Genomic DNA, 56653 nt, shown 5'->3' with positions numbered 1-56653 from the left:
TTGACATAAAGCAGGGCTACCGCCCAGCAAAAATATTTGCTAATGCGACAGCCCCAAGTCTCAAAATGAAGTATTATTCAAAGTGAAAAAATACTGTTAAACTATCCTCAGATAAAAAAACAGAAGAAGAAAACCGATGACTGAATAAACAAATCATTGGGAAAGCAATTACTAAAAAACCAATGATTAACAAATCAATGAAAAAAAGCGCATTAACAAATTGATTGTTAGAAAAAATAGTTCTTGGATTTTTTATTGACAAAGACGGAGGATAGGACAATGGCAGATTTGAGAACCCCATTTCGTTATGATTTTGTAGGTAGCTTTTTAAGACCGGAAGTATTAAAGCAGGCAAGAAAGAACTTTGACGAAGGTAAGATCACCAAGGAAGAGCTGACAGCTGTGGAAGATGATTGCATCCGTGATCTGGTAGCAAAGATCAAGAAACTCGGGTATCATGTGATCACGGACGGCGAATTCCGCAGATCTACCTGGCATCTTGATTTCATGTGGGGATTTGAGGGCATTGAGCACAAAAAGACCGTACAGGGAAATACGACTTTCGATGCAGAGGCAGCGATGATTGATGATACCTATATGGTAGGCAAGATTTCTGTAAAGGATCATCCGTTTGTAGAACATTTCAAATTTGTGAAGGCATTGGAGGATGAAAATACCGTAGCAAAACAGACGATTCCTTCTCCGGGTCAGTTCTATGCATACTTTACTGGTGCAGAGCTTCTCGGAACCACACTTGATATTTATAGAACAGAGGAAGCATTTGCAAAGGATGTGATCAAGGCATATGTGGAATTTGTAAATGAAATCTACGAGGCGGGTTGTCGCAACCTTCAGTTTGACGACTGCGTATGGGGCGGTATGGTAAATCCAAAGCTGGCAGTTGCATTGACGGGCAGAAAGGGTCAGAAATTAGAGGATTATAAGGCACTGCTTCTTCAGTTAAATAACGAAGTCGTAGCACAGGCTCCATCAGATCTGGTGATCAACACTCATGTGTGTCGTGGTAACTATCATTCCACGTTTTTCAGTTCCGGTGCTTATGACGGTGTAGCAGATCTGCTTTTTGGCGAGGAAAATGTAAACGCCTATTATCTGGAATACGATGACGAGAGATCAGGTGGCTTTGCTCCGTTGGCAAAGGTTTCCGGCGACAAGAAAGTGGTTCTTGGTCTTGTGACCACGAAGTCTCCTGTTCTGGAAGACAAGGAGGCTGTGATTGCAAGAATCCGTGAAGCGGAGAAATATGTTCCGCTGGATCGTTTATACTTGAGCCCGCAGTGTGGTTTTGCTTCCTGTGAGATCGGTAACAAGCTGACTGAAGAAGAGCAGTGGGCGAAATTAAAATTAGTAAAAGAGATTGCAGAGGAAGTTTGGAAATAAGAGTTTGGGTGTCGTCCAAAATTTTTTGCAATCTGTAAAATGCAATGTAATGAAAACAAGGACCTGCCACAAATTGACAAGTCCTTGTTTTCGTATGATTGAAATTTTGTTCTATGTTATTTAGGTCAACATTTGCGAGCTTTCAGATGCAGTAATTCATATGAAAATAAATATGAATGCTAAGTACAGGAATTTCGGCTTGAGATCATTAAATGCGAAAAAGTGGTAAGAGGACATATGGACACTCGATAGTCTTTGCTTGTGAAAATATACGGTATACTATATAATAAAAACAAAGAGAAAAGAGATTAAGAAAGAAATGCGATAGATATTTTTGAGTAAAAATCCATGAGTTTATTAGGAGCTTTATCAGGAAACTAGAAGACAGGGGACAGAAGTAGGTTAGGAGATTAGAAGATACGAGACAGGAGATAAAGACAGGCATGAACGAAAAATGCGATCAACACAACTATGATCAGTTGGATAAAGAATTGAATCATCTGGTGCAGGTGATTGCCAGACTCCGGGCGAAGGATGGATGCCCCTGGGATCGGGAACAGACACATGCTTCTCTCAAGTCAGCCTGCGTGGAAGAGGCAGCGGAAGTCATTGGTGGAATCAACATTCTGGAATCAACTGGAAATGCGGAGAATTTGAAGGAAGAACTGGGGGATCTGCTGTTGCAGGTGGTTATGCATGCACAGATTGCAGAGGAAGAAGGCTTATTTGCACTGGAAGATGTGATTCACGGAATTACAGAAAAAATGATCCGCAGACACCCTCATGTGTTTGGAACGACAGATGTTTCTGGTTCCGAACAGGTACAGGCGAGTTGGGCAGAGATCAAGAAACAGGAAAAAGAGGGAAAAGAGTGGATGGAAAGTTATCTGCCGGGAGCCTTTGATGAGGCGGAAGAACTGATTGAGGTCGCAAAAAAGCGAAAAGGATTTGATAAAATTAGCAAGTAGTAAACCAGAATCCATTAGCTAAGAGAGAAGATGTAAAATGAGACTCTTTTGGGACATCTAAGCGGGAATACTTGGTCATTCAATAACTGTCACAGTGATACGTTCCGTGAGTGTCGACTTGAATGATATAAGTAAGTGCTTGGGATAGCATGATAATAAATTTCAGAAAGGAATTTCTTAAATGGAATACTTAGGACAAATTGATGAGGCATCGTACCTTTCTGTTTTGAATGCACCTGTATATCGCAAGATTATGCGTTGCTTTTACCGGGAATATGAGAAGATGAATTTTCAGTTGTATAAAGAAGACATTTTTGATCTCCTGAAGAAGGATAACGAATTTGAAAATTATACGATGGAACAGTTAGTTTTGGATTTAAATGCTCTCGTTAAGTGGAAAAATCTTACACCGATTCAGGATCCAGGCAGAGTTTATACGATTGCAGATTATAAAAACAAGCAATATCAATATACAATGTCCGAATATGCAGTAGAAATTGAACGTTTGACGGTCAGGCTTGAAAATATTTTTGTAGAATCTGGAAATCTTTCCACAAATTTCTTTTTACGTTTAGAAAAAAGTCTGAATGAAGCTCCGGAAATGAAGACGGCTACTTTGAAAGAAGTAAATGAATGGTGGCGTCTTTTGCAGGAAGACTTCAAAAGATTAAATCAGAATTATCAGGATTATCTCAGAGATTTTTATTCAGGAAAAACAGAACAATTGATGAAATCCGTAGAGTTTGTTGTTCATAAAGATAAATTTATCAAGTATCTAACGGAGTTTGTGCAGGAAATACAGCGCCATTCCCACAGAATAGAACGGATTTTGAAGACGAATCTGTCTGATATAGAAGAGCAGATTCTGGAAAAAGTAATACAGAGCGAACTGGATATTCCTCATGCACTTCTTGAGATTCATGGAAATGCAGAACCCAGCATACGGGAAAATGTATATGGAAAATGGACCTCTCTCAAACATTGGTTTATTGGTTCGGACCAGCATGAGTGTGAGTGCAAAAAAGTTTTGAAAGTTACAAACGATGTCATCCGGAGTATCATTCAGAATGCAGCGCTGATTGTACAGATTCAGAACTGGGGAATCAGCAGAAAGGATGATTATAAAAAATTCTTACAGCTTTTTCTTAACTGTGAAGATATGAATGAAGCGGGAAAACTTTCAGCACATGTCTTTGGAATCCAGAAAATTCAACATTTTAAGACAATTCAGCCGAGAGAATCGGATTCCATTAACAGCAGTATCTATGAGGAAGAACCGTGTGAGTTTTTGTTGAAACCTCATACTCGTAATTACCGTGAAAAGAAAGAAAAAAGCGGATTTAGAGATAAGACGATGGAAAAGCGATTGCAGAGGGAAATGTATCTGTCACAGGCAAGAAGACAAAAAGAGATTGTGATGCGATATATTAAGAACAATAAAATTATTTTCTCTGAGATTGATGAACCGGTGACGGAGGAGATCCGAATTGTCTTTTTACAGTGGATTGCTCAGGCCAATATGAATTCACAGAAAGTGGGAAGAACGGAGTATGGACAGGAATATCGGCTGATACGAAAAAAAGAAAACTGTGTGTTAAAGTGTCAGGACGGAAATTTGATTATGCCATGTTATATATTGGAGTTTAAACAGTCATGAATGAGATAAGAACATTGTTTGAAAGATTTTGGATCTGTAAGGATACAGAGAAAGAACTGTATTATAAAGTGAAAAGAGAGATGCCAGAATTTCAGCGGTTTGTCAGAGAACAGCTTGGATGGAAATTGATTTATACGGATAATCTTCTGAAGCTGGAAAAAAGACCTGCACATGCGGAAGCCTTTATGGGAATCACAGAGTTTACGGAAATCAGGGATTACTGTATTTTGTGCGTAGTTCTGATGTATCTGGAGGACAAGGAAGAACAGGAACAGTTTTTGCTCTCAGAATTGATCACTTATGTGGAGACTCAGTTGAAAGTCTTTATGGAAGTTGACTGGACTTCTTTTGCGCAGAGAAAATCTCTTGTCCGTGTGTTACAGTATATGGAGAAATTACAGATGCTGCGCGTGTATGAGGGAAAGAGCGAGGCATTTGGTGCAGAAGTCGGGCAGGAAGTGTTGTATGAGAATACAGGGTATTCCAAATATTTTGCGACAAGTTTCCCGACGGATATTTCCGAATATCAGTCATGGGAGGATTTTGAAAAGGCAGATTTTGAAGAAGTTCAGGAAGATCGGGGGTCTGCGCGTATTAATCGTGTTTACAGACAGCTTTCGGTATGTCCGGTTATGTACTGGGAGAAAAATGATGATGCAGATGCGTTGTATTTGAAAAATCAGCGTCAGTGGATCTCAAAATACCTGAGAGAAAATCTGAGTGGAAACTTGGAGATTTATAAAAACATGGCATGCCTGACATTGGAGAATGATGATTGTTATGGAACTGTACATCCGAGGGATGCAATGCTGCCGGAGGCAGTTCTTCTCGTTTGTCAGAAGATCCAGGATGACCTGGCTATAGGAAAGCTGGAAAAGACAGAAAATGAACGGATTTTTATGAGTCGAAAAAAATTTGCAGATCTGGTACATGAATGTCGCGATAAATGGCTGGCCGGATGGAGCAAAGAATTTCGTGAAATGGACGAGAAAAAATTACTGGAAACCATAGTGAAATATATGGAAGACTGGCTTATGATTCGGTGCGAGAACGAACAGATTGTGATATATCCGGTAACAGGGAGGCTGTCAGGTGTTTATCCAGATGATTTCAAGGGGGATGTGAAAAAATGAGTGACCGTTGGAAAATGAATCGAATTGGATTTGTCAATTTCTGGTTGTATGATGAAGAAGATTTTGAGTTTGTGGATGGAAAGCTTCTGCTGAGAGGTCAAAATGGTTCCGGAAAATCTATTACTACGCAGAGTTTTATCCCATTTGTATTGGATGGAGATCGTACACCCAGCAGACTGGATCCATTTGGCTCCAGCGATCGAAGAATGGAATATTACTTTTTAGGTGAGGAAGAAAAAGACGAATCGACGGGATATTTATTTCTCGAATTCAAAAAGGAAGGCACAGAGGAATGTCGAAGTATTGGAATCGGTCAACGGGCGAAACGTGGAAAACCGATGGATTTCTGGGGCTTTGTAATTCTGGATGGAAAGAGAATCGGATATGATCTGTGGTTGTACAAAACAGTTGGAACAAGCAAAATTCCTCTGGACAAACGTGAAATGAAGACTCTTCTTGGAGAGGAGAACTTTTTCACAGACAGCCAGAGTGAATATAAAAAGCATGTGAATCAGTATATTTTTGGTTTCCGCAAAGAAGAGCAATATGAGCAGTTTATCAGGCTGCTTGTAAAAGTGCGGGCACCGAAACTTTCTAAAGAATTTAAACCTACAAAAGTATATGAAATTTTGAATGATTCGCTTCAGACTCTGACGGATGAAGATTTGAGGGCTATGGTAGATGCCATGGAGAAAATGGATGAGATACAGGACAGTCTGGAAATGCTGAACCGTGCATTTGCGGACATCAAAATCATCCGAAATGAATATACGCGCTATAATCAGTATATGCTGGCAAAAAAAGCTCAGGCATATTTACAGAAAAAGCAGGAAGTAGAAGAAGCGCAGAAGGAATTGGATCAACAGGAACGGGAACTGCATCAGACAGAAGATTCCTGTCAGAAGAAAACGCAATATCTGAAAGAACTGGAAGAACGGAAAATTTTGGCAGAAACAGAACGAAACGGGCTTTTAGATATGGATCTGGAAGGAATTGACCGTAAACTGGAAGATGCAAAAAAACAGAGAAACACAGCATTTGAAGATGAGACGCGTTGGAATGGAAAAATTCAGGATTATAATACAAAAATATGGCAGGGAGAACAACAGCTGAAACGAATTCAGGATCAGTTGGAGGAGAGAAGAGAGCATCTTGCAGAATTCAAAGAGGAGTTAGAAGAAGAACAGAGAATTTTACAGTGGGAACAGCACGGACAATGGACGCAGGTATTGGAACAGGAAAATCAGGAGTATGCAGAGGAACTTGCAAAAGGACTTGAGATACGAAAAAAACTCATGGAAGAATGCCAGCGGGTGATAAGGCAGTATGAAGATATAGCCGGACGATATGACAGAGTGCTGGAAGAACTGGAGTCTCTGAAAAAAGAAAAAGAAAATAAGAGTCAGGGACTGTTGGATGCACAGAATCAGGTCTTGGAGTGCATCGATCAGTGGATTACAGATGTTTTTGAACTGGAAAAACAATCTGTTCAGTGGCATCCGAGTTCTGCCCTTTTGCAGGAAGCAGAAGAAAAAATGAAAGAATACCAGTCGGTAGAAGACGCAGGGAAAATTCAGGAACTTTTTCGGAAATCGTATGAGGAACAGAGGCAACAGTTACTTGACCGGAAAAACAACAGAGAGAATGAACGGAACATTCAGTCGGGAATCCTGAAAAAAGCGAAAGAAGAACTTTCAGAGGCTTTCAGGCAGGAGGAATTGGAACCGGAACGTTCTGAGGAGACAAAGACATCGAGAATTGCTCTGGAAAAATCGGGCATTACGGCAGTGCCTTTTTACAAGACCGTAGAATTTTCGGAAAATCTGGATTCTCATTCCTGCGCAAGATTAGAAGCTCAATTACAACATTCGGGAATTCTGGATGCGTTGGTCGTATCAGAGTGTGATTTAGAGCGAATTCGGACACAGTGTCCGGAGTTTCTTGACACGGTGCTTTATGCGGAAAAAAGTGGAATGTCCAGATTTGATTCCTTAGTCGTCAGTGAAGAATTGGAACCACAGTTGCAACAGTCCGTCAGACGGATTCTCAGCAATATTTATGAAGAGGAAAAATCAGAAACTGGAAATTATCTTGGGACAGATGGATGGTTTCAGCAGGGGATGTTGCTTGGTCGGGCAGATAAGGCGGGTGATGCAGAATTTGTGGGATTTTTGGCGAGAAAACGGCGGAAGGAACAAAAAATCCGTGAGTTGGAAGAGATGATCCGAATTCAGACAGAAAAATTAACTGAGCTGGAACAAGAGATAGAAGAATGGAAGAAAAAATTGGAAATTCTTCAAAGGGAATATCAGAACTTGCCTGGATTTACGAAGATTAATATGGCACTGGATCAGGAAAAAGACGGTCGGTTATTGCTAGCCCGGATAACGGATGAATATAATCAGAAGGAAGTACTGGAAAAGAAGATTGCTGAAGAAAAGAACAGTCAGTATCAGATCGTGTTGCATACATGTAAGTCGTTTCCGTATGGAAGAACGGGAGAGGCATACAAAGAGGCAATGGATGCACTGGAAGCATACAGAAGCCTCTGTCAGGAAATTTGTCAGTGCTTACTGAAACTTGAAAATGAGAAGAGAGCAGGTATTTCTCAGGAAGAAGCAATCGAAGAGAATCAGGCTCGTATGGATGATGCTTTTTTTGAACGAGATAAATACAGCACAAAAGTTAAGCAATTTGATGTCCAGATTCACCAGTATGAAGAATATTTAAACCGTCCGGACATTGTAGAAAAAGCAAACAGACTGAAAAAACTTCGAGAAGAAATTACGTTTATTACGGAAGAATGTGGTACTGTAAGAGAAGAACTGGCGGTTCTGAGAGCAAACAGAGAAAGAATGGTGAAGAATGAACCGATACAGAAGGAAAATCTGAGACAAAAAATTTCTCTTGAAACGATGCTGAAAAATTATTTCGAGGAAGAACTTTCTCTGAATTTGCTTATGGAACGTGAAAATCGTTCTTTGGCAGACTGTGCGAAAACAGCGGTTCAAATGATGCGTGAGAACGACAGAAACCGCGAAGCAGCAGATCTGTTCCAGTCCTTATATCAGGTATATCAGCGCCATAATGGAAGTCTGACGAATTATGGAACTTCGATTGAAAACTGTTTTGAATCGGGTTCTGTTATGGAAACTCAAAACAGTAGTATTTTGCGAAATCGTGTGCGGATTGTATCTACCTGGAAAGGGAAGAAAGTTTATCTGGAAGAGTTTTATAAAATATTAAAGATCGCCATTGATGAGACAGAATTGCTGATTCAGAAAAAGGACAGGGAACTGTTTGAAGATATTCTTTCTCAGACAATCAGTCAACAACTTACGGATAAAATTGCGGAGAGCAGAAAATGGGTTGCAGATATGTCAAAGTTGATGAGGGAAATGGATACCTCTATGGGACTCAGCTTCTCACTGGACTGGAAACCTTGTAGGGCAGAAAATGGAGAAGAGCTGGATACCAATGAGCTGGAAGAAATTTTACTTCGTGATTGGGAACTTTTGACGATTGAGGATATTGAGAAGGTAGCAACTCATTTCCGCAGTAAGATCCGAGCAGAAAAGATGAAGCTGGAAGAAAGCGATGGCATGATCAACTACATGGAACTGGTGAGAGATGCGCTGGATTATCGAAAATGGTTTGAGTTTCATATGTATTTCAGGCGCGGTGAAGAACAGAAGAAACCTCTCACCAATGCGGCATTTAACCGTTTCAGCGGTGGAGAAAAAGCGATGGCGATGTATGTCCCGTTGTTTGCAGCCGTAAATGCGCAGTATAAAAAAGCAGAAAAGCAGGATCATCCACGCATGATTGCTTTGGATGAAGCATTTGCCGGAGTAGATGACAAAAATATCAGCAGTATGTTTAAGCTGGTTCATAAACTGGACTTCGACTATATTATTAACTCACAGGCGTTGTGGGGGTGCTTTGAAACCGTAAAAGGTCTCAGGATTGCAGAGCTTCTCAGACCGCAAAATTCCAAAACGATTTCGGTGATTCGCTATACATGGAACGGAAAAGAGAGGATTCTTGATGAACAATAGCCAGGAATGTGTGGAGTATTTTCGATGTCGCGATGCGTATCATCGGTGTTTCCAGGAATTGTGGAAGAAATGGCGTTCTTACGGAAGAGTAGCCGGAAGAATCACGTTAAAAGATACTTCGGAAGAAGAACGAAAGGCAATCAGCAGTATCATTGGAAGGAGATTTCTTGAGGATACCATTCATTTTTCCTTTGCTGAATTTGAGGCAGGATTACAAAAAACGCGATACGCACCTGTTGAGATGAAAGAAGTTCTGGAAGCATATTTTGGAAAACCATTGCAGACAAATCAGATGGAAGCAGAACAAAATCAGAAGCAAAAAGAGATGTTTCTGAATAAAATCCAGGAATGTTTTTCTGAAAAAGCTGGAAAAGATTCCATCGCTGTGAAATGGCTGGAAGCAGTAAGGAGCTCTAAGAAATATGGGTATCAAATAATTATAAGAGAATATGGCAGAGATCCCCAATCAGCAGAAGTGTTGATAAGCCAGGTGGGAAATGCTCTTTTGAAACTGGAGAAAATGAAAGCAGAAGCGACGGAGAGTCCTCTGGCAGTTTTCTCTGCTGATGTATCGGATAATCCTCATTACTTTGATCGCGGAAGTGTGGGAGGAATCCTTTTGACACATGGGATCAGTTATTGCAAAGGTGTAAACTTTCCTTCAAATGCCCATAATTGGAGAGAACTTTTGCAAAGTGCAGGAATCATTCCGGATAATATATCTTCTATGGTACACGCATATGGATTGCAACTGGAAACAAAAGAAGGATGGCATCCTGCATATGTAGCTTTTTGCAGAAGAAAAGAACCATATGTGATTACAATGGAAAACATGTGTGGAGTGATCGGTGTGCGAGCTTCAGGGAAAAAGGTGTATATTGTAGAGAATGAGATGGTTTTTACGTATCTGATTCACCATTTACGGAATCGGGACCCTATATTGTTGTGCACAGCAGGGCAACCACGTTCTGTTGTACAGATCCTGATTCCGATGATCTTGAAAAGTGATATGCAAATTTATTACAGTGGAGACATTGATCCAGATGGAATCCAGATTGCAGAGCGACTTTGGAAAAAATTTGGAGATGGAATTCATATATGGAGAATGTCTCCAGGAGATTATGAAAAAAGTTGTTCAGGAGAAAGAATTAGTGATCTTGGAATTAGCAAGCTAGAATATATCTGTCATCCACAACTGAAAGAGACAGCTGAAGTTGTGAAAGAGAGACGATTGTCAGGATATCAGGAGAATATTTTGCAGGAATTGCTGGAGGATATCAGTAAGCAGGATACTTGAATGGTTTATGAAAAAAGATCCTGCAATTGGAATTAAACTATTGCAAGATCTTTTTTCCATCTCTTTTTCTTAAAAATTCATCCCCACATTCACGAGCGTTTCTTTCTTCTGTACCATCAGTCCAACGATCAGTCCGATCAGCGCCGGGACGATCCAGCCGAGATTCAGATCAAAGAATGGCAGAAATCTCTCTGCAAATTCCACAGCAAGGTCGAGGTGAAGCGCCATTTGGAGCTGTTTTGGAAGTGACCCCAAAAAATCAAACAACGAAGCTGACCAGGTGAATACAGTGACCCAGAGATAAACATTTTGATTATGTTCAAAATATTTTCCAAACAGTGCAAGCAGGATCAGCGTGATTGCCGGTGGGTAAATCAGCATCAGCACGGGCACGGAGTAGCGGATGATCGTCGAGAGCCCCATGTTTGAGATAAAAAATGAAAACGCGGTAAACAGAATCGCCCAGGCAGTGTAGGACAGGCGGTTTGGAAACATTTTTTCAAAAGTCTCAGCGCAACTTGTCACGAGTCCGATTGAGGTCTTTAAGCAGGCAAATGTGATTGTGATGGCGAGGATCAGCATGCCAGCTTTGCCAAGATAATGGCTTGAGATCTGGGAAAGCGCGATTCCTCCATTCTCAGAAACGGCAAACAGTCCGAGTGACTGTGCGCCGATCAGGATTGTCAGCATGTAGATCAATGCCATCAACAGTCCGGCGAGGATGCCGGAGTGCAGGACTTCTCTTGCGACAGCGTCATCTTCGTTCACACCCATCTGGCGAATCACATTGATGACGACGATACCGAAGGCGAGACCGGCGATCGCATCCATTGTTCCGTATCCTTCAGACAATGCGTGAAACAGAGCACCGCTTTCATAAGAGGCATCCGGAATCGCGGAAGCGATCGAAATACTCGGATGAAGCAGGGCAGAGAAAATCAGGATTGCGAGGAAAAATAAAAACAGCGGGTTGATGATTTTTCCGATCCAGAGTGTGATATTTCCCGGTTTTAAGGAGAAAAACAGTACCAGTCCGAAAAAGATGGCGGAAAACAGAAAGAGAGCGAAACGCTCCGAAATCTGAGTCCCAAGCATCGGAGCAATTCCGGTTGTGAAGGATGTCGTCGCACATCTTGGAATCGCAAAGCACGGACCGATCGTCAAGTAGAGCAGACAGGTAAAAACGTAGCTGTACCGTCTGCCGACTTTTGACGCGAGCGATTGAAGTCCGTCGGAGTGTGTGTTGCCGATCGATGCAACGCCGAGAATCGGAATTCCCACCGCAGTGATGATAAAGCCGATCATAGAGGGGAAAAGATTGCGACCGGAAAGCTGTCCGAGATGAACCGGGAAAATCAAATTTCCGGCACCGAAAAACATGCCAAACAGAGTGACAGCCACCAAAGTGCGTTGACTGAAGGAAAGATGGGAGAGTTGTCTTTGTTCTATCATAAAAATCACCTCATTATATTCGTTGTACGATTCGTTACATATTAAATCTTTATATAATACTCATTGTAAGCTCCAACTTGCAGTTTGGGAAATCCATCTTTATAATAGAAGTATGACAAAGTGTAATATCCATTGTCATAGCGATAAATGCACAGAAGAACACGCAATAACCCAAACAGAGCAGAAGGAGGCGACAAAACAAATAGATGGATGCAAAAAAACTGGAGATTTTGATGACGGCGGTGGATTTAGGGAGCTTTTCCAAGGCCTCGGAAGTTGTGGGATACACGCAGTCGGGACTGACTCATCTTGTGAACAGCTTGGAGCGGGAGATCGGATTTCTGCTGATTGTCAGGAGTCATAACGGGATTTCTCTGACGGAGCAGGGGCGGGAGCTTGTGCCGGCGATCCGACAGTTTTTGCAGGCGAATGCGAATCTGGAAAATCGGATTCAGGCGATCGCGAAACAGCAGATGGAGACGATCCGCATTGCGGCCTATGCGAGTATGGCGATGTGCTGGATGCCGGAAATTCTTTATCGGTTTCGACGAATCTGCCCGAATGTCGATGTGGATCTGCGCATGGTGGATCACGCGCTCGAGCCGTTTGAACTGCTTGAGGAAGGAAAGACCGATGTGATTTTTGCAAGTCGGCAGGACGTGGGAAAATGCGAATGGACACCGCTCTATCAGGAACTTCTCTATGCGATCCTGCCGAAAAATTATCCGCTTGAGGGGCGGAGAGAATTTCCGCTGAAAGAATTTGAGGGAAAAGATTTTCTGATGCCCTACGGTCGATTTGACATCGATGTGCACAGGACATTTGGGGAAGCCGGGGTCAAGGCAAAAGAGCAGACCGTCTATGTCGATGATGAGACGGTGATCCGTATGGTGGGAAAAGGACTTGGAATCTCGATGATGTCAGAGCTGATGATCCGTGGAAATACGGATGATGTCTGCTGTGTCCCGGTCACGCCGAGAAGCCTTCGCGAACTGGGAATGGGGACGGAGAAAGGCGTAGCACTCTCAGAAAATATGCAGAAGCTGAAAGATTGCGTCTTGGAATATATTCGGGAGGCAGAGCAAAGAAAGGGAGTTGGGACAAACTGTTTTACAGAGTTGTAGAAATCCGGTGGGGAGAAAAAATCAAACAGTGAAATGAGATGCAGACAGGGCGGATCGCAAAAAAGGGGCTATGCTGATGGGACGCTGAAAAAAACTTGACTTTTCTGACTGAAATGAGTAGAATGAATCATAGACTATGAATTGTTTCGAACGATGTGAGGATTGAAGCGTAAAGAATGGTAGGAAAATCAGGATACCAGGATACTCATATTAGTTTCGGACAGTCATATCTGCAATCATAATTTATTTTAAGAAAATATTTAAGAAAAGCGAAGATCGTGTTTTTAAGATACTGTTTCCGGTCAGAGAGAAGAGGTCGTCGGCTGTGAGCCCCTTTCCGTTCAGACAGATATCCGAATTTCCCACGGGAGCTTCATTGCTGAATACCGAGAGAAAGAGTGGTTGGGTAGGCATTGACGTTTGGTGTACGTTACGCACCGGAAAGTGTCTGTGACAGAGTAGGGTTTATCTGTTTGCAGGAAGCTGGGTGGTACCGCGGTAGAATTATTGTCTAATCGTCCCTTTGCACATTTGTGCAGAGGGATTTTTTTGTTTCCACAAAGTTAAATTTCCACAAAGTCAAAGCTGGATGTGCGGATTGCAGAACATGTTTCACAGTAATAGAAAAGGAGAGAAATCATGCAGGATTTAAAAGAGCTGAATGAAGTGATCGCTTCGATCAAAGAAAAAATCCGTGAGGGCGCAGATGATCTGACGACTTCGAGAAGTGTCTATGAGTTCAAGAAGACCTTTTTGGACAACAAGCAGGGTAAGATCGGTCTTCTGATGAAGGAGATGCGCAACGTTCCGAACGATCAGAAGGCAGAGTTCGGTAAGACGATCAACAGCGCAAAGGAGTGGGCAAACGAATTCTTTGACGAGCTGGATCAGAAGCTGAAGGAGAAGGAGCAGGAGATGAGATATAAGTCTGAGAAGATTGATATCTCGATGCCTCCGGTAAAGATCCGCTACGGCAACCTGCATCCGGTAACGACCGTTCGCAATCAGCTGACCGACATCTTCGCATCGATGGGATTTGAGGTGTATGAGGGAACGGAGATCGAGACCGATTACTACAACTTCACTGCACTGAACACCCCGCAGGATCACCCGGCGCGTGACATGCAGGATACGTTCTATCTGTCTCCGGAGTTCCTGCTTCGTACCCAGACTTCCGCAGGTCAGGTTCATGTCATGGAAGCAAAGAAACCGCCGATCAAGGTCGTTTCCCCGGGTAAAGTATTCCGTTCCGATGACGATGCAACCCATTCTCCGATGTTCAGCCAGATGGAGGGTCTTGTCGTTGATGAGGGCATCACGCTCTGCGATTTGAAGGGCATGCTTGATATGTTCGTTCAGAGAATTTTCGGTGAGTCCACCAAGACCAGACTTCGCCCGTCCTACTTCCCGTTCACGGAGCCGTCTGTTGAGGTTGATGTGAGCTGTTTCCAGTGCGGAGGCAAGGGATGCAGACTGTGCAAGGGAACCGGCTGGATTGAGGTTCTCGGCGCAGGCGTTGTAAACAAGAAAGTGCTCGAGAACTGCGGAATTGATTCCGAGAAGTACAGCGGATTTGCGTTCGGTCTGGGTCTGGAGCGTATCGCAATGCTGAAATATGGCATTAACAATATCAAAATGCTGTTTGAGTCTGATCTGCGTGTGCTGGATCAGATCGATGACTGATCAGGACAGGAGGATTAGAAATGCTTGTACCGTTAAGCTGGTTAAATGACTATGTAGATATCAATGTTTCCGCAGATGAGCTGGAGAAAAAATTGTTCGACTGTGGATTTGAGGTAGAAGAAAAATGGCAGGTGGGAAAGGACATCAGCGGAATCGTTGTCGGCTATGTGGAGTCCTGTGAGCCGATTCCGGAGACTCATCTCCATGTATGTCAGGTAAATGTAGGCGGACCGGAGCTTCTTCAGATCTGCTGTGGAGCTGACAATGTAAAGGCAGGCGGAAAGTATCCGGTTGCGATGGTCGGCGCGAAAGTTTATGCAACTGCAAAGGATCATGTCACGATCGAGGGCGTTGTGACGATCAAGAAGGGCAAACTCAGAGGATATGAGTCTTACGGTATGCTCTGCTCCGGCGTGGAGATTGGCTTAAATGAGGATCTGTATCCGGGCGCCGGTTACTGCGGACTTCTCGTTCTGCCGGAGGATGCCGAGATTGGTGCAGATGTAAAAGAGATCACCGGACTGAACGACTGGATCTTTGACGTTTCGATCACTGCAAACCGTCCGGACTGCCAGAGCATCTTCGGTCTGGCAAGAGAGGTTTCTGCGGCTCTCGGTCAGCCACTCAAGATGCCGGCACTCGATTACACCGAGACTGAGGTGGAGAAGGAAGGCTTCGAGGTTACCGTTGAGGCACAGGATCTGTGCCCGCGTTACCTTGCACACTATGTATACGATGTAAAGCTGGGTCAGTCTCCGGCATGGATGAGAAGAAGACTTGCTCTTGTCGGCAACAATTCGATCTCAAACATCGTTGATATTACAAACTACATCATGAGAGAGCTTGGTCAGCCTCTTCACGCATTTGACTGCGATTACCTTGAGGGCAATGCAATCTGCGTGAGACGTGCAATCGAGGGTGAGAAGATCGTGACTCTCGATGAGAAGGAGTTCACATTAAATCCGAACAACCTTGTAATCTGTGACGGCAAGAAGCCGGTTGCTCTTGCAGGAATCATGGGTGGTCTGAATTCCGAGATCCGTGACACGACAACTGAGGTTATGTTCGAATCTGCAAAATTTGCCCGCGACAACATCCGTAGAAGCTCCCGTGCACTTGGTCAGTCTTCTGATGCAAGCCAGAGATACTCCAAAGGTGTCGATGAGTACGCAACTGAGATGGCAATGAAGCGCGCCCTGCATCTTGTGGAAGAGCTTGGAGCAGGAAAGGTTTCCAAGACTCACAGGAATGTGAACACCGGAAATTCCTTAGAGCCGGTTACCTTCAAGACCAGCATCAAGAAGGTAAATGGCGTTCTCGGAATCACGGTTCCGGACGAGGATATTCTTCGCATTCTGACCGGTCTGAACTTCCAGCCGGAGATCAATGGCGATGAGCTGACGATGCATTTCCCGGCATACCGTGAGGATATGGAGGATTACCCGGATGTCGCTGAGGAAGTTATCCGTATGTATGGCTATGAGCACATCAATTCTACCTTCCTTCCGACTGCAAAGGTAACGATCGGTGGAAGCAATCTGCGCCAGAAGACGATTCTGAAGGTGAAGAGAGCGCTGTGCAGTGTTGATGCTTTTGAGGGAATCCATTATTCCTTCTTCTCCCCGGCAGACCTTGATGAAATGGGATTTGCAGAGGATGCACCGGAGCGTCACGCAATCCGCATCATGAATCCGATCAACGAGGATCTCTCCCTGATGAGAACGACGCTTGCACCGCAGATGATTCATGCGATGGGACGCAACCAGAAGAGAGGAATTTTCGAGGGTCGTATTTTCGAGATCGGAAATGCATTTATCCCGAAGGCACTTCCGCTGACGGAGTACCCGGAGGAGCGTGAGACGCTGTGCATCGGTGCATTTGGTAAGGACGAGTCCTTCTTCACCTTAAAGGGAATGGCAGAGACCGTTGCAGATGTTCTGCACATCTCCTTCACCTATGAGAGAACCGAGAAACCGTTCCTGCACCCGTATCAGACGGCGAGCATTCTCTGCGAGGGCGAAAAGATCGGTTACTTTGGAAAGGTAAAATATGAGATCATGAAGGAAGAGGCAATGCGTGAGGATGCCTACGTTCTGGAGATCAACATGAAGGCGCTTGAGAAGTGGTATGGCAAGGCACCGGTATTTGAACCGCTTCCGAAGTTTGCTGAGGAGAAGCGCGACCTGGCTCTTGTCATGGATAAGGACATCACCTGTGGACAGGTTGAGGAGTGCATCTACCAGGCAAGCCCGTTTGTAAAGGATGTCACCCTCTTTGACGTATATGAGGGCAAGCAGATCCTTTCCAACAAGAAGTCTATGGCATTTACCGTTCTGTTCACTCCGAAGGATGAGGCATTCGGCGCTGATACCGTGGACGGATATGTAAAGAAGATCTTAAAGCAGTTGAATAAGACTTACGGAATTGAGCTGAGAAGCTGATCGATCGTTGAGTCGATGATCGGGAAACTTGTAAACCATAAATCGAATTACAAGTTGACATAGATGGCAGTTCGTGATAAAGTTTATTATTATTGTAAAAAAGAAATCATAAGAAGACTATGAAGAAATAGAGAAAAGCGAGGAATTTGTTCATGACTGCCGAGAAAAATTCTGTAAATAACGAGGAGATCTATGCAAAGGTTTTTGCTCAGGAGGAACCGAATCTGACGAGAGATGAGGCGATTGCACTGATTAATTTGCCGGATGAGAGACTTGGCGATTTGATGCGCGTCGCAGGAAATCTGCGGACGAAGTACAAGGGAAATCGCGTGAGCATCCATATTTTGACAAATGCGAGAAGCGGAAACTGTTCTCAGAACTGTGCGTACTGTGCACAGTCGAGCCGTTCTCAGGCGGATATTGACAAGTACAAGTGGGTTGCAGATGAGAAGCTCTACCGCGACAATACGTTTGTTCAGGAGAATCATCTCTCCCGCCACTGTATTGGACTGAGTGGAATGGGATTTAGCGATGCTGAGATCGAGGAACTTGCAGAGAAAATCCGCGTGATGAAGGCGGAGGGAACTCATCTTTGCTGTTCAATCGGGTTCCTGACCGAAAAGCAGGCCCTGATGCTCAAAGATGCCGGTCTTGACCGAATCAACCACAACTTAAACAGCAGTCGCTCCTACTATCACAATATCTGTACGACACACACTTACGAACAGCGCGTGCAGAATATTCGCATGCTTCAGAGACTTGGATTTGAGATTTGCAGTGGTGGAATCATTGGAATGGGAGAGAGCAAGGAGGATGTTGTCGACATGCTTCTCGACCTTCGCGAGATTCGCCCGCAGGCACTTCCGATCAATTTCCTGATCCCGATTCCGGGCACCCCGCTTGAGGGGATCGATACCTCGATTCTGACACCGGAATACGGTCTGAAAGTGCTCTGCCTTGCGCGCCTTCTCGTTCCGCAGACCGATATCCGCTGTGCGGCAGGACGTGAGATCTATTTCAAGGGAAGAGAGAAGGAGCTTTTGAGCGTTGTCGATTCGATCTTTGCATCGGGATACTTAACTGCCGGTGGTCAGGGAATTTCCGATACTGTGAAGGCAGTCACGGATGCCGGATTTACCTGTGAGATTGAGTCCTCCGGTGTGTAGAAGATTTTGAGGATTTACCGGCATTCTGAGAGGAATTTACCCGTTTTTGAACCGACTTAACATGACGATGTTTTTGCGCTGTGCTGGCTTGTGTGCATGGATAGAGGAGCTTCGCAATCTGAGAAACCTCTTCTGCACTCAACGCATAGCGCTTTTTTGATGCGATCGGAGCGACGATTTTTGGCAGAGTGCGGTAAGTTGCCGTGACACTCTCCGTCGTCCGTCTGGGAACGGATTTCAAATCACAGTGATCAGAAAAGACGATGACCGAGTGGATGGGTACCTCTTTTTTTGTTGTCTTTTTGCTTGTTTGCGCAAAAATTTCACGGGCTTCTCTGGACAGAAGCTCTTTTAAACAGGAAATATGGGAGTGGTTTTGCAAAATTGGGTTAAAAAAAGTGTTCTGCGTCATCGAATGTCCCTTTGCCGGCAATGTCTGCGTCCAGTATTCGTCGGCTTCCTTTCCTGCGATTATGCCTCCGTAATTTTTACTCTCAAACACATAGATTCCGCTGTGATGAATCATCAGTGCGTCAATCTCGGTCGTCTCCCCGGAACGCCATGGGAGATAGCAGTTAAAGAGAAAATGAGCGCCGTCTCTCTCGTAGGAGGCGAGATTCTGATAAATCTGATATTCGCCGTAAGCACCCTTGTCCTTTTGGATTTTCCGATAGGAATTGTGCGTGATTTTGTGGTAGGTGGTCTTGTAAAACTGTCCGGCAGGGCTGTTTGTAAAGCGATGCCATAAGAGTGCAAGAACACCCGCAAGGACAAGGATCAAAATGAAAACAGACAGGTTGTTGTTGAGTAATTGCATGATTGGTTGTATCCTCCGGTTTTCTGTTATCTGAGTGTTATTATACGCAGAGATTTTCTCTTCGACAAGATTGATTTTATTCGTTTTCGGCTTTTTGTATAGTCGGAAAAAGGTCGGTTTTAAGGGGCGTATCGCCGGAAAGGCGGGAGCATGCGAGACGGGAGACAGAATTTTTTATGGAATCCGCATATAGACAAAGTGGAATTCTCCTCGTATAATAGGACTTGCAGTGTCATATATAAATACTATATATTGATACATGAACGTGGAAAATAACTATATATAGTTGGGAGACGAGCGGGGATGAAAGTACAGAAACGGGATGGAAGAATCGCGGTTTATGATGCCAACAAGATCCGGGCGGCAATTCGCAGAGCAAATGAGACGGTAGAGGAATCTGAGCAGGCAGATGCAGGGCTTGTGGAGCAGACGATTCGCTGTGTGGAAGAGCAGGCAGAGGATGTGATTCCGGTTGATACAATTCGGGATCTGGTCGAGAGACAGATGATGGGGCACAACAAATATATGCTGGCGAAGAAATATATGCTTTACCGTTATCAGCGTGCACTGCTTCAGAAGACCAACACAACGGATGAATCGATTTTGAAATTGATTCGCAATGAGAATAAGGAGCTGGCGGAGGAGAACTCCAACAAGAACACCGTGCTCGCGTCAACGCAGAGAGACTATATTGCGGGAGAGGTGTCGAGAGATGTGACGAAACGATTGCTTCTTTCGGAGAAGATCACTCTCGCGCATGAGAACGGGGTTCTGCATTTCCATGATGCCGATTATTTTATTCAGCCAATTTTTAACTGCTGTCTGATCGATATTGCGGACATGCTCGACAATGGAACGGTGATGAACGGAAAGATGATTGAGACGCCGAAGAGCTTTCAGGTCGCATGCATCGTCATGACGCAGATTATTGCAGCAGTCGGAAGCAACCAGTACGGCGGGCAGTCTGTGGCAGTCAAGCATCTCGGAAAGTATCTGCGCCGGAGTCGCGAGAAATTTGAGCGGGAATTGGTCGAGGAGTTTCACGATGAGATGAGTGCCGAGGAGCGCGAGCGGATTGTGGGAATCCGTCTGCGGGACGAGCTTCGCTCCGGTGTTCAGACAATTCAGTATCAGATCAATACGTTGATGACGACGAACGGTCAGGCGCCTTTTGTGACCCTGTTTTTGCAGATTGATCCGGATGATGAGTATGTGGAAGAGAATGTGATGATCATTCGTGAGATTCTCAGACAGCGCATTCAGGGCACAAAGAATGACGCAGGAGTCTATGTGACCCCAGCGTTTCCGAAACTGATCTATGTGCTTGACGAGTGCAACTGCTTAAAGGGTGGTCCGTATGACGATGTGACTCGCATGGCAGTGGAGTGCTCGGCAAAGAGAATGTACCCGGATTATATTTCTGCAAAGAAAATGCGCGAGAATTATGAGGGAAATGTTTTCAGCTGTATGGGATGCCGGTCTTTCCTGTCTCCGTGGAAAGATGAAAACGGAAATTATAAGTGGGAAGGTCGATTCAATCAGGGAGTTGTCAGCATCAACCTTCCGCAGATCGGAATTCTTGCGCGAGGCGATGAGGAAAAATTCTGGAAACTTCTCGATGAGAGACTCGAGCTCTGCCGTGAGGCGCTGATGTGCCGTCACAATGCGCTTCTTGGAACTCTCTCCGATGTGAGCCCGATTCACTGGCAGTATGGGGCGATTGCGCGCCTGAAAAAGGGAGAAAAGATTGATCGCTTCTTAAAGGATGGTTATTCGACCCTCTCACTTGGCTATATTGGCATTTATGAGATGACGTATCTGATGAAGGGTGTCAGCCACACAGATCCGGTCGGACGGGAATTTGCGTGGAAGGTCATGAAGTACATGCATGACAAGACTAAGGCGTGGAAACTCGAGACGGGTCTGGGATTTGGACTCTACGGAACACCGGCGGAATCTCTCTGTTACCGCTTTGCGCGGATTGACCAGCAGAAATATGGTGTGATTGAAAATGTGACTGACAAGGGATATTACACGAATTCCTACCATGTCGATGTGCGTGAGAAGATCAATGCATTTGATAAGTTCCGCTTTGAGAGCGAGTTTCAGAACCTCTCGACAGGTGGTGCGATCTCTTATGTTGAAGTTCCGAACATGATGAACAACCTCAAGGCGATGGAGACGCTTGTGACCTACATCTATGACAATATCCAGTATGCGGAGTTTAACACAAAGTCAGATTACTGTCAGGTCTGTGGATACGAGGGCGAGATCAAACTCAATGACAATCTGGAGTGGGAGTGCCCTCAGTGTGGAAATAAGGATCACAGCAAGATGAATGTGACCCGACGCACCTGTGGATATCTCGGAGAGAATTTCTGGAACACCGGAAAGACGAAGGAGATCAAGAGCAGAGTTTTGCACCTGTAACTTTTATTTATGAAAAGAATGACAGGTGAATGTTCTGCCATTTGAAGATAGGGAATTTTTGTACTAACCGAAAGGATTATCGTTTTATGAATTACGCAACAATCAAGTCAGTGGACATTGCAAATGGACCAGGAGTGAGAGTGTCTCTGTTTGTGAGTGGATGCCCGCACCACTGCAAGGCATGTTTCAATGAGGAGGCATGGGACTATCAGTACGGCGAGCCATTTACAGAGGAGACGCAGGAACATCTGCTGAGTCTTCTGGCACCGGATTATATTGAGGGAATGACTCTGCTTGGTGGAGAGCCGATGTACCCGAAGAATCAAGAAGCTCTGCTCCCGTTTGTGAAAAAAATTCGCGACACCTATCCGAACAAGACGATCTGGTGCTTCACCGGATATGATTTTGAAAAGGAAATTCTTGCAAAGATGGTGCCGGAATCAGAGACGACGAGAGAACTTCTCCCACTCTTTGATGTGATGGTAGATGGACGCTTTGTGGAAGAAAAACGAAATCTGAGCCTAAAATTCCGTGGTTCTGAAAACCAGAGGATTCTTAATGTAAAAGAGTCGCTGAGAGAGGGCAAAGCAGTTTGGGTCGAGGAATTTCGCTAAGAAATAGCAATAGCCTGGTTAAAAGATAATTGTTCAATCGAAAACCAGAACATGATTTCGGAAAACTGGAAAGCACGAACAGAAACTTAAATAATCAGAAAAATAGAGAATTATGTGAGGCGCTTTTTATATATTCTAAGTTACACCATGCGAATCATCAGCTGGTAACTTCTTGCAGTGTGCGCCGCGAGTCTCTGAACCTGATATTTGTGAATGAATTCATCGTCCTCGTCCATTCGGATCGCACATCCATTCCACGGTTCGATACAGAGAAACGGAGCATGTTTGCCGTTTGGAGTCCAGAATCCGATTCCGCTAAAATCCGGGTAGGCAACCTCGACACCGTGACCACTGTTGCGATTGATGAGACGCACCACATGGGAAGCCGTTTTCTCAAAGTAGACGGCATCCTGATCGAAGAGGTCATAGCAGAGCGGTATTATGGACTCGTTTTCGAGAGTGATCGTTCCGTGTCTTGCAGGATCAAATTCCAGTTTTTCCAGATCGTAGAGCACGGAGAAGATGGATTCCTTCTTCTCAAATTCCAACTGATAATCTTCAAAGACAGCGCCATCCTCCATCGGGCAGAGAAAGCCCGGGTGTGCACCGATGCAGTAGCAGATCTCATGGTTCATTGGATTTTCTACCTGATAAGTCATCGAGAGGGTTCCATTTTCAAGACGATAGGTCAGAGTCAACACAAACTCATACGGGTAGTGAACCCTCGTTTCCTTATTTGCGCGGAGTGTAAAGCGCACCTCACAGTCAGAGACCTGTTCTGCCCCGAATTCAGAGGTACGGCAGAATCCATGCTTGGCAAGCTCGTACCATTCGCCGTCAAATTTTGTGCGGTTGTTTCGGCTGTTTCCAATTGCAGGAAAGAGCAGGGGAGAGCAGAATCCCCAGACTGCCGGATCTCTCTGCCAGATGTGTTCTCTGCCGGAGGCGTCTTTCAAGGAGATTAACTGCGCGCCGAGGGAGTCGATCGATGCAGATACAAACATTGCGTCATTATGAGTGTTATCATGAATCTTATCGTGAATTGTGAAAATCATAAGCCGAAATCCTCACTTTCTCTTTTGTGTTCTTGAAGTTATTTTTATTTATCAATATCTACCAATATCCATCAACTATCTCAATCTTATTCTTCCCTCTGGCGCAGAGGATGTGCAGGTCCACAGCTCTCCCGGTTTGCAATGTAGAAGGGAAGATTGATTTTCATCGGGAGGGAATGTCCGCCCTCGATCCGGTCAATCAGAGTCTTGGCAGCCATCTGTCCCATCTCCTCGATCGGGATGTGGACGGTTGTCAGCATCGGATTCAGGTACTGAGCTGTCTCAATATCGTCAATACTTATGATCGAGATGTCCCCGGGAATCGAGTAACCGGCTTCCTGGATTGCGCGCATTGCTCCGATTGCAGTCATATCATTCGGGCAGAAGTAGGCGGTCGCGTCACAGTTTTGCTCAAGCAGTTTTTTTGCGCCGAGGTATCCGCCCTCGGAGGAGAGCGTCACGTTGCTGACATAACCCTTATAGACAGTGATATTTTCCGCGGAGAGAGCATCGAGATATCCACGATAGCGATTCTCCCGTTCTGTCTCCCCGATGTAGGCAATTTTTCGATGACCGAGCTGGATCAGGTGATTGATCGCTGTGACTGCGGCCTGATAGCCATCACAGATGATCTGATCGTAACGAGCGTCGAGGCTGTTGAGTCCAGCGTAGACGATGTATTGAAAATACTGCTTTAAGAATTTTAAGAGTTGTTTGTCACAGCGCCCAAGCACGGCAACTCCATCGACGTGATTGTCGGAGATCAGCCGATAAGTGCCTGGATGATGAATATCAAACGCGGAAAACGTATATTTCAGAATATAATTGTGGCGAAAGGCCTCCTTCTCAATACTGCGGGCGAGCGGGGAGAAGAAATTGTCCGTGTTGGTGTCCTCAACGCGGGCAAACAGGCAGGCGAGTGCGTGACAGCGCGAAGTGTCCGCATGCTGATCGCCTTTTTTGAGCTGACGGGCAGAGCTGTTTGGTGTGTAGCCAGTCTGGCGGACAATCTCCCAGATTCGATCCTGAACTTCTTTACTTGCCGGACAGCGCCCGCTCTTGTTGATTACGCGGGATACAGTAGAAATGGAAACTCCGGCCTGAGTCGCAATCTCTTTCAGTGTCATCTGGTTTTTTCCTCCTTTTCTTTTTATGTCTTCTCTTTTTTCCTTTTTCTTTTTTCCTTTTCTTCCGTGTTTGCGTTTTTTTATATCTTCATAAATTTGGAAAACGTTCTTTATTTACCTAAGAGTATAACGGATTTTTGAGAAAAAAGACAGAGCGGATTATACAAAAAAGAAAGGAAAAAATTAGGCAAAATAAAGCCAAACGTTTGCTCAAAAAGAGCGTGCTTTTATTGTGAAATATGTTATAATAACATTACAAACTCAAATTAAAAAAGTCAAATTATACAAAATAGAACGGAAAAATGCAAAAAAGAGGAGGTTTATTAAACGAAAGTTAAACAAAAAAAGAAGTCAAACGGAAAATGAGAACAGGATGGGAAAACAATAAGAAAAAAGATGGGGAAGAAAGCGTAAAAAAGTAAGTAGACAAAAACAAATTAAGAAATAAGTGGGGAACAAACAAGAAAGTAACAAAGAAAAAGAACTATAAAAAAGAGAAGGAGGAAACGAGATGTCTTCTGATGCAGGGAAGCAGAAAAAGAAGGAAAAAGATCTGATCGGACAGATTCCGAATGGGGGATGGCTTCTGATCTCACTGCTCGTCGCGATTGGACTGTGGAAATGGTTGTCGATCAATCCAAGAACATCCCGCAGTTTTCCATTTTTACCGGAAGTATTAGAGGCACTTAAGACGATGGTTGGGCGCGGAGTGCTCTGGAACGATTTTGCAAGCAGTATGATCTCGGTGGTTCTCGGATTTGTACTTGGATTTGTGACTTCCGTGCCGGTTGCATTTTTGATGGCATGGTATCGTCCGGTTCGCTACATTGTGGAGCCGTGGATTCAGTTTATCCGAAATATCCCACCGTTAGCTTATGTACCGCTCGTAGTTATCTCTGCGGGTGTTGGACGCAGACCCCAGGTCATTGTCATCTGGCTGGCGACCTTCCTGATTATGACCGTGACGATCTATCAGGGCGTGCGAAATGTGGATGAGACGCTGATCAAGGCGGCGCGCGTGCTCGGAGCAAAAGACAATGATCTGTTTGTAAAAGTGATTTTCCCGGCAACGACTCCGTTTATTATCACAGCGGTTCGTCTCGGTGTTTCCGTAGCGCTGACGACTCTGATTGCGGCAGAGTCTACCGGCGCGACCGCAGGACTTGGAATGAGAATCCGGTCACTGAACAACAGCTTTGAGGTGCCGCCGATGTTGCTCTACATCATCATCATCGGTATCATCGGACTTACAAGTGAGAAGGTAATCAAATATCTGGAAAGGAAGTTTACGGGATGGCAGGAGACGAGAAACGTGTAAAAGTGAAGATTGACCATGTCGAGAAGATTTATGAGGGCAGAAAAGGAAAAATGGTCGCTCTGAATGGGGTGGATCTTGACATCATGGAAAATGAATTTATTTGCGTGGTAGGACCTTCCGGATGTGGAAAATCTACTCTGCTCAACATCATTGCAGGACTGCTTGAACCGACTTCCGGCGCAGTGTATGTGGATGGAAAGAAAGTAGAAGGAACCGGAACTGAGAGAGGCGTGGTATTCCAGCAGTATGCGCTCTTCCCGTGGCTGACGGTTCTCAAAAACGTCATGTTCGGTCTGAAATTAAAGGGCATGAATGATAAGGAAGCAAAAGAGATTGCAATGAAATACATCCGCATGGTTCAGCTTGAAGATTTCGTGGATGCCTATCCGAAGGAGCTGTCCGGTGGTATGAAACAGAGAGTTGCGATTGCGCGTGCTTATGCGGTACAACCGGAAGTGCTTCTGATGGATGAGCCGTTTGGAGCGCTCGACGCACAGACGAGAACCCAGCTTCAGTCCGAGCTGATTCGCACCTGGCAGGAGGAGAAGAAGACTTGCTTTTTCATCACTCACGATGTGGAGGAGGCAGTCATTCTTGCGACGAAAGTCATCATCATGAGCGCGCGTCCGGGACGAATCAAGAAGATCGTGAATGTCAACCTGCCGTATCCGAGAACGCAGGAGATGAAGATGGAGCTTCCGTTCCTTGATCTCAAGACTTATATCTGGGGCGAGGTTTACAAGGAATATCTGGAAGTGCGAAAGTAGGACGAGAGTTAAGTTTTAAATAAAAGACGGAGACTTGAATTGAGAAAAGAAAAAGATCAAGGAGGATCTTATTATGAGAAAACGAAGAATCTTATCAGTGGCACTGGCATCTCTTCTGGCAGTATCTTCTTTAGCAGGATGTGGAAGCAGTAAACCGGCTGAGACAAAGGCACCTGAGACTACGGCGACCGCTGAGACGAAGGCGGAAGAGACCACAGCAGAAGCAAAGGCAGAGGAGAGCAAGACCGAGGAGACCGCACAGGAGCCGATCACGCTCAACATCGCTTACATGCCGAACTATGGAAGCCTCTGGTCAGTGACGACGGCTATTGAAAAGGGATATATGGAGGAACAGGGAATCACGGTAAATATGATTGAGTTCGCAGACGGTCCGACGATCATCGCATCACTGGAGTCCGGAAGCGTGGATATCGGATACATTGGACAGGGTGCTCATAAGCTGTGTATCAATGGTCAGGCAAAGATCATTGCTCTGTCTCACATCTCAAACGGTGATGCCGTGATCGGTGGACCGGAAGTCAAGACGCTTGAGGATCTGAAAGGAAAGAAAGTGGCATACTCCTCTGGTACTTCGAGTGAGGATATTTTGACGAATGCGCTCACAAAGGCAGGTCTCTCAATGAGCGATATTAGCGCCGTTGATATGGATGCCTCCGGTATTGTGACCGCAATGGTTTCCGGTGGTGTGGATGCATGTGCAACCTGGTCTCCGAACAGCTTAAAGATTCTTGAGGAAGTGAAGGATTCCACGAAACTTGCAGATAACATGACTTTCTCCGATACGACGGTTTCTCTGGGAAGCTGGATCGTAACCCCGAAGTATGCAGAGGCAAATCAGGACAAGATCCTTCGATTCACCAAGGCGCTGTTCAAGGGAATGGATTATGCGGCAGACGGAAATTATGAGGAAGTTGCAAAGTATGTGGCAAACCAGACAAAGACGGATGAGAACAGCGTTTACGAACAGCGCGGTGATGCAGACTGGCTGACCGGTGCAGAAGTTGCAAAGGGCGCAGAGGACGGAACTGTTGAGAATTACTATAAGACCCAGCAGGAGAATTTCATCGCAGGTGGTCAGGTAGAGAAGGAAGTTCCGATTGCGGATTATGTAATGCTTGACAATATGGTAGAAGCAGGAAAATAATAGAAAAGAACCTAAAAGAATCTAGTAGAAAAGAATCAAAATAAAAATGAATCAGTAAAAACGAATCAAAAATAGGGAAAGTATAACAGCTTTAACTGTGTGGAGGCTGCCATCATCTGGTGGCAGTCTCTTGTCGTTTTAGATGGATTCAGATGTTAGACTGATTCGGACAAGAGGGACAGGAAAGGAAATAAGATCATATGCGTCATGAGTATTATCAGTACACGAAGGAAGAGCTTTTGAGCAATCCGAAGATTTCTCTGAGCTGTCTTCCGGATAATGAATCTGTATTTCGCCAGATGGCAAATCAGATGATTGAGGAGATTGAGAAGAACAATCGTGCGGAGAAAAAGACCGTGTTTATCTGCCCGGTCGGTCCGGTGGGGCAATATCCGTATTTTGTGGATATGGTGAATGAACGCGGGCTGAGTCTGAAAAATGTCTGGTTCATCAACATGGATGAGTATTTAGACGATCAGAAGCAGTGGGTTCCGATTGATCATCCGTTAAGTTTCAGGGGATTTATGGAGAGAACCGTTTACTCAAAGATTTATGAGGAACTTCTGATGCCGAAGCGGCAGAGAGTTTTCCCGGACCCGAATGATGTGGGATATATTCCGAGACTGATCGAGGAGCTTGGAGGTGTCGATATCGCGTTTGGAGGAATCGGCATCAATGGTCATGTGGCGTTCAATGAGGCAGACCCGTCTCTGACAAATGAGGAGTTTTTAAATCAGAAGACGAGAGTCCTTGCGATCACACCGGAGACGCGCACGGCAAATGCGATCGGAGATTTCAACGGTGCGCTTGAGGATATGCCACATTACTGCATTTCGATCGGGATGTATGAGATCTCTCATGCGAGAAAGATTCGTCTTGGATGTTTCCGCAACTGGCATCGGGCAGTGGTGCGGAGAGCTTCTTATGGGGAGCCAACCTCCGCATTCCCGGTGACACTTCTTCAGGGTCATCCGGATCTGACGCTGACCTTTACGGATTTTGTGGCAAATTTAGAGTAGGAAAAACGGACAGAATAGCAGGGACAGACTGGAGGGAAGCGTGCTCATGGAACTGATTTTGAAACATGGAAAAGTATATCAGAATCATGGATTTGCAAGGAAGGATGTCCGGATCAGAGACGGAAAAATCATAGAAGTGGGAGAGAATCTTGACATATCGGCATCACCATCAGCAATAACACCATCAGCAATAACATCATCAGATGTCAAGGTGCAGGTGATAGATGTGAGAGGACTCTCGGTAATTCCGGGTTTGATTGATATTCATACGCACGGTGCGGTCGGTGTGGACGTCAATTCAGCGAAGGCGGAAGATTTTGAAAAGATCTGTCGTTTTCAGGCGAGTCAGGGCGTGACAGGTTGGCAGGCCTCGATCCTGACGGATACGAAGGAACAGACTCTGTGGGCAATCGGAGAATATCGCCGTTGGAAACAGCTTTCCCACCAGGGAGCCACACTGATTGGTATCCATTTGGAGGGACCATTCCTTGCAAAGGAGTACAAGGGCGCGATGCCGGAACACCTCTTAAAAACCCCGGATCTCGAACTCTTAAAGGAGTATCAGGAGAGCGCCGGAGGGGATATCCGTTACATCACGGTGTCTCCGGAGGTTGAGGGCGTGGTTGAGGCGATCCCCCGGATGAAAAAAATGGGAATGGCAGTCGCAATCGGACATTCCGGAGCAGATTATGAGACAGCGCGTCGGGCGATTGCAAATGGGGCGACAAGTGCGACCCATGTGGGAAATGCGATGCGACTTCTGCATCAGCATGAACCGGCGATTTTTGGAGCAGTGCTTGAGGATCAGGATGTCTATGCAGAGATGATCTGCGACGGGCGCCATCTGCATCCGGGAACGGTTCGTTTTATCCTCAAGGCGAAGGGAACCGAGCATGTAGTGGCAATCACGGATTCCATCATGGCGGGAGGACTTCCGGATGGATTTTACCATCTCGGTGTCAATGAGGTTGTCGTGAAAGACGGGGACGCAAAGCTTGTCAGTGATGGGACGAGAGCAGGAAGTACACTGACTGCAATTCATGCGATTCAGAATCTCGTTCAGTTTACAGGAAAATCCCTTGCCGAAATTGTACCTTTGATGACGGAGAATCCGGCAAAGCTGATTGGAATCTATGACCGGACAGGTTCGATTGCACCACAGAAAGATGCAGACCTGACGATTCTCGATGAGAATCTGGAGGTTGTCTACACGATTGCAAGAGGAAACCTCTGTTACTCGCGGGGTAACCAGACGGAGAATCGGACTGAGAATTAAACTGAAAATCGAACCGAAAAGTAGTTGGAAGAAGAACGAAAAGTAAGAGGAATGACTAAAAAAAACGAATGGCAGAAGGCGAATCAGAGAAGGGAGCGGATCGGAAAATGGAAAAAAATGTGCTCGTGATCCACGGCGGAGGTCCGACAGCGGTGCTGAATGCGTCTCTTTACGGGGTGATTCAGTCTGCGAAGGAGAGCGGAGAGATTTCTCATGTATATGGAGCGATCGGAGGCAGTGAGGCAATTTTAAAAGAACGTTTTCTGGATTTGATGCAATTCCCGGAAGAGACACTCAAGCGTCTTCTGACGACACCGGGTACAGCGATCGGTTCTTCGCGGTATGCACTCAGCGAGGAAGATTATGCGAGAATGCCGGAAATTTTTGCAAAGTGGAAAATCAAATATGTTCTGCCGACAGGTGGAAACGGGACGATGGATACCTGCGGAAAGATCCGGCGGGCGTGTGAGGGCACGGACATCCGTGTGGTTGGGATTCCCAAGACGATTGACAATGATATTGCGGTCACCGATCACACGCCGGGATATGGAAGTTCGGCGCGCTATTTAGCGGAGACTGTCGCGGAGATCGGAGCGGATGTGAAGTCTTTGCCGATCCATGTCTGTATCGTTGAGGCGATGGGACGAAATGCTGGATGGATCACCGCCGCCTCCGCACTTGCGCGAGAGAAAAAGGGGGATGCCCCTCATCTGATTTATTTGCCGGAGCGACCATTTCGGGAAGAAGAATTTCTCGAGGATGTCAAACGCCTGTATGAAGAGCTCGGCGGAGTCGTCGTGGTCGCAAGCGAGGGACTGAAAAAGGAAAACGGTGAGCCGATTGTGCCACCGATCTTTCGCTCAGGGCGTTCGGTCTACTACGGGGACGTCGGCGCATATCTGGCGGAACTTGTGATTCGCAAACTTGGAATCAAGGCGAGAAGTGAGAAACCGGGCATCTGTGGAAGAGCGTCGATTCCGCTTCAGTCGGCAGTTGACCGGGAGGAAGCGGTGCTTGCGGGGCGAACCGCCTTGGAGTCGGCACTGGCGGGACAGACCGGTGTCATGGTCAGCTTTGTGCGTGAAGCGAGTGAGGATGGCAGTTACCGGATGCATCCGGGCACGGTTCCGATCGAGGAAGTTATGATGTATGAGCGAAAAGTGCCGGAATCCTACATCAATGAGCGGGGAAATGATGTGACGGAGGAGTTTGTCTCCTGGTGCAAACCGCTTGCGGATGTCCATCATCGGGAATTTATTGATTTTCAGGAATATTACTGGGAACGGAAGGGGAAGAGGGAATGAAACATATTTATCTGAATCTGAAACGGTTTGATATTCCAAAAGAAGCCGGAGGCGTGAATTCGCTTGCGCCGATCCGGGAATGGGGAGCAAAAATCGTTCGGGAGACGCAGGATGCCCTGAAGGAATATGACAGAGAGCGTGTGGAATTTGCGATGTTTTTTCCGGAGGCTCATTTGATTCCGGCGCTTGAGGCGCTTGAGGAGGACAGTCCGATTCAGGTTGGATGTCAGGGCGTCTTCCGTGCTGATACCGTGTGCGGAGGAAACTTCGGAGCATTCACAACCGGGAGAACCGCAAATGCGATGCATGCCCTCGGCTGTGAGAGTGTGCTGATTGGTCACTGCGAGGAGAGAAGAGACAAGAGTGAAATTATGAGGGAGTTGATGAATGGCAATGCAGATCCCTCAGATTCTTCTAATTTCACGGAGTTTGCAGAGCGCTTCGTGGTTTCTGATCAGGCAGTGCGCAGTGCAGTGAATCGAATTCTGAACAGGGAAATCCGGGAGGCGGTGCGTGCAGGAATGAAGGTGCTGTACTGCATCGGAGAATCTTCTGAGGAACAGCCGATCTGGAAAGAAGTTTTGAGAGAACAGCTTGAGGTTGGACTCGCGAATGTGGATCGATCCAAAATCACGATTGCCTATGAGCCGATCTGGGCGATTGGACCGGGGAAGATTCCGCCGGATCAGGCATATATGGAAAAAATCGGAGCTTACGTTAAGGAAGTGACCGGAGGGATGGATGTCGTTTACGGGGGCGGTTTAAAGAAAGAAAATGCGGAAATGCTTGCGAGTGTGAAATCAATGGATGGCGGTCTGATTGCGCTGACGAGATTTTCGGGAGAGATTGGATTTTACCCGGAGGAGTATTTAGAGATCATTCGTCTGTATCTGAACGCAAATCAAAATTAGACCTAGTAGACTAGACATAGACAAAAATATGAATTTGACTGGAATCAGTGAGCTGTGATTGCGTGATTGATGGAAGCAATCAAACAGATTGACAGAAATAAAAACATTCAGGAGGAATGGAGAATGAGATTATCGTTTGAATATGGACAGGGACTGATGAGTGCAGAATTGCCGGATACGACAGACGTCTTTATTCCGGGGGAGACGGTGCCGGACCCGCCGTGTATTCCGGAGGATCAGATTGAGGCAAAAACGCTGGAATCCATCCGCAATCCGATGGGAATGCCACCGTTGTCTGAGCTGGCGCACAAGGGCTCGAAGGTCACGATTGTTTTCCCGGACATTGTAAAGGGCGGTACTCAGCCGACTTCCCACAGAAAGGTATCGATCAAGCTGATTTTGCAGGAACTCTACCATGCGGGAGTGGAGAAAAAGGATATTCTTCTGATCTGTTCAAATGGTCTTCATCCGAGAAGCACAGAGCAGGAGCTTCGCCAGATCCTCGGTCCGGAACTGTTTCAGGAATACTGGTACAGCCATCAGATCATCACGCATGACAGTGAGGACTATGATCACATGGTAGATCTCGGAACGACGGATCGCGGAGATCCTGTTCTGATGAATAAATATGTGTATGACAGCGATGTCGCAATCCTGATCGGTCACACGCAGGGCAATCCTTACGGTGGATATTCCGGCGGATACAAGCACTGCGCAACCGGAATCACCCACTGGCGCTCGATTGCTTCCCATCATGTTCCGGAGGTTATGCACCGTGCAGATTTCACTCCGGTAAATGGAAAGTCCCTGATGCGCACGAAGTTTGATGAGATCGGACAGCACATGGAGAAATGTATGGGTAAGAAATTCTTCTGCTGTGATGCGGTTCTGGATACTTACTCCCGTCAGATTGAGATCAACAGTGGATATGCGAAGGTCATGCAACCGCACTCCTGGATCGTGGCGGACAAGCGCACCTATGTGCCGTGGGCGGAAAAGAAGTATGATGTGATGATCTTCGGTATGCCTCAGTCTTTCCACTACGGAAATGGAATGGGAACGAACCCGATTATGCTGATGCAGGCGATCTCCGCTCAGGTTATCCGTCATAAGCGCGTGATGAGCGATCACTGTGTGATCATCTGTTCCTCGATTTGCAACGGATATTTCCATGATGAGCGCTGGCCGTACCTGAGAGAACTCTATGAGATGTTCCAGAAGGATTACATGAACACCCTGCCGGATCTCAATCGCTATGGAGAGTATTTTGCGACAAATGAGGAATATATCCGCAAGTACCGTTTCTGCAACGCCTTCCATCCGTTCCACGGTTTCTCGATGATGAGCTGTGCTCACATTGCGGAGATGAACACCTCTGCGATCTATCTCTGTGGCGCTCAGGAGCCGGGATATGCGCGCGGAATGGGACTCAAGACGCGGGCAACGATCGAGGAAGCTCTCGCAGATGCGATGAAGAAATACGTTGGACCGAACCCGAATATTCTTGCACTTCCACAGACGTTCAAGCTCGGGGCCGTTCATCTGATGATGAAGGATGAGACGCCGGATGGAAAGGGTGCACAGGACTGCCACTGCGCCGGTCATATGCATCACATGTAAAGAACCTATGTAAAGAACCTATGTAAAGAAAAGGAGAAAAAAATGCCACTGATTCCTTTGCGTCCTCTTCTTGAGGCGACGGTAACATATGGATTTGGGCAGGGTGCATTTAATGTAAATGCGGTTGCCCAGGCGAAGGCTGTGATTGAGGTGCATGAAATGTTCCGTTCTCCGGCGATTTTGCAGGGAGCGGATCTTGCAAATGGATTTATGGGCGGGCGGACGGATTTTGCGAATGCGACGATTGAGGATAAGAAGATCGGAGCAAAGAACATCGCCAATGCCGTGAAGAAATATGGAGCGGATTCTGAGATTCCGATCGTGCTTCATCTCGATCACGGACGCAATTTTGAATCGTGTGTCGCAGCGATTGAGGGTGGATATACCTCCGTTATGATCGATGGCTCGTCACTCCCGTTTGAACAGAACATGGAGCTGACACGCGAGGTTGTGAAGTATGCGCATGCGAGAGGCGTCAGCGTTGAGGGCGAGCTCGGTGTTCTCGCCGGAGTCGAGGATCATGTCTTTTCGGCTTCCTCGACGTACACGAATCCTCTTGATGCAGTGAAATTTATTCAGAATACCGGAGTCGATGCGCTTGCAGTTTCCTACGGCACGATGCACGGTGCTTCTAAGGGAAGGAATGTCAAGCTCAGGAAAGAGATTCCGATTGCGATTCGGGAGTGCTTAAATCACCTTGGAATTTTCTGCGCGTTGGTTTCCCACGGCTCTTCGACGGTGCCGAAATACATCGTGGATGAGATCAATGCACTTGGCGGAAATTTGAGCAACACTTATGGCATCTCGATTGAGGAGCTGAAAATGGCGATTCCGTCCGGCATCAGCAAGATTAATGTCGATACGGATATCCGTCTTGCAGTGACGCGCAACATGAAAGAACTGTTTGCGAAATATCCGGAGAAACGCACGAGCGCCTCGATCGGTGCGATCTATGAACTGCTTGAGACGAAGCGCGACCAGTTTGATCCGCGCGTCTTCCTTCCGCCGATCATGGATACGGTGATGTATGGCACAATTTCGGATGAGGATGTCGCAGAGATCGTTGCCTGCATTGAGCGAGGTGTCAAGGAGGTTGTTGGAACTCTGATCGTTCAGTTTGGCTCATTCGGAAAGGCTCCGCTTATCAGGCAAAAATCTCTGGATGAGATGATTGAGTTTTATAAAGGTTGATTGATTGCGTGCCCCCAATTGTTAGATTTTCAGGTCTGACTTTTGGGGGCATCTTATTTCTGATTGATGGGGGATATATTGATATATTTGTGTTGAAACTGTGTTGAAAACCTGAAGATCGATTCTAAATCTTGTAATAAATCCGTCAGAATTTTCCAAATATTGTCATAAAGTATAAGAGATTGGTAAAGTCTTACCGCCCTTCTCCATGCTAGAATAAGATCATCGATAGGAAATTATAAAATACGCGGAAGGAGCGGTGAACATGAGACTGAGAAAATTAACTGGATGGATGACAGCGACGGCGCTGACGGTGATGAGTTGTACCGGGTTCACCGTTCTGAAGGAAGGATATGAGACATATCAGACAGCGGTTGAAGCAGAGAGTCTTGACGAAAAGATTGCTAAGATTCAGGCGAAAAGAGGATACACAAAACTTTCGGAACTTCCCGATACCTATGCACAGGCGGTTGTCTCTGTGGAGGATCATCGGTTTTATAACCATTTTGGACTCGACCCGATTGCAATTGGGCGGGCATTGGTTCGCGATTTGAAAGCCAGACGTTATGTGGAGGGCGGAAGCACGATCACCCAGCAACTTGCAAAGAATTTGTATTTCAGTCAGGAAAAACAACTCTCAAGAAAAGTGGCGGAGGTCTTTTTAGCACTCGATCTTGAGCAGAAGTATTCCAAGGATGAGATTCTGGAATTGTATGTGAACAGCATTTATTACGGGGATGGATACCAGAATATTGGACAGGCAAGCCGAGGATATTTTGGAAAAGAGCCGTCGAAGATGAGCGATTATGAGTGTACGCTTCTTGCAGGTGTGCCGAATGCACCGTCCCGATACGCGCCGTCAAAGCATCCGGATCTCGCCTCAAAGCGCCAGCAGAAGGTGCTGAGTCGGATGCAGGTTTGTGGATACCTGACAAAAGAGGAGACAAGTGAGGTGAACGCGCAGATTCTGGCGCTGAATTTACACTTTGTGGGAGCGAATTAAGGTTGTGAAGGGGCAACATCAGAGAAATCCAGAAGTGACAATGACAAAATAACGTGTCAAGAGATCTGTTTTTTATGACCTTGTGACACGTTATTTTCATGTGAGTGGATATGTACGATGTAGGTTACTGAATTTCACGGATCAGACAATACTGCTTGAGAGGAAAGTTTCTCTTCATCACGCCGTAGGTCTTAAATCCTAAATGATGATAGAAATCCAGATTTTTCTCGTTGTGTGTCTCGAGAGAAATCATCATGCGGTGCTTTTCCGCATAGTCAATCGCCTCTTCCATCAAAGAAACAGCAATGCCGTGGTGCTGCATCTGAGGATCGACTGCCAGATAGATGATGTGAAGGCGCTGATCCTGGTGCAGCTGGTCTGTCCAGCTGGAGTTGAGGTAGTCATTTCCCTTCAAAAAGTTCTGAAATGTTTTGAGAGAGTGATCTTCCTTGATTAAGTAGGTGTCTGTCTGAAGCTTTGCCTTTGTCTCTGCCAGATAGAACTGGAAGATGTTGTAAGGCTCTGCCTCATCGGAGACAACGAGAACTCCGTTTAAGTCCGGACTGTCTGCAAAGATTTCGCAGGTCTCATAAAATTCGTCCATGTCGCAGTGAAACAGTTCCGGCATTAAACGCTTGCGCACATCCGGATCAGGAATCAGCGTTTCATAAAGAGGATCGTGTGCAAAACATCGGTTTAAAAGCTGTTCAAGCTGTGGCAAATCTTTGCGCTGTACGCGGTATAGTTTGTTACTGTCCATAATTGATTGACCGTATAGTAACGGCTGTCATTCCTTTCGTGAATATTCCTCGTAGTATTAAAAAAGACTGTTAATTGTCAGTTGTTAGTCTAGGCTCTAAGAGAGTTTATACTTATTCAGTCTGCTCTATTACATTATTTATCTCACTATACTTTATCTATCTCTTGCTCTATACTCATCTCTTACAGAAACACCGTTTTAATAAGTCGGGAGAGTTCTTCCAGCGTTTCCGCAAGTAATTTATGCTGGTTATCCCGAATTTCAGTGAGTCGGCGAAGCTCATCCTCGTAATCTGTCTCACCGGTTTCCTGCTTTTTCAACAGGCTCTTGACCAGACCGTAGAGGTTCTCATGAGGCATCAGGCGACCATATCCCCATTTCAGACGTTCCTTCGGCTGGTGGAGCACATAGTTGGTGAAGTGGTTGTAGACATCCTCATCAAACATGAAGGCATATGCATTGTTGTCGACCTGATAGAGACGTCTGAGTGCTGAGGAGAGCCTTCTGTTTTGCAGGGCATGAATTGAACCGGACACGAGCTTTAAATTCTTGAGAAGAATTTCATGCGGGTAGAGCACATTGCCGTACCAGTCGATTCGCACGAGTGCATCCTGGGTTTTCTTGAATCGCTCGAGCAGAAGTTTTTCCGTCTTTCGAGCCTTCTCAAAAAGTTCCTCTGCCTGTGCATTCTCACCTTCGTTTAAGAGGTGGCGATAGAGATTGTTTGACACCTCAAGATCATCATAATCTCTCCAGGCCTTCTGCTCAGCGATCCGAAGCAGATCGCAGAGGGAGGAGATCTGAAATTCCAGATCCATGCCGAAGGCATCTATCCCAGAATGAAGACCGTGCTTGCTGTTCTCAGAGAAATCTAGGTCGTTGTCGTCGAGACCGTGGAAGGCGTGATGCATAACCGGAGCAAAGCAGAGCGGGACAACAGCTGTCTCATCAAGAGCCACGATCAGCAGGGCGAAGAGTTCGTGGTGCAGGCGGTAAACCTGAGCATCGTAGAATTCGTCATTGTCAAACTGGGAGTGGTAATGAGTCTCCATGAAACTTCCACCGGTGAAATCGTTGACCATCGACGGAATTCCGGAGATTGCAATCGAGAAATCGTCCGACCAGGTTTCGATCGGAGCTGTGATTCTCGTCTCCTCCGGGTAGGCGCGGGTCAGCTCCGGAAGTTCCGACAGGTAGTCCTCAAGGAACTGCGTGTACTCGTAGCAACTGCGGATGCGCGCACGCGTGCCGTGTGCGAGAGCCGGAAGCTCAAAGTTCAAGTCTGCAATGACTTTGCCGACCCACTCCGGATGAGCCGTGAAGACCTGCTCGTAAGCGCCGGTCGACCAGTCAAAGTTGGAATCCGCAACCCCCCATTCTTCCGCTGCCATCGCACAGAAGATGATCGTGTTGCGCGGTTTGAATCCGCTGTCGACGAGAGCCTTTGCGATGCCAAGCATCATTGCGATTGCGGTGTTGTCATCCTGAAAACCGCTGAAATAGGAATCATAATGGGCAGAGAGCATGACCATGCGGTCCGGATGAAGTCCCGGAATCCGTCCGACAATGTTGTAAGTTGTGCAGTCGCGCATCACGCGAGTGTCGGAGTCGAGCAAAATTTTAATGCTCTCGTTTCCGGCAACGCCTTCCTCGACGTGAAGAAGTTGTTTGAGCGCACTCGCATCCTTGCGTGAGATTGAGAAAGCGGGTGCATTCTCCGGTCCGGCAATATCCTGTGCATTGAGCGCCTCATCGTCGATCTCGCCGTATCCTCCGCACTGAACGGCGATCAGGGCGCGCGCACCCTTTAAGTGCGCCTGATAAACCGGATAGTTGATCCACCACTCGTCGCGCTGGTTGATGTCGACGAGGACAAGTTTGCCGGTGACATCCTTTCCCTCGTAGTCGGAAGCCGTTCCTTTGCCGAGATACATCAGTTCAAATTCTTCCGGACCATCCGTCACGAACGTTGTCTGATAAGCACCAAGCTGTACTTCGTGGGCGGTTCCATCCTCTGCCGTGAAATGAAGCACAGCCTTCTTAAATTCCCATCCGTCGACTGTAATGGCATCCTTTGTCACATCAGAGAGACCAATGGATTCCATTTCCTTTTTGAGCATCTCGCCGGTCTCAAATTCTGCCCGGGAACCAGCACTGCGGTATCCGAGGATTTCGTTGGAACGAAACTGTTCCATCCGTTTTGCAAGACGGTAAGAATAGTCGATATCAATATGTTTTAAAATCGTTTCCTGAATAGTCATTAATCGCTTTTCCTCCTGTCAAATTCAGATTCATTATAGCACCGGAACCGAAAACTGGCTACACCTCACAGTGAGGAATTTTTTGAACAAAAAGTGATGGAGTTACTGTTTGCGCAATGCGTGAACAGTAACTCCAAAGTGCCGCAAGACATGATACAAGAATAAGATCTGATTGACAGAAAACGGAGAATGATGATATAATCGCGTTTGCTAAAACCCATGAGGATGTGGATTTTTCTAGAGAGATTCTATTTTCGCCACACAGTTTCCGGTCGTTCCGGTGACTGCGTGGCGTTTTTTTGTTTCAACCGCGCCTCGGCGCGAGAATGTGCCAGGGCAATTTCTTTTAAGAAAAAAGCCAAACAAAAAAATGGAACAGAAATAAAAAAGAAGGGCAAAAGAAAAACAGAAAAAGAAAAGAACAAAAAGAAGAACAGGAGGAAATAAGAAAATGGAACAGACACAGATGAAAGAAAAGCCGGTTCTCGGGCTCTTGCTTTCGATGGCACTGCCGATGGTGATTTCCATGATGGTGAATTCGCTTTACAACATCGTCGACAGTTTTTTTGTTGCAAAGATCAGTGAGAGTGCGATGACGGCTCTGTCGCTCGTCTACCCGCTTCAGAACCTTGTGAACGCATTGATGATCGGATTTGGAGTCGGAATCAATGCGGTGATTGCATTTTACCTTGGAGCGAGAGATTTTAAGAAAGCAGATGATGCAGCTTCGCAGGGATTGTTTTATAATGTTGTGCAGGGACTTCTGATGACGGTGGTGTGCATTGCCGTGATGCCGTCGTTCTTGAGACTTTTCACCGGCGATGAGGAGGTGATTTCCCTCGGTGTGCGCTATTCAAACATTGTATTTCTGTTTGCTGTTGCCGTTGCTGTGGAGCTGGCATTTGAAAAGACCTATCAGGCAGTCGGAAAAATGGCGGTCTCGATGCTCTGCATGATTGTGGGTTGTGTGGTCAATATCATTTTAGACCCGGTGTTGATCTTCGGACTCGGACCCTTCCCAAAACTTGGAATTGAGGGCGCGGCACTTGCGACCGGACTCGGTCAGACCGTAAATGCAGGCTTATATGTGATTTTTTATCTGATCAAGCCGATCTCGGTTCACATAAGAATCCGCCAGATGAGACCGACGCGCGATATGGGAATTCGTCTCTATGCGATCGGAATTCCGGCGACACTGAACCTTGCACTCCCGTCCCTTCTTGTCTCCGCGCTCAATATCATTCTCGCAGGATACGGTCAGATCTACGTCTTTGTGCTCGGCGTTTACTATAAGCTTCAGACGTTTTTGTATCTTCCGGCAAACGGAATCATTCAGGGAATGCGTCCGCTGATGGGATATAATTATGGAGCGGGAGAGAAGAAGCGCGTGCGCCAGATTTATGTCACAGCACTCGTACTCTCAGCAGGAATCATGGTTGCAGGAACAATTCTTTGTCAGCTGATTCCAGGCTCGCTGATTCAGATGTTTACGACGAGAACGGAGACGGTAGAAGCGGGCGCAATGGCGCTTCGAATCATCAGCCTTGGTTTCCTTGTTTCCGCACTTTCCGTGGTCTCCTCGGGAGCGCTTGAGGCACTTGGAAAAGGAATTCCGTCTCTGATGATTTCTCTGTGCCGATATGTGATGATCATCATTCCGGTAGCGTGGATTTTGAGTCATTTTTTCGGCGCAGTCGGTGTCTGGCATGCATTTTGGGTGACGGAGGCAATTTCCGGAATCATTTCGGTTCTGATTTATCAGGGAGTCCACAAAAAAGAGGAGCGATAAAAATTTATGAAATTGATGCATCTGTCCGATCTCCATATTGGCAAGCGGATTTATGAGTATTCGATGTTAGAAGACCAGAGACATATCTTGAGGGAAATACTTGCGATCGCCAAGGAGGAAAAGCCGTCGGCGGTGATTCTTGCGGGAGATATTTATGACCGTGTAGTGCCATCTGCGGAGGCGGTGAGTGTGTTTGATGAGTTCCTCAGTGAACTGGCAAAGTGCTGTGAGGCAGTTTGTGTGATTTATGGAAATCATGACTGTGCCGAACGGCTTGCGTTTGGCAGTTCGTTGATGGAAATGAGTAAGGTCTATGTCTCTCCGGTTTATGATGGGATGCTTAAGAGTGTTTGCTTAAACGATGAGTGGGGCTGTGTTCGGATTCATCTGCTCCCGTTTTTAAAACCGGCAGTCGTCCGTCATGTGTGGGAGGATGAGCCGGCAGATACGACGGAGGAGGCAGTGCGGACAGCACTCACGCATTTGACGTTTGATCCGGATGAGAGAAATGTGCTTGTCGCGCACCAGTTTGTGACAGGTGCAAATCGCTGTGAGTCAGAGGAGCTTGCAGTCGGCGGAGTCGACCAGGTTCCGGCAAGTGTCTTTGAGGGTTTTGATTATGTGGCACTCGGTCATCTTCACGGTCCTCAGAGCGTGGAGCGAGAGACGATCCGCTACTGCGGAACTCCGCTCAAGTACTCATTTTCGGAGATGCATCAGAATAAGTCGGTGACGATCGTGGAGCTTGAAAAAAAAGGCGAGGTCTCCGTTCGCACGCGTTCGCTTCACCTGCTTCGCGATCTTCGGGAGATCCGAGGGACATATCTCGAGTTGACGGCAAAGTCATTTTACAAGGGAACGAATACCAAGGACTATATTCGAGCTGTTTTGACAGATGAGGAGGATATTCCTGATGGTCTGCAAAAGCTCCGCGTGATTTATCCGAATTTGATGCAACTGCTCTACGACAATCAGCGGACAAGAGAAGATCAGACGGTCGAATCGGCTGAAAATGTGGAAAAGAAATCGGAGTTGGAGTTGTTTGAGGAATTCTATGAGATCCAGAATAATCAGCCGATGAGCGAACAGCAGAGAACATTTTGTCAGGAACAGCTTGAGAAGATTCTTTTGGAAGGAGGCAGGTGACTTTGAGACCGGAGTATCTGATTATCAGTGCGTTTGGACCGTATGCGGGGCGGACAGAACTTGATTTTACAAAATTTGGACGGGGAAGTCTTTACCTGATCTGCGGGGATACGGGAGCGGGAAAGACGACGATTTTTGATGCGATCACATTTGCGCTTTACGGGGAGGCAAGCGGGCAGGTGCGCGACGCAGGAATGTTTCGGAGCAAATATGCGGAAGCCACAGCGGACACGTTTGTGGAGCTTGTATTTTCCTGTCAGGGAAGTACCTACACAGTAAGAAGAAATCCCGAGTATCTGAGGCCGAAGACGCGCGGGGAAGGAATGACGGTGCAGAAAGCGGATGCAGTTTTGGCATTTCCGGACCAGAGACAGCCGATCACAAAGGCGAGGGAGGTAACGAAGGCGGTGACGGAGCTTGTCGGTCTCGATTATCGCCAGTTTACGCAGATTGCGATGATTGCGCAGGGAGATTTCCAGAAACTTCTTCTGGCGGGAACTGCGCAGAGATCCGAGATCTTTCGCCAGATTTTCCACACCGGACCATATCAGGATTTGCAAAATCGCCTGAAAACCTCTGCAAAAGAATGTTGGAAGACCTACGATGAGACGCGAAGAAGCATTGTGCAGTATCTCGATGGGGTTCGCATTTGGGAAGCAGAGATCGAAAGCGGATCGAGAGAAAAAACAGATCGTCAAAACATGATTGCGGAGTGGGGTGCGATTCAGTCTGCGCAATTTCAGGGATGTACGGTTCGAGGAATTGAACTGCTCACGGAATTTTGTGCAGTGGATGCAGAACGTTTAAAAGAATTGCAAGCGCGTCTTGGAGAGTGCCGTGAGCACTTGCAGAGAGAGCAAAACCGACAGGATCGGATAGAAGAGTGTCAGCGCCTGCGCGCAGAACTTGAGCAGGATGAGGCGAGGATGGTATCTGCGTTTGAGGCAAGGAATCAGGCAGAGCGAGAGTGTGAAATTTGCCGTGCCGCGGCAGAGCGTGGAAAGAGCCTTGATCAGGAAATTTTACTGCTTAAGGAGGAAGAAAACCGGCGAAACCGTCAGAGACTGAGAAAGGCTCGTCTGGCAAACCTTCAGGATATGATTCAGAACGAGGAGTATGATGGGAAACGTTTTCAGGAGGAGCTTGCGAGATATACAGAGCTTCTCAAGCAGGAGTCTTCTTCGGAACAGATAAGAGAAAAACACAGCGAGAGAATCCGACAGCAGGCAGAAGGGAGACAGCTTTTGCAAAACGGTGCTCATCTTCGCGTATTGGAGACGGAGATAGAGAAACAACAGGCTTCGTATCAGATGCTTGCAAAAGAGCGGGCACAGGCAGAACAGGGATATCTCATTCTCGAACAACGGTTTCTCGATGCACAGGCAGGAGTTCTCGCACGCCATTTAAGTCCCGGAGCTCCGTGTCCGGTCTGTGGTTCGCTTGAACATCCGCATCCGACCGTTCTCGCAGAGGATGCCCCGGATAAAGAAGAGCTGGAGCGGGAGAAAGCGCAACTTGAGAAAATTCGCCAGAGCGCACAGAGTGCAAGCGCAAAGTCGGCACAGCTGATGAAACAGAGGGAGCTGGAGACAACGGAATTTATTGAGACAACCGGGATTTTTCTGGGAGAATTAGGAACTCAGACAGAGGCAGAAACCTGCGATCTCAATGAATGGCTGGAGCGGATTCGAATTTCTTTAGAGACGTTAGAGGCACAGGAAAAGGAGTATCAGCGATGGGAAGCACAGATTCAAGAGTGCGAGAAGAAGAGCCTTGAGATTCGCCGGAAGATTCAGGAGGCAGAAATTGCCCTTGCCGGTTTGCGTGCCGAACAGAGGGAGTTGATCCGACAGGATGAGGAGGAAAGCTCCAGTCGCGACAATCAGAAAAAGAGTGATAAGACGGAGACAGATTCCTGGGAGAGCGAAGATCTGAATGCCTTGATTCAGAGAAAGCGAGAGGAAAAGCGGACGTTGGAAACTGCCTTAAAACAGGCGGAGGAAACCCGCAGAAGAGCCGGTGAGACATTTGCACGCCTGGAGGAGAGTCTTCGTTTGCATAAGGAAAGACTTTTCAAACTGCAAGAAGAACTGGAAGAAGAGTTTGATAGAACCAACGAAGCCAATAAAACCAATAAATCCAAAGAAACCAATAAGACAAACGAAATCATCAAGATGAACGAAATTAAGGGGGAGTTTGAGACTCTGCTTTTTTCTCTCAGAGAACAGATTGGTCGGTTGAGAGAGGAGGAGTGCGAGTGGAATCAGCGCGTGCAGGATCAGTATGCGATATTGAAAAACAATGAGGGGATCCTCACATGCGTTCGTCTTCGCCAAAAAGAGCTTGAATCCGCGGAACAGAAATATACCTGGATCCGTGCACTTTCGGAGACCGCAAACGGAACACTTGCCGGAAAAGAGAAGATTGAGCTTGAGACCTATGTGCAGATGGCGTATTTTGACCGGATCCTGCGTCGGGCAAATCTGCGTCTGATGACGATGAGCAGTGGTCAGTATGAACTCAAACGGCGAAGCATCTCGGAAAATCGAAAAGAAAAATCGGGATTGGAACTGGATGTCATCGACCATTACAACGGCTCGCAGAGAAGTGTCCGGACACTCTCAGGCGGAGAGACGTTTCAGGCTTCGCTCTCTCTTGCGCTCGGTCTCTCGGATGAGATTCAGGCGCGGGCGGGGGGAATTCGCCTTGACGCAATGTTTGTGGATGAGGGATTTGGCTCTCTCGACGAGGATGCACTCTCGCAGGCGGTGCGCGCTCTCGAGAACCTGACGGAGGGAGATCGGCTTGTTGGAATCATTTCCCATGTTGCAGAGCTCAAAGACCGGATTGAGAACAAAATTGTTGTGACAAAAACCCGGCAGGCAGGAAAGACCGGAAGCCGGGCGAAAGTTGTCTGCTAGAAAATTTTGCACAGATCGTATTTGAAAAGCGTTAAATCCTGATGTCTGACAGGAACATTCCGTGCAAAGTTAGAAGTGCAGAGTTAAAGCAAGATGCGAGATTTCAGCTCAGAAAACGGGATCATCGCGGGCTGATCGGTCTGATGGGTTCCGATGTGCTTTTCCATCCAGACCATGTTGTACCAGCGGTGAAACTTGTACCCGCACTGATAAAACTCTCCGACAAGGCGGTAGCCGAGTTTCTCATGAAAACGGACGCTGTCTTTTGTCAGATGGGGATCGTTATCCTCAGCTGGATAGGCAATGCAGGCGTTGAGATTCAGGATGTTTTGAGTGGAGAGTGTGCGCTCCAGGGCATTGTAGAGGAGGCGACCAATCCCGTTTTTGCGGTGGGAGCGGTCGACATAAATCGAAGTCTCAACAGCCCAGTCGTAAGCAGGGCGGTCATGAAACGGACTGGCATAGGCGTAGCCGACCGGCGTACCGTTCTCCTCGGCAATGAGATAGGGGTATCTCTTTAACGTGTGTTCGATTCGGTTTGCGAATTCTTCGACAGACGGAATTTCATATTCAAACGTGATGGCAGTGTCTGTCACGTAGGGGGCGTAGATGTCTAAGAGGGCAGATGCGTCCTTTTTTTCTGCAATGCGAATGGTAGGAATTGTGGATGAGTTTTGAATAGAGTCCATAATCGTTGACCTCCGATAAATGATAATAGGGATATTTTTTAATCTGTTTTTTAGCCCCACTTTAGCACAAAGTGAGAGGAAAAACAAGAAATTCTAATACGGTAACAGCCGGTCTGTGAAATCTCTGTGAAAACGTGGAAATACGAAAATAAATCTGATACAATGCAGATAAGAGGGACCGAAGAGATACCTTGGCAAAAAGCCTTAAAGGTCTTAAAAAAATAAAAATAATTAAAATACGATGAATATGAGATAGGATGGATAGTCAGGAGGATGAGACGATGGATGGATTAAAAGTGCTTGTCGTGGATGACGAGGCGAGAATGAGAAAGCTGGTGAAGGATTTCCTCACCGTAAAGGGATTTCAGGTTTTGGAGGCAGGAGATGGCGAGGAGGCAGTCGATATTTTTTTTAAACAGAAAGATATTGCGCTGATTATTCTCGATGTGATGATGCCGAAGATGGACGGATGGGAGGTTTGTAAAACAATCCGCCAGTACTCCAAGGTGCCGATCATTATGCTGACGGCACGCAGTGAGGAGAGAGATGAGCTTCAGGGATTCAAGCTCGGTGTGGACGAGTATATTTCCAAACCGTTCAGCCCGAAGATTCTTGTCGCCCGTGTCGAGGCGATTCTGCGCCGGAGCAATATGACTGTCAAGGAAATCTCTGATGTCGGTGGCATCTGTCTGGACAAACCGGCGCATCAGGTGACGATCGATGGAAAACCGATTGATTTGAGCTACAAGGAGTTTGAGCTTTTAAACTATTTTATCGATAATCAGGGAATTGCGCTCTCGAGAGAGAAGATTCTCAACAACGTATGGAACTATGATTACTTCGGTGATGCCCGCACAATAGATACCCATGTAAAGAAGCTGAGAAGCAAGATGGGTGAGAAGGGCAATTATATCAAGACAATCTGGGGCATGGGATACAAGTTTGAGGTGGATGATGACAGTCAAAAAGATTGAGAAACAGCTCCAACAGGATAAGCGGATGCAACATTCAATCCGTCACCGGATTATGTTGATTTACGTGGGACTGATGGTGGCGACAATTCTTGCGATTCTCGTTGTCAACAACTGGTGGCTTGAGCGCTATTACGTCAATCAGAAACTCAAAGTGATGGAGGAGGCATACAACACCGTCAACCATAAAGTGATGGAGGAAGCGCAGGATGGCGAGAGCATCAGCAGTGTGATCAGCCGGGAACTTGAGGCAGAATGGCAGCAGTGGGGACAGATGCCGTTTGATGAAAACGGGGAGGATGCGGATACTCAGACGGATGATTCTGAAAACTCGGGAAGTTTTCGAAGTTATTGGAAGCAGAAAAAGAAGAATCGGACTGCGACAAATTCGGATCAGGACAACGATACGATTCTTCGAACAATCCGAACATTCGGTGAGAGAAATAACCTGACGACGGTTCTGATTGACAGCTCAACGGGAAAAGCCTTCTTAAGTTCCGGTCGGGAGAGCGATTTCCTCGCACAGAAAGTACAGCGCTATGTGCTTGGAAAGGGCGGAGGAGATGCCCAGATTTTAAAAGAACATGACAACTATATCGTGGAGACAAATTACGACAAGCGGTCGAATGCGAGCTACATGGAAGCCTGGGGATTTTTCTCGGATAACAGCACGCTCTTTATCATGTCGATGCCTCTTGCAGGAATCCATGACAGCGTGATGCTCGCAAACCGTTTTACGACGTTTGTCGGATTTGTGGCGTTGATTCTTGGAACGATCATCATGTACTTTGTCGCCAACCGCGTGATAAAGCCGGTGCTCGCGCTCGCGGCACTCTCGGAGAAGATGTCAAATCTCGACTTTGACGCCCACTATGAGGCGGATGCTCAGGATGAGATCGGAATTCTCGGACGCAATATGAACAACCTCTCGAGTCGGCTCAAGGATGCAATCGGAGCGCTTCAGGATGCGAACCGACAGCTCCAGCACGACATTGACGAGAAGACCCAGATTGATGAGATGCGAAAGGAATTTATCGCAAATGTCTCCCATGAACTCAAGACTCCGATTGCGTTGATTCAGGGCTATGCCGAGGGTCTGACCGAGGGAATGTGTGAGGATGAGGAGAGTCGGAATTACTACTGCGAAGTCATCATGGATGAGGCGGGAAAGATGAACAAGATGGTGAAACAGCTTCTGACGCTGACGGCACTTGAGTTTGGAAACGATGCTCCGTCGATGGACACGTTCGACATCACAGAACTAATTCAGGATCTGATCCGATCCTCATCGATCCTTATTCAGCAGAATGAGGCGACGGTTTGCTATCAGCCGGATGGACCGTGTATGGTATTTGCGGATGAGTTTAAGATCGAGGAGGTTGTGACGAACTATCTGACGAATGCGATTCATCATCTCGATGGAGAGCGACGGATTGAGATTCGCGTTGAGAAGATCGGGGAGACGGTGAAGGTGACGGTCTTCAATACCGGAAATCCGATCCCGGAGGCAGATCTTCCGAACCTCTGGACGAAGTTCTACAAGGTTGACAAGGCGAGAACAAGGGCTTACGGAGGAAGCGGAATCGGACTTTCGATCGTCAAGGCGATCATGGATATTCATCACCAGAGTTGTGGCGTTGTAAACGTTGAGGGCGGTGTGGAGTTCTGGTTTACGCTTCAGGCGCAGAAATAAATCCCAGATTTTTGCAAACGTCGACTTGGATAATCTCCAGTGAAAAACCAGGAAAAAAGATACAGAAAATAGTTGACAAGCACTGGAAAAAGTCTTAAAATGTGAAAAAATAAAATATAAATTCAATCAAACCGATGAAGCGGAGATAAAAACAAGTCGTGCACTTACAGAGAGACGGGATGCTGAGAACCGTTAGAACGCAGTTTGTTAAATGGACCGCCGAGGGCGCAGTCAAAGGCTGGCAAATGAGATAAATCAAATGGTAAATCATAGACAGCTGAGTATTCTGCGACGTGAGACACGCGTGAGAGGTCAGGAATATGATGGTATTCCGTAAAGCGCACGGAAGCCGGAGTGATACAGACAGAGCGGGCAGTTGAGAGATACCCCGATTGAGTCAGAGCTTCCGGTGAAGTGAATCAAGGTGGCACCGCGGGAAGCGTGAATGTAACAAGTCCCGTCCTTGGCAGACTTTCTATATTTGAGAGTCTGTCATGGACGGGGCTTTTTTATTTCATAAATTTATAAAATTCATAAATAAAACGCAAACCATGATTTTTATGAAATTTCGTTCCATCCATATATTCCACATTCTATATTCTATCAATCGATCAATTAGAAGGAGGATAAGAGAGATGATGACGCTTGAACAGGCTAAGAAACTCGCTGAGGAAGGCAGATACGGAAGAATTCCGCTGACCAGGGAGATTTATTCAGATATTCGCACACCACTTGAAGTTTTGAGAATTTTAAAACAGGTGAGCCGTCACTGTTATCTGCTTGAGAGTGTGGAGAAATCGAAACAGTGGGGACGTTACACGTTTCTCGGATTTGATCCTCTTCTCGAGATCAGCTGTCAGGATGGGACGATGACGATCAAGGGTGCGACGACAACGACCCGGAAAGTCGATCATCCGAAGGAGGCGATTCGCCAGATTCTTGAGGAGAATCGAAGCCCGCGCCTTAAGGATCTCCCGACATTTACCGGTGGTCTTGTGGGATATTTCTCCTACGATTACATCAAGTATGCAGAGCCGACGCTGGAGTTAGAAAAAGCCGATGAGGATTCTTTCAAGGATGTCGATCTGATGCTGTTTGATAAGGTGATCGCCTTTGACAATTTCCGTCAGAAAATGATCCTGATCGTCAACATGAAGACAGATGCGATGGAAGAAGAGTATCACAAGGCAGAATTGGAACTTGAGCGACTCGCCTATCTGATTCGGAATGGAAATCCGGCATCCAATCAGCCTCTGAAACTTAAATGTGAACTTCAGCCGACGTTCTCGAAAGAGAAGTACTGTGAGATGGTGGAGAAGGCAAAGCATTATATTCGCGAGGGAGATATTTTCCAGGTTGTGCTATCGAATCGTTTGGAGGCAGAGATGGAGGGAAGTCTTCTCGATGCATACCGGGTACTTCGGACGACAAATCCATCCCCGTATATGTTTTACTTCTTCAGTGATGACATTGAGATTGCGGGAGCATCCCCGGAGACTCTTGTCAAACTCACAGACGGAAAACTTTTTACTTACCCGCTTGCGGGAACGCGACCGAGAGGTGCTTCTAAGGAAGAAGATCAGAGACTCGAGCGGGAACTGCTCGCAGATGAGAAGGAGCGAGCAGAGCACAACATGCTCGTCGATCTCGGAAGAAACGATCTCGGAAAGATCAGTCGGATTGGAAGTGTAAAGGTAGAAAAATATATGGAAGTTGAGCGATATTCCCATGTGATGCATATCGGATCGACCGTGAGCGGAACGATTCGTCCGGAGTGTGACGCCGTTGATGCCGTTGATGCGATCCTTCCGGCAGGAACACTGTCAGGAGCACCGAAACTTCGCGCGTGTGAGATCATTCAGAAACTTGAGGGCGGACGTAGAGGAATCTACGGAGGTGCAATCGGTTATCTTGACTTTGCGGGAAACCTCGATGTGTGTATCGCGATCCGCATTGCCTACGCAAAGCGCGGAAAAGTGTATGTGCGCTCGGGAGCCGGAATCGTGGCAGACAGCATCGCAGAGAGTGAGTATCAGGAGTGTCTGAACAAGGCAAAGGCAGTTGTGAGTGCGATTGATACGGCACGGAAAGGAATGGAAGAATGATCGTTTTGATTGATAATTATGACAGCTTTTCTTATAACCTCTATCAGCTTGTGGGAAGCATTGATCCGGATATTCGCGTGATTCGCAATGATCAGATCACGATTGAGGAACTTGAGGGATTGAAGCCTGAGGCGATCATTCTCTCGCCGGGACCGGGAAGACCGGAGGATGCCGGAATCTGCATCGAGGTTGTACAGAAGCTCGGGTCAAAGATTCCGATCTTTGGAGTCTGTCTCGGACACCAGTCGATCTGCAAGGCGTACGGGGCGAATGTGACGTATGCGAAAGAACTGATGCACGGGAAAGTCTCAAAAATTTCCATCCATCCGCAGAGTCGCCTGTTTGCAGGACTTGAGAACGGGATGCAGGTCGGTCGTTATCATTCGCTGTCAGCAGAAGAAGCGACAATGCCGGAAGAATTGCTTGTCACAGCGAGAACGGAAGACGGGGAGATCATGGCGGTCGAGCATCGAACGAGTCCGGTGTTTGGCGTGCAGTTTCATCCGGAATCGATCTTGACTCCAGATGGAAGAGCGATTCTGGAAAATTTCTTTAAAGTATTTCGGAAAACAATTTGAGAAATTAAGAAAAGGAGAGCACGAGGATGATTAAGGAAGCCATTTTAAAAGTATATAGAAATGAAAATCTTACCTACGAAGAGGCAGAGCAGGTGATGAATGAGATTATGGAGGGCGAGGCAACTCCGGTGCAGATGAGCGCTTACCTGACAGCTCTTGGCATGAAGGGAGAGACGGTCGAGGAGATCACGGCATCAGCATCTGGAATGAGAGCGCACTGCGTTCGTCTGCTTCACAATATGGATGTGCTGGAAATTGTCGGAACAGGCGGAGACGGAGCGAACTCTTTCAACATTTCTACAACATCCGCACTTGTGATCTCAGCAGCAGGAATTCCGGTCGCAAAACATGGAAATCGTGCCGCTTCGAGCAAATGCGGGGCAGCGGATGTGCTCGAGGCACTTGGCGTTGACATCACGATCTCTCCGGAGAAGAGCCGGGAACTTTTAGAAAAGATCGGAATCTGCTTCCTGTTTGCTCAGAAATATCACGGTGCAATGAAGTATGTCGCTCCGGTCAGAAAAGAGCTTGGAATCCGGACAATTTTCAACATTCTTGGACCTCTCGCAAATCCGGCAGGTGCAAATATGGAGCTGATGGGAGTCTATGATGAGACCCTCGTAGAACCGCTTGCCCAGGTTCTCGCAAATCTCGGCGTGAAGCGTGCGCTTGTCGTGTACGGAACGGATCATCTCGATGAAATCTCCATGAGTGCGCCGACAAAGGTCTGCGAGGTGCGTGACGGTGCATTTACAAGTTATGAGATCACACCGGAACAGTTCGGTTTTTCAAGATGTAAGAAAGAGGATCTCGCGGGTGGAACACCAGAGGAGAATGCGAAGATCACGATGGAAATTTTAAATGGAGAGAAGGGTCCGAAGCGTGACGCTGTGCTGATGAATGCAGGATCAGCGATTTATCTGGCAGGAAAGGCAGGGACGATTGCGGATGGAATCGAGATTGCCGGAGAGATTATTGACAGCGGAAAGGCAAAGAAACAGCTTGAAGCCTTTGTAAATGGTTCAAGAGATCAGCTCGGAGAATAAATAGTTCAATCGTTCGGACAGGAGAGGAAAGACATATGATTTTGGATGAGATTGCAGAGAAGACGAGGGCAAGAGTTCAGAAAGAAAAGAAAAAAGTGTCTGCACAGACCATGAGAGAGCTTGCAGAGTCGCATCGATGTCCGGAAAACAAAAAGTTTTTGTTTGAGCAGGCACTTCGGGCACCGGGACTTTCCTTTATCTGTGAGGTCAAGAAGGCATCTCCGTCAAAGGGTGTGATTGCGGAGCATTTTCCGTATCTTGAGATTGCAAGAGAATATGAGAAGGCAGGGGCAAGTGCGCTCTCTGTCCTCACAGAGCCGTTTTATTTTCAGGGAAGCGACGCTTATCTAAAAGAAATTGTGGAGACTGTTTCGATTCCGATTCTGAGAAAAGATTTTACGGTTGATTCCTATATGATCGATCAGGCAAGCGTTCTCGGTGCTTCGGCAGTGCTTCTGATCTGTGCAATTCTCGGGGACGGACAGCTTAAGGAATATTTGGCACAGGCGCAGGAACTCGGACTTTCTGCTCTCGTGGAGGCTCACGATGAGCGCGAGGTCGAGCGGGCCTTGCGTGCCGGGGCTAGGATTGTCGGCGTCAACAACCGAGATTTGAGAACGTTTGAAGTCGATGTCAATAATTCTGTGCGCTTGAGAAGCCTTGTGCCGAGAGAGATCGTGTTTGTCTCAGAGAGCGGAATTCGGGGAGCGGAGGATACAAATAAACTTTATGAAAATGGAACGGACGCAGTGCTGATCGGGGAGACACTGATGAGAAGTGCAGATAAGGCGGTGACGCTTCGCGAGCTTGGAAGAAGAGAAGAATTTTGAGAAGAGAAGGATTTTGAGAAGACGATGGACGATAACAAGATGGATGCCGAAAAAACAGATGACAGAAAAGCCGACGACAGAAAATCCGACAACAAGAAAGCAGACAACAGAAAAGCAGACAACAGAAAAGCAGATGATCGAAACATGGAGATCAGGCGGACAAAGATCAAAATCTGTGGGCTGACTCGATTGAAAGATATGGATGTATTGAATGCATGCAGACCAGATTTTGCAGGACTGGTGTTTGCACAAAGTCGCAGACAGGTCAGTGAGGAGCTGGCAGAGAAACTGCGTGCGCACCTGAGTCGGGAGATTCCGATTGTCGGGGTGTTTGTGGATGCACCATCGGAGCAGATTGAGCGCCTTGTGGAAAGAGAGATCATCGATGTAGTTCAGCTTCACGGGGAGGAGACTCCGAGCAATCTTGAAGATTTGCGGGAGCGTCTGAACCGTCTTGGCAGAAAGGTTCCTCTGATCAAGGCGATTCGGATGAGTGAAAAGACGGATCTTGCGATCTGGTATGAGAGTGAGGCAGATTATTTGCTCTTGGATGCGATGCAGGCGGGAGCAGGGAAACTGTTTGATCACAAGCTGTTAGAATCACATCTTCCGATTCAAAAGCCGTGGTTTCTTGCAGGCGGGATGAATCCTGAAAATGCTTCTTTTGCGATTGATCGTTTTTCTCCGTCTGGTGTGGATGTCAGCAGTGGAGTCGAGACGGACGGAAAAAAAGATCCTGAAAAGATTCGTCGGATGATCGCAGAGGTGCGTTCCCATTTTTTTGATTAAGTGCTATAATGATCGCAGGAGCAGTGCACTGACAGTTCAGTAGTAGTGCAGGAGCAGTATAGTAGCGCAGATTTGCGAGTATTGATTTGAAAACATGCGTATAGGACACTTATAAGTCGCAGATAAGATGCATACAAGATACGGGAGAGGACTGGGATCATGGAACTTGGATCAGAAGAAAAATCGTATATCAGAGAACATGCAGGCGAAGGATATGAACTCTTAAAAGAGCTGGCACAGATTCCGGCACCTTCGAATCATGAGGAACGTCGAACTGAGTTTTGTAAAAACTGGCTTGAGAAAAATGGGGCAAAAGGAGTCTATGTGGACAGTGCCGGAAATGTGGTTTATCCGCATCATGTGACGGCGACAAATCCTGTGATTGTCTTTATGGCACATATGGACGTTGTATTTCCGGATGAGACCCCTCTTCCGTGGAAGGAGGAAGGAGGACATCTTTGTTGCCCGGGAGTCGGAGATGACACCGCAAATCTTGTTGCGCTTCTGCTTTCGGCAAGATATGTTGCAGAGCGGGATTTGAAGCCGTCAGATGGATGTGGTGTCTTGTTTGTGTGCAACACGGGCGAGGAGGGACTTGGAAATTTAAGAGGTTCCCGGAAAATCTGTGAAGATTATGGAAATCGGATCAAGGCATTTACGAGTTTTGATTGCACAATGGACACGATCGCCTGTCGGGCGGTAGGTTCCGAGCGCTTTCGCGTGAACGTAAAGACTGAAGGAGGACATTCTTATAGTTGCTTTGGCAATCCAAATGCGATTGCAGTCATGGCAGATCTGATTCGGGAAATTTATGAAATTTCTGTGCCGGAGGGCGGAAAGACGACCTACAACGTCGGTGTGATCGAAGGTGGAACCTCAGTCAACACGATTGCGCAGGAGGTCCATATGCTCTGCGAGTATCGCTCGGATGATGCGGACAGCCTTGACTGGATGAAGGCGCGTTTTGCGGAGATTTTTTCAAAGAAGAGAGAGGGTGCTGTGGTATCGGTGGAGGTTGTCGGGCTGCGCCCGTGTGAGCGATTAAATGAGGAGCAGAAAAAGGTTCGCGAAGAGATGCTTGATTTTGCGAAAGAGACGCTTGCATGCATAACTGGAAAAATGCCTGCGCTTGTTCCGATTTCGACGGATTGCAACATTCCTCTTTCGATGGGAATTCCGAGCGTGTGCTATGGAACGTGTTTTGGCGCGGGTGCGCACACGAGGGAAGAGTATGTGGAGCGGGATTCGATTGGGCTGGGCTATGAGGTAGCACTGAGCGGGGTGTTGAGATATTTTTCAAAATAAAATTCACAATTTATAAAGCAGAAAAACCTCCATTGCCAGAAAACGGGGTACATATCAGGGTGTCCGTCAGGCAGTGGAGGTTTTTTATTGCGTATAGAATCTTGAAATCTTGTCTAGGGGCGTTTACTGTTCGTCCATATCGTCTCCGAGTTCATTGTAGCGGGAGGTATCGTAAGGGCGAATCAGGTTTGGATCGACATTGTTCTGGACAAGCGTGATCAGATCTCTCATATTCACATGCTGATCTTTCATTTCTTCACGGGTCGCAGGAACGTAGTGCTCGAGGATCGGCAGAACAATCAGGATTGTGATTCCGGCGGTGAAACCACCGTTGTAGAGAACGAAGCCACCGTGAAGTGCGCTTGTCGCCGTACAGATTGAGGCACACAAGAATCCGCAGGCGATGCCGGCGCGAGTGCCGTAGCGTCCGACAATCGGGCTCATTCCCGTCGCGAAGGCAGCTCCGTTTAAATAGCCCTGCATCGAGATTGACCAGGTGAGCTGTCTTCCGTTGATGTGGCAGAAGAACAGTGTAAAGAGGTACAGGCACTCGTAGCCGAGAAGGATCGGCAGGATGTTGCGCGGATGCTGTCCCATTGCAGTGAACGTCAGAGCGGCGAGCACGATTCCGAAAGTCGGACCGGTAAATCCAGCGCCCTCGGAAAATTGAATGGCGAGATTTAAATAAATTAAGAAGATACACCCGTAAAACCCGATGTTCATCAGGCAGATCGGCATTCCGTATTTTTCCGCAAAGTCACTGCGAAATCCCGTGTCCTTGAACAGATGTTTCAGTCCGTGGAGACTTTTTCCATTTAAAATATATCCGCTCAGGATGCAGATCGCAAAGATCGTTAAGTAAAAGCAGTTTCCATACAGGCGGAAGCTGTGACCAAACTGCTCATAGACTGGCGTATCCACGACGAGGGAGGTTGGCACTTCGATTCCCATCGTGCGGTACATGAAGTTGAACACGAGGAAGCCGAAGATTCCGAATGCGAGACCACCGTTGTACAGGTTATATCCCTTATGCCATGCGTGTGCACCGGGCAGGATTGCCGGAACGACAAAACCGAGCATCAGGCTGAACAGGATGGCGAGGATCACTCCTTTGGCAGTGAGCTGTACCTGACCGAACACGAAATTGTCCCCGATTGTGTAGCGGAACAGGAATTCGCTGATGAAGGGAGCAAACGAGGTCGTAAACATGCAGACATGCAGGTTGCTCTTAAAATTCAGGTGCTTTAATTTTAAATAGATGAAAGGGGTAAAGAGGCAGGGCAACATGTTCAGGATATTCAATCCGTAAAAACAGTGTGCCACAACGAGAAAATATCCCGCCATTGTGTTGGCGCGGGACTCGCCTTTGAGACTGACCATGAGAATGGCGCACAGAAGACCGCAGGCTCCAGCGTTGAGCATAGCGCTTGAGAGACCGCCGACGGCGAAGTAATCGGTCACGAGGGGACATGGAGTGATCAGAATCAGATACCATCCATATAAAACCGCAGAAATCGTTTTTCTCGTGTATAATGTAGCGATTCCTGCTGAGATAAGAAATGCGGTAGAAAAACCGAAAGCGATGCCGTTGATGATCCGACTGTTTTGTTTGGCATTCATAAATGAAGAAAATCCCCCTGAATCATATAAAATAGTAGTTGCTTCTTAATATATAATCATAACATGATTTATTGAGAAAAACCTGTTTTTTTATAAAAACAATAAGAAATCCCCAAAAACAGGAGGGGATTTGGTGAAAATGAGCATAAAAAT

41 protein-coding genes are annotated in these 56653 nt (G+C 46.7%); 33 read left to right on the top strand and 8 right to left on the bottom strand.

Features of this window, described 5'->3' with window-relative positions; translation table 11 throughout:
- The first annotated feature begins 279 nt into the window (after nucleotides 1-279).
- From AC4EVX_RS08160 to AC4EVX_RS08135, 6 genes are all read left to right on the top strand, one after another.
- On the top strand, nucleotides 280-1401 hold the full coding sequence (locus AC4EVX_RS08160; RefSeq protein ID WP_490159963.1) for a 5-methyltetrahydropteroyltriglutamate--homocysteine S-methyltransferase: 1122 nt from the start codon (nucleotides 280-282) through the stop codon (nucleotides 1399-1401).
- Between the two features lie 443 nt (nucleotides 1402-1844).
- On the top strand, nucleotides 1845-2369 hold the full coding sequence (locus AC4EVX_RS08155; protein WP_177977925.1) for a MazG family protein: 525 nt from the start codon (nucleotides 1845-1847) through the stop codon (nucleotides 2367-2369).
- 181 nt (nucleotides 2370-2550) lie between these two features.
- The gene (locus tag AC4EVX_RS08150; protein ID WP_177977924.1) at nucleotides 2551-4026 is read left to right on the top strand and encodes a TIGR02677 family protein; all 1476 of its coding nucleotides are present in this window, start codon (nucleotides 2551-2553) and stop codon (nucleotides 4024-4026) included.
- The gene (locus AC4EVX_RS08145) at nucleotides 4023-5159 is read left to right on the top strand and encodes a TIGR02678 family protein (protein WP_490159962.1); all 1137 of its coding nucleotides are present in this window, start codon (nucleotides 4023-4025) and stop codon (nucleotides 5157-5159) included. Before AC4EVX_RS08150 ends, AC4EVX_RS08145 begins: the two co-directional genes overlap by 4 nt.
- Nucleotides 5156-9217: a TIGR02680 family protein gene (locus AC4EVX_RS08140; protein ID WP_490159961.1), complete on the top strand. Its 4062-nt coding sequence runs from the start codon at nucleotides 5156-5158 to the stop codon at nucleotides 9215-9217. Before AC4EVX_RS08145 ends, AC4EVX_RS08140 begins: the two co-directional genes overlap by 4 nt.
- Nucleotides 9207-10514, top strand: coding sequence for a TIGR02679 family protein (locus tag AC4EVX_RS08135; protein WP_177977921.1), 1308 nt, complete (start codon nucleotides 9207-9209; stop codon nucleotides 10512-10514). Before AC4EVX_RS08140 ends, AC4EVX_RS08135 begins: the two co-directional genes overlap by 11 nt.
- 69 nt (nucleotides 10515-10583) lie before the next feature.
- On the opposite strand, the gene brnQ is transcribed toward AC4EVX_RS08135, so the two are convergent.
- Nucleotides 10584-11966 (bottom strand): branched-chain amino acid transport system II carrier protein, encoded by a 1383-nt coding sequence (gene brnQ / locus AC4EVX_RS08130; RefSeq protein ID WP_177977920.1) that lies wholly within the window; start codon nucleotides 11964-11966, stop codon nucleotides 10584-10586.
- A 206-nt stretch (nucleotides 11967-12172) separates the two neighbouring features.
- Between brnQ and AC4EVX_RS08125 the strand changes: the two genes are divergently transcribed.
- The 4 genes from AC4EVX_RS08125 (at nucleotide 12173) to bioB (ending at nucleotide 18380) form a co-directional block, all read left to right on the top strand.
- A complete protein-coding gene (locus AC4EVX_RS08125; protein WP_177977919.1) occupies nucleotides 12173-13090 on the top strand; it encodes a LysR substrate-binding domain-containing protein in 918 nt (305 codons plus the stop codon).
- Nucleotides 13091-13729: 639 nt separating this feature from the next.
- Complete coding sequence (pheS, locus tag AC4EVX_RS08120; RefSeq protein ID WP_177977918.1) at nucleotides 13730-14773, top strand: phenylalanine--tRNA ligase subunit alpha; 1044 nt, start codon at nucleotides 13730-13732, stop codon at nucleotides 14771-14773.
- Between the two features lie 20 nt (nucleotides 14774-14793).
- Entirely contained in the window at nucleotides 14794-17214 is a 2421-nt protein-coding gene (pheT, locus tag AC4EVX_RS08115) for a phenylalanine--tRNA ligase subunit beta (protein WP_490159960.1), read from the top strand.
- 152 nt (nucleotides 17215-17366) lie between these two features.
- Nucleotides 17367-18380: a biotin synthase BioB gene (gene bioB, locus AC4EVX_RS08110; RefSeq protein WP_177977916.1), complete on the top strand. Its 1014-nt coding sequence runs from the start codon at nucleotides 17367-17369 to the stop codon at nucleotides 18378-18380.
- Here the strand turns inward: bioB and AC4EVX_RS08105 are convergent.
- Entirely contained in the window at nucleotides 18349-19197 is an 849-nt protein-coding gene (locus AC4EVX_RS08105; RefSeq protein WP_177977915.1) for an NERD domain-containing protein, read from the bottom strand. The two genes, bioB and AC4EVX_RS08105, sit on opposite strands and share 32 nt — an antisense overlap.
- A gap of 303 nt (nucleotides 19198-19500) precedes the next feature.
- Here AC4EVX_RS08105 and nrdD point away from each other — a divergent pair, with 303 nt between their 5' ends.
- Together nrdD and nrdG are read left to right on the top strand one after the other, a co-directional pair.
- Nucleotides 19501-21627 carry an anaerobic ribonucleoside-triphosphate reductase gene (gene nrdD, locus AC4EVX_RS08100; protein WP_308451908.1) on the top strand — a complete coding sequence of 709 codons (2127 nt, stop codon included), beginning with the start codon at nucleotides 19501-19503 and terminating at the stop codon, nucleotides 21625-21627.
- Between the two features lie 86 nt (nucleotides 21628-21713).
- Nucleotides 21714-22241, top strand: a complete 528-nt coding sequence (gene nrdG, locus AC4EVX_RS08095) for an anaerobic ribonucleoside-triphosphate reductase activating protein (protein ID WP_177977913.1) — start codon at nucleotides 21714-21716, stop codon at nucleotides 22239-22241.
- A gap of 140 nt (nucleotides 22242-22381) precedes the next feature.
- Here the strand turns inward: nrdG and AC4EVX_RS08090 are convergent, their stop codons facing one another.
- Complete coding sequence (locus tag AC4EVX_RS08090) at nucleotides 22382-23296, bottom strand: aldose 1-epimerase family protein (protein ID WP_490159959.1); 915 nt, start codon at nucleotides 23294-23296, stop codon at nucleotides 22382-22384.
- An 86-nt stretch (nucleotides 23297-23382) separates the two neighbouring features.
- Nucleotides 23383-24423, bottom strand: coding sequence for a LacI family DNA-binding transcriptional regulator (locus AC4EVX_RS08085; protein WP_308451836.1), 1041 nt, complete (start codon nucleotides 24421-24423; stop codon nucleotides 23383-23385).
- Nucleotides 24424-24934: 511 nt separating this feature from the next.
- Here AC4EVX_RS08085 and AC4EVX_RS08080 point away from each other — a divergent pair.
- From AC4EVX_RS08080 to AC4EVX_RS08035, 10 genes are all read left to right on the top strand, one after another.
- Nucleotides 24935-25741 carry an ABC transporter permease gene (locus tag AC4EVX_RS08080; RefSeq protein ID WP_308451835.1) on the top strand — a complete coding sequence of 269 codons (807 nt, stop codon included), beginning with the start codon at nucleotides 24935-24937 and terminating at the stop codon, nucleotides 25739-25741.
- On the top strand, nucleotides 25717-26508 hold the full coding sequence (locus AC4EVX_RS08075; RefSeq protein WP_177977884.1) for an ABC transporter ATP-binding protein: 792 nt from the start codon (nucleotides 25717-25719) through the stop codon (nucleotides 26506-26508). Before AC4EVX_RS08080 ends, AC4EVX_RS08075 begins: the two co-directional genes overlap by 25 nt.
- A 73-nt stretch (nucleotides 26509-26581) precedes the next feature.
- Complete coding sequence (locus tag AC4EVX_RS08070; protein ID WP_177977883.1) at nucleotides 26582-27673, top strand: ABC transporter substrate-binding protein; 1092 nt, start codon at nucleotides 26582-26584, stop codon at nucleotides 27671-27673.
- Between the two features lie 200 nt (nucleotides 27674-27873).
- The gene (locus AC4EVX_RS08065) at nucleotides 27874-28692 is read left to right on the top strand and encodes a linear amide C-N hydrolase (RefSeq protein WP_177977882.1); all 819 of its coding nucleotides are present in this window, start codon (nucleotides 27874-27876) and stop codon (nucleotides 28690-28692) included.
- A 46-nt stretch (nucleotides 28693-28738) separates the two neighbouring features.
- Complete coding sequence (gene nagA, locus AC4EVX_RS08060) at nucleotides 28739-29968, top strand: N-acetylglucosamine-6-phosphate deacetylase (protein WP_490159958.1); 1230 nt, start codon at nucleotides 28739-28741, stop codon at nucleotides 29966-29968.
- A 107-nt stretch (nucleotides 29969-30075) separates the two neighbouring features.
- Nucleotides 30076-31272 carry a diphosphate--fructose-6-phosphate 1-phosphotransferase gene (locus AC4EVX_RS08055; RefSeq protein WP_490159957.1) on the top strand — a complete coding sequence of 399 codons (1197 nt, stop codon included), beginning with the start codon at nucleotides 30076-30078 and terminating at the stop codon, nucleotides 31270-31272.
- Nucleotides 31269-32183: a triose-phosphate isomerase gene (locus tag AC4EVX_RS08050; RefSeq protein ID WP_490159956.1), complete on the top strand. Its 915-nt coding sequence runs from the start codon at nucleotides 31269-31271 to the stop codon at nucleotides 32181-32183. The genes AC4EVX_RS08055 and AC4EVX_RS08050 overlap by 4 nt, the downstream gene beginning before the upstream one ends.
- A gap of 123 nt (nucleotides 32184-32306) precedes the next feature.
- Complete coding sequence (locus AC4EVX_RS08045; RefSeq protein ID WP_490159955.1) at nucleotides 32307-33803, top strand: lactate racemase domain-containing protein; 1497 nt, start codon at nucleotides 32307-32309, stop codon at nucleotides 33801-33803.
- A 42-nt stretch (nucleotides 33804-33845) separates the two neighbouring features.
- Entirely contained in the window at nucleotides 33846-34994 is a 1149-nt protein-coding gene (locus AC4EVX_RS08040; protein ID WP_177977877.1) for a ketose-bisphosphate aldolase, read from the top strand.
- A gap of 265 nt (nucleotides 34995-35259) precedes the next feature.
- The gene (locus tag AC4EVX_RS08035; RefSeq protein WP_177977876.1) at nucleotides 35260-35997 is read left to right on the top strand and encodes a transglycosylase domain-containing protein; all 738 of its coding nucleotides are present in this window, start codon (nucleotides 35260-35262) and stop codon (nucleotides 35995-35997) included.
- Nucleotides 35998-36121: 124 nt separating this feature from the next.
- Here AC4EVX_RS08035 and AC4EVX_RS08030 read toward each other — a convergent pair whose 3' ends face one another.
- A complete protein-coding gene (locus AC4EVX_RS08030) occupies nucleotides 36122-36757 on the bottom strand; it encodes a GNAT family N-acetyltransferase (protein WP_177977875.1) in 636 nt (211 codons plus the stop codon).
- Nucleotides 36758-36939: 182 nt separating this feature from the next.
- Complete coding sequence (locus AC4EVX_RS08025; protein ID WP_177977874.1) at nucleotides 36940-39018, bottom strand: M28 family peptidase; 2079 nt, start codon at nucleotides 39016-39018, stop codon at nucleotides 36940-36942.
- Between the two features lie 451 nt (nucleotides 39019-39469).
- Between AC4EVX_RS08025 and AC4EVX_RS08020 the strand changes: the two genes are divergently transcribed.
- The 3 genes from AC4EVX_RS08020 to AC4EVX_RS08010 are packed head-to-tail and all read left to right on the top strand — an operon-like array spanning nucleotide 39470 to nucleotide 44874.
- Nucleotides 39470-40807 (top strand): MATE family efflux transporter, encoded by a 1338-nt coding sequence (locus AC4EVX_RS08020; RefSeq protein ID WP_177977873.1) that lies wholly within the window; start codon nucleotides 39470-39472, stop codon nucleotides 40805-40807.
- Nucleotides 40808-40813: 6 nt separating this feature from the next.
- Nucleotides 40814-41953 (top strand): exonuclease SbcCD subunit D, encoded by a 1140-nt coding sequence (locus AC4EVX_RS08015; protein WP_490159954.1) that lies wholly within the window; start codon nucleotides 40814-40816, stop codon nucleotides 41951-41953.
- A 2-nt stretch (nucleotides 41954-41955) separates the two neighbouring features.
- A complete protein-coding gene (locus AC4EVX_RS08010) occupies nucleotides 41956-44874 on the top strand; it encodes an AAA family ATPase (protein ID WP_490159953.1) in 2919 nt (972 codons plus the stop codon).
- Nucleotides 44875-44957: 83 nt separating this feature from the next.
- Here AC4EVX_RS08010 and AC4EVX_RS08005 read toward each other — a convergent pair whose 3' ends face one another.
- On the bottom strand, nucleotides 44958-45563 hold the full coding sequence (locus AC4EVX_RS08005; RefSeq protein WP_177977870.1) for a GNAT family N-acetyltransferase: 606 nt from the start codon (nucleotides 45561-45563) through the stop codon (nucleotides 44958-44960).
- A 281-nt stretch (nucleotides 45564-45844) separates the two neighbouring features.
- Between AC4EVX_RS08005 and AC4EVX_RS08000 the strand changes: the two genes are divergently transcribed.
- The 8 genes from AC4EVX_RS08000 to AC4EVX_RS07965 all read left to right on the top strand — a co-directional run bounded on the left by AC4EVX_RS08000 (nucleotide 45845) and on the right by AC4EVX_RS07965 (nucleotide 54880).
- Nucleotides 45845-46537: a response regulator transcription factor gene (locus AC4EVX_RS08000; protein WP_177977887.1), complete on the top strand. Its 693-nt coding sequence runs from the start codon at nucleotides 45845-45847 to the stop codon at nucleotides 46535-46537.
- The gene (locus AC4EVX_RS07995) at nucleotides 46515-48227 is read left to right on the top strand and encodes a sensor histidine kinase (protein ID WP_490159952.1); all 1713 of its coding nucleotides are present in this window, start codon (nucleotides 46515-46517) and stop codon (nucleotides 48225-48227) included. Before AC4EVX_RS08000 ends, AC4EVX_RS07995 begins: the two co-directional genes overlap by 23 nt.
- Nucleotides 48228-48862: 635 nt before the next feature.
- Nucleotides 48863-50332: an anthranilate synthase component I gene (gene trpE, locus AC4EVX_RS07990; RefSeq protein ID WP_490159951.1), complete on the top strand. Its 1470-nt coding sequence runs from the start codon at nucleotides 48863-48865 to the stop codon at nucleotides 50330-50332.
- Nucleotides 50329-50910: an anthranilate synthase component II gene (locus AC4EVX_RS07985; protein ID WP_490159950.1), complete on the top strand. Its 582-nt coding sequence runs from the start codon at nucleotides 50329-50331 to the stop codon at nucleotides 50908-50910. Before trpE ends, AC4EVX_RS07985 begins: the two co-directional genes overlap by 4 nt.
- 26 nt (nucleotides 50911-50936) lie before the next feature.
- Nucleotides 50937-51956 carry an anthranilate phosphoribosyltransferase gene (trpD, locus tag AC4EVX_RS07980; protein WP_490159949.1) on the top strand — a complete coding sequence of 340 codons (1020 nt, stop codon included), beginning with the start codon at nucleotides 50937-50939 and terminating at the stop codon, nucleotides 51954-51956.
- 35 nt (nucleotides 51957-51991) lie between these two features.
- Nucleotides 51992-52786 (top strand): indole-3-glycerol phosphate synthase TrpC, encoded by a 795-nt coding sequence (gene trpC, locus AC4EVX_RS07975; protein ID WP_490159948.1) that lies wholly within the window; start codon nucleotides 51992-51994, stop codon nucleotides 52784-52786.
- A 24-nt stretch (nucleotides 52787-52810) separates the two neighbouring features.
- Nucleotides 52811-53575 (top strand): phosphoribosylanthranilate isomerase, encoded by a 765-nt coding sequence (locus tag AC4EVX_RS07970; protein WP_490159947.1) that lies wholly within the window; start codon nucleotides 52811-52813, stop codon nucleotides 53573-53575.
- Between the two features lie 159 nt (nucleotides 53576-53734).
- Nucleotides 53735-54880 carry a M20/M25/M40 family metallo-hydrolase gene (locus tag AC4EVX_RS07965; protein ID WP_490159946.1) on the top strand — a complete coding sequence of 382 codons (1146 nt, stop codon included), beginning with the start codon at nucleotides 53735-53737 and terminating at the stop codon, nucleotides 54878-54880.
- A 123-nt stretch (nucleotides 54881-55003) separates the two neighbouring features.
- Here the strand turns inward: AC4EVX_RS07965 and AC4EVX_RS07960 are convergent, their stop codons facing one another.
- Nucleotides 55004-56500: a DUF1576 domain-containing protein gene (locus tag AC4EVX_RS07960; RefSeq protein ID WP_308451823.1), complete on the bottom strand. Its 1497-nt coding sequence runs from the start codon at nucleotides 56498-56500 to the stop codon at nucleotides 55004-55006.
- Nucleotides 56501-56653 lie beyond the last annotated feature (153 nt).

It is taken from the genome of Brotaphodocola sp., assembly GCF_983179755.1.
The sequence above is the reverse complement of the archived record's forward strand: the minus strand, read 5'-3'. Positions and strand labels throughout refer to the sequence as shown.

Coding starts and splice junctions, on each gene's coding strand:
- AC4EVX_RS08160 (WP_490159963.1), top strand. CDS start 280: ATGGCAGATTTGAGAACCCCATTTCGTTATGATTTTGTAGGTAGCTTT.
- AC4EVX_RS08155 (WP_177977925.1), top strand. CDS start 1,845: ATGAACGAAAAATGCGATCAACACAACTATGATCAGTTGGATAAAGAA.
- AC4EVX_RS08150 (WP_177977924.1), top strand. CDS start 2,551: ATGGAATACTTAGGACAAATTGATGAGGCATCGTACCTTTCTGTTTTG.
- AC4EVX_RS08145 (WP_490159962.1), top strand. CDS start 4,023: ATGAATGAGATAAGAACATTGTTTGAAAGATTTTGGATCTGTAAGGAT.
- AC4EVX_RS08140 (WP_490159961.1), top strand. CDS start 5,156: ATGAGTGACCGTTGGAAAATGAATCGAATTGGATTTGTCAATTTCTGG.
- AC4EVX_RS08135 (WP_177977921.1), top strand. CDS start 9,207: ATGAACAATAGCCAGGAATGTGTGGAGTATTTTCGATGTCGCGATGCG.
- brnQ (WP_177977920.1), bottom strand. CDS start 11,966: ATGATAGAACAAAGACAACTCTCCCATCTTTCCTTCAGTCAACGCACT.
- AC4EVX_RS08125 (WP_177977919.1), top strand. CDS start 12,173: ATGGATGCAAAAAAACTGGAGATTTTGATGACGGCGGTGGATTTAGGG.
- pheS (WP_177977918.1), top strand. CDS start 13,730: ATGCAGGATTTAAAAGAGCTGAATGAAGTGATCGCTTCGATCAAAGAA.
- pheT (WP_490159960.1), top strand. CDS start 14,794: ATGCTTGTACCGTTAAGCTGGTTAAATGACTATGTAGATATCAATGTT.
- bioB (WP_177977916.1), top strand. CDS start 17,367: ATGACTGCCGAGAAAAATTCTGTAAATAACGAGGAGATCTATGCAAAG.
- AC4EVX_RS08105 (WP_177977915.1), bottom strand. CDS start 19,197: ATGCAATTACTCAACAACAACCTGTCTGTTTTCATTTTGATCCTTGTC.
- nrdD (WP_308451908.1), top strand. CDS start 19,501: ATGAAAGTACAGAAACGGGATGGAAGAATCGCGGTTTATGATGCCAAC.
- nrdG (WP_177977913.1), top strand. CDS start 21,714: ATGAATTACGCAACAATCAAGTCAGTGGACATTGCAAATGGACCAGGA.
- AC4EVX_RS08090 (WP_490159959.1), bottom strand. CDS start 23,296: ATGATTTTCACAATTCACGATAAGATTCATGATAACACTCATAATGAC.
- AC4EVX_RS08085 (WP_308451836.1), bottom strand. CDS start 24,423: ATGACACTGAAAGAGATTGCGACTCAGGCCGGAGTTTCCATTTCTACT.
- AC4EVX_RS08080 (WP_308451835.1), top strand. CDS start 24,935: ATGTCTTCTGATGCAGGGAAGCAGAAAAAGAAGGAAAAAGATCTGATC.
- AC4EVX_RS08075 (WP_177977884.1), top strand. CDS start 25,717: ATGGCAGGAGACGAGAAACGTGTAAAAGTGAAGATTGACCATGTCGAG.
- AC4EVX_RS08070 (WP_177977883.1), top strand. CDS start 26,582: ATGAGAAAACGAAGAATCTTATCAGTGGCACTGGCATCTCTTCTGGCA.
- AC4EVX_RS08065 (WP_177977882.1), top strand. CDS start 27,874: ATGCGTCATGAGTATTATCAGTACACGAAGGAAGAGCTTTTGAGCAAT.
- nagA (WP_490159958.1), top strand. CDS start 28,739: ATGGAACTGATTTTGAAACATGGAAAAGTATATCAGAATCATGGATTT.
- AC4EVX_RS08055 (WP_490159957.1), top strand. CDS start 30,076: ATGGAAAAAAATGTGCTCGTGATCCACGGCGGAGGTCCGACAGCGGTG.
- AC4EVX_RS08050 (WP_490159956.1), top strand. CDS start 31,269: ATGAAACATATTTATCTGAATCTGAAACGGTTTGATATTCCAAAAGAA.
- AC4EVX_RS08045 (WP_490159955.1), top strand. CDS start 32,307: ATGAGATTATCGTTTGAATATGGACAGGGACTGATGAGTGCAGAATTG.
- AC4EVX_RS08040 (WP_177977877.1), top strand. CDS start 33,846: ATGCCACTGATTCCTTTGCGTCCTCTTCTTGAGGCGACGGTAACATAT.
- AC4EVX_RS08035 (WP_177977876.1), top strand. CDS start 35,260: ATGAGACTGAGAAAATTAACTGGATGGATGACAGCGACGGCGCTGACG.
- AC4EVX_RS08030 (WP_177977875.1), bottom strand. CDS start 36,757: ATGGACAGTAACAAACTATACCGCGTACAGCGCAAAGATTTGCCACAG.
- AC4EVX_RS08025 (WP_177977874.1), bottom strand. CDS start 39,018: ATGACTATTCAGGAAACGATTTTAAAACATATTGATATCGACTATTCT.
- AC4EVX_RS08020 (WP_177977873.1), top strand. CDS start 39,470: ATGGAACAGACACAGATGAAAGAAAAGCCGGTTCTCGGGCTCTTGCTT.
- AC4EVX_RS08015 (WP_490159954.1), top strand. CDS start 40,814: ATGAAATTGATGCATCTGTCCGATCTCCATATTGGCAAGCGGATTTAT.
- AC4EVX_RS08005 (WP_177977870.1), bottom strand. CDS start 45,563: ATGGACTCTATTCAAAACTCATCCACAATTCCTACCATTCGCATTGCA.
- AC4EVX_RS08000 (WP_177977887.1), top strand. CDS start 45,845: ATGGATGGATTAAAAGTGCTTGTCGTGGATGACGAGGCGAGAATGAGA.
- AC4EVX_RS07995 (WP_490159952.1), top strand. CDS start 46,515: ATGATGACAGTCAAAAAGATTGAGAAACAGCTCCAACAGGATAAGCGG.
- trpE (WP_490159951.1), top strand. CDS start 48,863: ATGATGACGCTTGAACAGGCTAAGAAACTCGCTGAGGAAGGCAGATAC.
- AC4EVX_RS07985 (WP_490159950.1), top strand. CDS start 50,329: ATGATCGTTTTGATTGATAATTATGACAGCTTTTCTTATAACCTCTAT.
- trpD (WP_490159949.1), top strand. CDS start 50,937: ATGATTAAGGAAGCCATTTTAAAAGTATATAGAAATGAAAATCTTACC.
- trpC (WP_490159948.1), top strand. CDS start 51,992: ATGATTTTGGATGAGATTGCAGAGAAGACGAGGGCAAGAGTTCAGAAA.
- AC4EVX_RS07970 (WP_490159947.1), top strand. CDS start 52,811: ATGGACGATAACAAGATGGATGCCGAAAAAACAGATGACAGAAAAGCC.
- AC4EVX_RS07965 (WP_490159946.1), top strand. CDS start 53,735: ATGGAACTTGGATCAGAAGAAAAATCGTATATCAGAGAACATGCAGGC.
- AC4EVX_RS07960 (WP_308451823.1), bottom strand. CDS start 56,500: ATGAATGCCAAACAAAACAGTCGGATCATCAACGGCATCGCTTTCGGT.